The sequence below is a fragment of the Rummeliibacillus sp. GQ308 genome (assembly GCF_059759115.1).
Genome location: NZ_JCAXDQ010000008.1, coordinates 1 through 45,584 on the forward strand (window position 1 = coordinate 1; position 45,584 = coordinate 45,584).

46 protein-coding genes, 1 tRNA gene and 2 pseudogenes are annotated in these 45,584 nt (G+C 38.7%); 47 read left to right on the forward strand and 2 right to left on the reverse strand.

The annotated features are described in order from the left end of the window. The first annotated feature begins 418 nt into the window (after window positions 1–418). The 9 genes from tmk to rsmI all read left to right on the forward strand — a co-directional run bounded on the left by tmk (window position 419) and on the right by rsmI (window position 6,085). The gene (gene tmk / locus AC6CHJ_RS16170) at window positions 419–1,045 is read left to right on the forward strand and encodes a dTMP kinase (RefSeq protein WP_147198233.1); all 627 of its coding nucleotides are present in this window, start codon (window positions 419–421) and stop codon (window positions 1,043–1,045) included. A gap of 63 nt (window positions 1,046–1,108) precedes the next feature. Then, complete coding sequence (darA, locus tag AC6CHJ_RS16175; protein ID WP_066791257.1) at window positions 1,109–1,438, forward strand: cyclic di-AMP receptor DarA; 330 nt, start codon at window positions 1,109–1,111, stop codon at window positions 1,436–1,438. A gap of 20 nt (window positions 1,439–1,458) precedes the next feature. After that, window positions 1,459–1,896: a YaaR family protein gene (locus AC6CHJ_RS16180; RefSeq protein ID WP_066791258.1), complete on the forward strand. Its 438-nt coding sequence runs from the start codon at window positions 1,459–1,461 to the stop codon at window positions 1,894–1,896. A 64-nt stretch (window positions 1,897–1,960) separates the two neighbouring features. Beyond that, window positions 1,961–2,962, forward strand: a complete 1,002-nt coding sequence (holB, locus tag AC6CHJ_RS16185; RefSeq protein ID WP_498289339.1) for a DNA polymerase III subunit delta' — start codon at window positions 1,961–1,963, stop codon at window positions 2,960–2,962. Continuing rightward, the gene (locus tag AC6CHJ_RS16190; protein ID WP_066791262.1) at window positions 2,955–3,770 is read left to right on the forward strand and encodes a PSP1 domain-containing protein; all 816 of its coding nucleotides are present in this window, start codon (window positions 2,955–2,957) and stop codon (window positions 3,768–3,770) included. Before holB ends, AC6CHJ_RS16190 begins: the two co-directional genes overlap by 8 nt. Window positions 3,771–3,790: 20 nt before the next feature. After that, on the forward strand, window positions 3,791–4,147 hold the full coding sequence (yabA, locus tag AC6CHJ_RS16195) for a DNA replication initiation control protein YabA (RefSeq protein ID WP_066791264.1): 357 nt from the start codon (window positions 3,791–3,793) through the stop codon (window positions 4,145–4,147). A gap of 67 nt (window positions 4,148–4,214) precedes the next feature. Beyond that, window positions 4,215–4,964, forward strand: coding sequence for a tRNA1(Val) (adenine(37)-N6)-methyltransferase (locus AC6CHJ_RS16200; RefSeq protein ID WP_498289340.1), 750 nt, complete (start codon window positions 4,215–4,217; stop codon window positions 4,962–4,964). Beyond that, on the forward strand, window positions 4,948–5,241 hold the full coding sequence (locus AC6CHJ_RS16205; RefSeq protein WP_498289341.1) for a GIY-YIG nuclease family protein: 294 nt from the start codon (window positions 4,948–4,950) through the stop codon (window positions 5,239–5,241). Before AC6CHJ_RS16200 ends, AC6CHJ_RS16205 begins: the two co-directional genes overlap by 17 nt. Then, on the forward strand, window positions 5,213–6,085 hold the full coding sequence (rsmI, locus tag AC6CHJ_RS16210; RefSeq protein ID WP_147198241.1) for a 16S rRNA (cytidine(1402)-2'-O)-methyltransferase: 873 nt from the start codon (window positions 5,213–5,215) through the stop codon (window positions 6,083–6,085). The genes AC6CHJ_RS16205 and rsmI overlap by 29 nt, the downstream gene beginning before the upstream one ends. 151 nt (window positions 6,086–6,236) lie before the next feature. Here the strand turns inward: rsmI and abrB are convergent, their stop codons facing one another. After that, complete coding sequence (abrB, locus tag AC6CHJ_RS16215; protein WP_066791272.1) at window positions 6,237–6,515, reverse strand: transition state genes transcriptional regulator AbrB; 279 nt, start codon at window positions 6,513–6,515, stop codon at window positions 6,237–6,239. Between the two features lie 361 nt (window positions 6,516–6,876). On the opposite strand from abrB, the gene metG reads away from it, so the two are divergent. The 26 genes and pseudogenes from metG (at window position 6,877) to AC6CHJ_RS16345 (ending at window position 30,466) form a co-directional block, all read left to right on the forward strand. After that, on the forward strand, window positions 6,877–8,835 hold the full coding sequence (gene metG, locus AC6CHJ_RS16220; protein ID WP_498289343.1) for a methionine--tRNA ligase: 1,959 nt from the start codon (window positions 6,877–6,879) through the stop codon (window positions 8,833–8,835). Window positions 8,836–9,082: 247 nt separating this feature from the next. After that, complete coding sequence (locus tag AC6CHJ_RS16225; RefSeq protein WP_498289344.1) at window positions 9,083–9,853, forward strand: TatD family hydrolase; 771 nt, start codon at window positions 9,083–9,085, stop codon at window positions 9,851–9,853. A gap of 415 nt (window positions 9,854–10,268) precedes the next feature. Continuing rightward, a pseudogene (locus AC6CHJ_RS16230) lies at window positions 10,269–10,442 on the forward strand (SH3 domain-containing protein); the annotation flags it as partial. 51 nt (window positions 10,443–10,493) lie between these two features. Then, window positions 10,494–10,781: pseudogene (locus tag AC6CHJ_RS16235) on the forward strand (3D domain-containing protein); the annotation flags it as partial. Window positions 10,782–10,968: 187 nt separating this feature from the next. Further along, window positions 10,969–11,535, forward strand: coding sequence for a ribonuclease M5 (gene rnmV / locus AC6CHJ_RS16240; RefSeq protein ID WP_446739568.1), 567 nt, complete (start codon window positions 10,969–10,971; stop codon window positions 11,533–11,535). Beyond that, the gene (rsmA, locus tag AC6CHJ_RS16245; RefSeq protein ID WP_249775134.1) at window positions 11,528–12,409 is read left to right on the forward strand and encodes a 16S rRNA (adenine(1518)-N(6)/adenine(1519)-N(6))-dimethyltransferase RsmA; all 882 of its coding nucleotides are present in this window, start codon (window positions 11,528–11,530) and stop codon (window positions 12,407–12,409) included. Before rnmV ends, rsmA begins: the two co-directional genes overlap by 8 nt. Window positions 12,410–12,552: 143 nt before the next feature. Beyond that, the gene (gene veg / locus AC6CHJ_RS16250; protein ID WP_066791286.1) at window positions 12,553–12,819 is read left to right on the forward strand and encodes a biofilm formation stimulator Veg; all 267 of its coding nucleotides are present in this window, start codon (window positions 12,553–12,555) and stop codon (window positions 12,817–12,819) included. A 133-nt stretch (window positions 12,820–12,952) separates the two neighbouring features. Then, window positions 12,953–13,132, forward strand: a complete 180-nt coding sequence (locus tag AC6CHJ_RS16255) for a small, acid-soluble spore protein, alpha/beta type (RefSeq protein WP_066791287.1) — start codon at window positions 12,953–12,955, stop codon at window positions 13,130–13,132. Window positions 13,133–13,323: 191 nt separating this feature from the next. Further along, window positions 13,324–14,190, forward strand: a complete 867-nt coding sequence (gene ispE, locus AC6CHJ_RS16260; protein ID WP_147198253.1) for a 4-(cytidine 5'-diphospho)-2-C-methyl-D-erythritol kinase — start codon at window positions 13,324–13,326, stop codon at window positions 14,188–14,190. A gap of 57 nt (window positions 14,191–14,247) precedes the next feature. Next, entirely contained in the window at window positions 14,248–15,081 is an 834-nt protein-coding gene (gene purR / locus AC6CHJ_RS16265; protein WP_066791290.1) for a pur operon repressor, read from the forward strand. Next, entirely contained in the window at window positions 15,078–15,449 is a 372-nt protein-coding gene (locus tag AC6CHJ_RS16270) for a RidA family protein (RefSeq protein ID WP_147198258.1), read from the forward strand. The genes purR and AC6CHJ_RS16270 overlap by 4 nt, the downstream gene beginning before the upstream one ends. Window positions 15,450–15,608: 159 nt before the next feature. Further along, window positions 15,609–15,899, forward strand: coding sequence for a septation regulator SpoVG (spoVG, locus tag AC6CHJ_RS16275; protein WP_249775135.1), 291 nt, complete (start codon window positions 15,609–15,611; stop codon window positions 15,897–15,899). Window positions 15,900–16,200: 301 nt separating this feature from the next. Beyond that, entirely contained in the window at window positions 16,201–17,565 is a 1,365-nt protein-coding gene (glmU, locus tag AC6CHJ_RS16280) for a bifunctional UDP-N-acetylglucosamine diphosphorylase/glucosamine-1-phosphate N-acetyltransferase GlmU (protein WP_249775136.1), read from the forward strand. 24 nt (window positions 17,566–17,589) lie between these two features. After that, window positions 17,590–18,549 carry a ribose-phosphate diphosphokinase gene (locus AC6CHJ_RS16285; protein ID WP_066791297.1) on the forward strand — a complete coding sequence of 320 codons (960 nt, stop codon included), beginning with the start codon at window positions 17,590–17,592 and terminating at the stop codon, window positions 18,547–18,549. A 130-nt stretch (window positions 18,550–18,679) separates the two neighbouring features. Further along, complete coding sequence (locus AC6CHJ_RS16290) at window positions 18,680–19,294, forward strand: 50S ribosomal protein L25/general stress protein Ctc (RefSeq protein WP_498289347.1); 615 nt, start codon at window positions 18,680–18,682, stop codon at window positions 19,292–19,294. A gap of 304 nt (window positions 19,295–19,598) precedes the next feature. Further along, window positions 19,599–20,156, forward strand: a complete 558-nt coding sequence (gene pth / locus AC6CHJ_RS16295) for an aminoacyl-tRNA hydrolase (protein ID WP_150285669.1) — start codon at window positions 19,599–19,601, stop codon at window positions 20,154–20,156. 58 nt (window positions 20,157–20,214) lie between these two features. Continuing rightward, window positions 20,215–20,442, forward strand: coding sequence for an anti-sigma-F factor Fin family protein (locus tag AC6CHJ_RS16300; RefSeq protein WP_066791303.1), 228 nt, complete (start codon window positions 20,215–20,217; stop codon window positions 20,440–20,442). Window positions 20,443–20,520: 78 nt separating this feature from the next. Then, a complete protein-coding gene (gene mfd, locus AC6CHJ_RS16305) occupies window positions 20,521–24,042 on the forward strand; it encodes a transcription-repair coupling factor (RefSeq protein WP_498289349.1) in 3,522 nt (1,173 codons plus the stop codon). A gap of 91 nt (window positions 24,043–24,133) precedes the next feature. After that, a complete protein-coding gene (gene spoVT, locus AC6CHJ_RS16310) occupies window positions 24,134–24,670 on the forward strand; it encodes a stage V sporulation protein T (RefSeq protein ID WP_066791307.1) in 537 nt (178 codons plus the stop codon). Between the two features lie 120 nt (window positions 24,671–24,790). Then, entirely contained in the window at window positions 24,791–26,443 is a 1,653-nt protein-coding gene (locus tag AC6CHJ_RS16315) for a putative polysaccharide biosynthesis protein (RefSeq protein ID WP_498289351.1), read from the forward strand. Window positions 26,444–26,545: 102 nt separating this feature from the next. After that, window positions 26,546–28,015 (forward strand): bifunctional methyltransferase/pyrophosphohydrolase YabN, encoded by a 1,470-nt coding sequence (gene yabN / locus AC6CHJ_RS16320; RefSeq protein ID WP_498289353.1) that lies wholly within the window; start codon window positions 26,546–26,548, stop codon window positions 28,013–28,015. Window positions 28,016–28,017: 2 nt separating this feature from the next. Then, window positions 28,018–28,308: an RNA-binding S4 domain-containing protein gene (locus tag AC6CHJ_RS16325; protein WP_066791312.1), complete on the forward strand. Its 291-nt coding sequence runs from the start codon at window positions 28,018–28,020 to the stop codon at window positions 28,306–28,308. Window positions 28,309–28,613: 305 nt separating this feature from the next. Beyond that, window positions 28,614–28,913 (forward strand): YabP/YqfC family sporulation protein, encoded by a 300-nt coding sequence (locus tag AC6CHJ_RS16330; RefSeq protein WP_066792039.1) that lies wholly within the window; start codon window positions 28,614–28,616, stop codon window positions 28,911–28,913. Continuing rightward, on the forward strand, window positions 28,910–29,368 hold the full coding sequence (gene yabQ / locus AC6CHJ_RS16335; protein WP_147198272.1) for a spore cortex biosynthesis protein YabQ: 459 nt from the start codon (window positions 28,910–28,912) through the stop codon (window positions 29,366–29,368). Before AC6CHJ_RS16330 ends, yabQ begins: the two co-directional genes overlap by 4 nt. Before the next feature lie 129 nt (window positions 29,369–29,497). Continuing rightward, window positions 29,498–29,914 carry an FtsB family cell division protein gene (locus tag AC6CHJ_RS16340; RefSeq protein WP_249775140.1) on the forward strand — a complete coding sequence of 139 codons (417 nt, stop codon included), beginning with the start codon at window positions 29,498–29,500 and terminating at the stop codon, window positions 29,912–29,914. Between the two features lie 111 nt (window positions 29,915–30,025). Beyond that, a complete protein-coding gene (locus AC6CHJ_RS16345; RefSeq protein WP_066791315.1) occupies window positions 30,026–30,466 on the forward strand; it encodes a S1 domain-containing RNA-binding protein in 441 nt (146 codons plus the stop codon). Between the two features lie 222 nt (window positions 30,467–30,688). Here the strand turns inward: AC6CHJ_RS16345 and AC6CHJ_RS16350 are convergent. Continuing rightward, window positions 30,689–30,762: transfer RNA gene (locus tag AC6CHJ_RS16350), tRNA-Met, on the reverse strand. Between the two features lie 189 nt (window positions 30,763–30,951). Here AC6CHJ_RS16350 and AC6CHJ_RS16355 point away from each other — a divergent pair. The 12 genes from AC6CHJ_RS16355 (at window position 30,952) to lysS (ending at window position 45,087) form a co-directional block, all read left to right on the forward strand. Further along, complete coding sequence (locus tag AC6CHJ_RS16355; protein WP_147198274.1) at window positions 30,952–33,351, forward strand: SpoIIE family protein phosphatase; 2,400 nt, start codon at window positions 30,952–30,954, stop codon at window positions 33,349–33,351. Between the two features lie 15 nt (window positions 33,352–33,366). Beyond that, window positions 33,367–34,782, forward strand: a complete 1,416-nt coding sequence (tilS, locus tag AC6CHJ_RS16360; protein ID WP_498289356.1) for a tRNA lysidine(34) synthetase TilS — start codon at window positions 33,367–33,369, stop codon at window positions 34,780–34,782. Window positions 34,783–34,866: 84 nt separating this feature from the next. Continuing rightward, entirely contained in the window at window positions 34,867–35,409 is a 543-nt protein-coding gene (hpt, locus tag AC6CHJ_RS16365; RefSeq protein WP_066791321.1) for a hypoxanthine phosphoribosyltransferase, read from the forward strand. A 129-nt stretch (window positions 35,410–35,538) separates the two neighbouring features. Then, entirely contained in the window at window positions 35,539–37,539 is a 2,001-nt protein-coding gene (ftsH, locus tag AC6CHJ_RS16370; protein WP_446739581.1) for an ATP-dependent zinc metalloprotease FtsH, read from the forward strand. 118 nt (window positions 37,540–37,657) lie between these two features. Continuing rightward, window positions 37,658–38,446 carry a type III pantothenate kinase gene (locus AC6CHJ_RS16375; protein WP_184117621.1) on the forward strand — a complete coding sequence of 263 codons (789 nt, stop codon included), beginning with the start codon at window positions 37,658–37,660 and terminating at the stop codon, window positions 38,444–38,446. Further along, window positions 38,439–39,329 carry an Hsp33 family molecular chaperone HslO gene (hslO, locus tag AC6CHJ_RS16380; protein WP_150285674.1) on the forward strand — a complete coding sequence of 297 codons (891 nt, stop codon included), beginning with the start codon at window positions 38,439–38,441 and terminating at the stop codon, window positions 39,327–39,329. Before AC6CHJ_RS16375 ends, hslO begins: the two co-directional genes overlap by 8 nt. A 117-nt stretch (window positions 39,330–39,446) precedes the next feature. Further along, window positions 39,447–40,376 carry a cysteine synthase A gene (cysK, locus tag AC6CHJ_RS16385; RefSeq protein ID WP_498289357.1) on the forward strand — a complete coding sequence of 310 codons (930 nt, stop codon included), beginning with the start codon at window positions 39,447–39,449 and terminating at the stop codon, window positions 40,374–40,376. 132 nt (window positions 40,377–40,508) lie between these two features. After that, window positions 40,509–41,336: a dihydropteroate synthase gene (gene folP, locus AC6CHJ_RS16390; RefSeq protein ID WP_498289359.1), complete on the forward strand. Its 828-nt coding sequence runs from the start codon at window positions 40,509–40,511 to the stop codon at window positions 41,334–41,336. A 129-nt stretch (window positions 41,337–41,465) separates the two neighbouring features. Next, window positions 41,466–41,837, forward strand: coding sequence for a dihydroneopterin aldolase (gene folB, locus AC6CHJ_RS16395; protein WP_249775144.1), 372 nt, complete (start codon window positions 41,466–41,468; stop codon window positions 41,835–41,837). Beyond that, window positions 41,830–42,333: a 2-amino-4-hydroxy-6-hydroxymethyldihydropteridine diphosphokinase gene (gene folK, locus AC6CHJ_RS16400; protein WP_147198287.1), complete on the forward strand. Its 504-nt coding sequence runs from the start codon at window positions 41,830–41,832 to the stop codon at window positions 42,331–42,333. The genes folB and folK overlap by 8 nt, the downstream gene beginning before the upstream one ends. A gap of 84 nt (window positions 42,334–42,417) precedes the next feature. Then, window positions 42,418–43,443, forward strand: coding sequence for a tRNA dihydrouridine synthase DusB (gene dusB / locus AC6CHJ_RS16405; protein ID WP_498289361.1), 1,026 nt, complete (start codon window positions 42,418–42,420; stop codon window positions 43,441–43,443). Between the two features lie 159 nt (window positions 43,444–43,602). Continuing rightward, the gene (gene lysS / locus AC6CHJ_RS16410; RefSeq protein WP_498289362.1) at window positions 43,603–45,087 is read left to right on the forward strand and encodes a lysine--tRNA ligase; all 1,485 of its coding nucleotides are present in this window, start codon (window positions 43,603–43,605) and stop codon (window positions 45,085–45,087) included. The last annotated feature ends 497 nt before the right edge of the window (window positions 45,088–45,584 follow it).

Sequence of the window (45,584 nt, forward strand, 5' to 3'; positions counted from 1 at the left end):
ATAGTTAAGGTATTAAGCAGATTATGCTTAATACCTTTTTATTTTGTTTAAATGTTATTAGGGTAGATTTCTATTCTAATATTTAATGGTTGCACCCCTTATTTTCGCTTTTTACGATTTAATCATTATTGAATGTGCTATCCATTTGTCTAATTTTTCTCACCATTATGCACTTTAAACTTGGTGATATTTTTATAATTATTAATTGTATGTTCCAGGAAGTAGATTTTAGTAACTCAATGAAGTATAGGATAAATTATTTTAAAAATATATAAATTATCAATAATGCTAGACGAATGCGTAGCATATGATTAAATACACTTGTTTAGCACATAGCTATACTGGCCTCAATAAGATTAGTAAACGTCTCTAGCAACATGTATAATAAACATACCAGTAGTCATGAAAGGATATAGAGATGAGTAAATTATTTTTCACATTTGAAGGCCCAGAAGGAGCAGGTAAAACCACAATTTTAAAAATGGTTGTTAGTAAACTGCAAGAAGAGGGAAAGAAAGTAGTAGCGACACGAGAACCAGGCGGAAGTGTAATTGCTGAAAAAATACGCCAAATTATATTAGATCCTTCTCATTTAGAGATGGATCCAAAAACAGAAGCGTTATTATACGCGGCGGCTAGAAGCCAGCATTTTGTTGAAAAGATAAAGCCTTCATTAGATGAAGGAAGTATTGTTTTGTGTGACCGTTTCTTGGATTCTTCATTAGCTTATCAAGGTATAGGCAGAGGCCTAGGTATTGATGCGGTAAAGAGCATCAATGAATTTGCTATAGGAAATCGCTTGCCTGACGCAACGATTTTGTTTGATATAGACCCTCAAGTAGGACTTGATCGAATAGCCGCGCATAGTGAACGCGAGGTCAATCGATTAGATGCAGAAAGTTTAGCTTTCCATCAAAAGGTACATCAAGCATACTTACAATTAGCAGATAAATATCCAACTCGCATTTATAAAGTAGATGCCAATAAGCCCCGAGAAGAAGTTTTTCAATCTGTATGGAAAATTATGATCGAATTATTGAACTAATGAATTATTACTGTGTTTTAAAGTGTGGTATAATAGAAAAAAGAAATAGAGGAGTGAATGCCGATGAAATTAGTTGTGGCAGTAGTTCAAGATCAGGATAGTAACCGTCTTTCTAACGCTTTAACGAAACATGATTTTCGCGCAACAAAATTGGCCAGTACTGGAGGTTTCCTTCGTTCAGGTAATACAACCTTCTTAATTGGTACTGAGGATTCACTAGTTCAAAAATTATTAGGCGTTATTCGAGATAATTGCCGCTCCCGTGAACAAATGGTAGCTCCTATCTCACCGATGGGCGGAAATGCAGATGCATATATCCCATACCCAGTAGAAGTAGAAGTAGGCGGCGCTACTGTCTTTGTATTACCTATCGAACAGTTCCATCATTTCTAAACGGTGGAGGGAACATTTTTTTGAAGATTAATCAAGATTTACGGATCGGTGTAGACACAACTAGACAAAAATTGCCTAATCACCAGCCAACTGCACGTTTTGGAGATTTTGTTGTTCAGTCAGGACAACGAATGCAAACAGAGCAATTAACAAGACTGTTAGGTGATATATCGACCGCTGGTGATCGTATTGCAAAATCCAAAAACCTTCGTGATTTAGCTAAATTTAAAATGCTTGTGAAGCGATTTTTAAAAGAAGTCATCTCTTCGGGGATGGAATTAAAGCAATCGCATACCTGGAACCGTTTTGGGGAAGGGCGTCGGTTGAAAATAGTGCAAACCATTGATGACAAACTAATTGAACTGACGGAGGACCTTTTAAATGAAGAAAAATCTTCCGTTGATTTATTAGCTAAAATAGGTGAGATTAAAGGACTGTTAATCAATCTGTATACGTAGAGCCCGTGTTATTCGGTACGCCGAAGCACGGGATTTTTTCAAAACAAGAGGGTGTGATGGAACCGTGGAGAATATAGAAGACTTACTTCAACTGCAGCCTATTGTAACGAAACAGCTTCAAACCATATTCGAAAAAAATCGTGTTGGACATGCCTACATTTTTGAAGGCTCTAAAGGAACTGGCACTGAAGAATTAATGCTTTTTTTTGTTCAATTAATTTTATGTGAAAATCCCCGCTTGAATGTTCCATGTGAAACATGCAGAAACTGTAAGCGTATCCTATCTGGCAATCATCCTAACCTTCACCAACTATACCCGGATGGACAATTTATAAAAGTAGATGCGATAGACACATTGCTTAGTGAGATGAGCAAGACAGGCTTAGAAGCAGGACGCAAGGTTTATGTGATACATAGTGCTGAACGTTTAAACGTAAAGTCAGCCAATAAATTGTTGAAGTTCTTAGAAGAACCTGAAGGAAACGTGACAGCCATATTTTTAACAGAAAATATAAATGCTATTATTTCAACGATTCGCTCTCGTTGTCAACATATTAAATTTAGAGATATACCACGAAATATATTGATTGAAAAATTAACGGAGAGTGGAATTACCCAATCTATGGCAGCAACAGTCAGCATGTTGACCCATAATGTTGAGGAAGCTTTTGCTCTTGCAAAGGATGAGTCGTTTGCACAGGCAAGAAAAACAGTGTTAAAATTGGTAGAAGCAACCTTTAAAAATGTACATGAAGCAATGCTTATCATACATGAAGACTGGTTGCCTCAATTTAAAGAAAAAGAGCAAGTAGAAATTGCTTTAGATTTAATGCTGTTTGCCTTTCGTGACATTGTCTCCATTAAAGCTAATTCAGAAGTAATGTGCACATACCCAGATACGTTATCCGTATTCAAGGATGCTGCACTTCGAACAAGCTTCAATACACTATCAACTCAATTGCAAGCAATATTAACAGCTCGCAGGCAATTGAAAAGCAATATGAATAAAACGCTAATGATGGAACAGTTGATTTTAAATTTGCAGGAGGTAAAATCCTTTGTATAAAGTAGTTGGTGTCCGTTTTAAAAAAACGGGTAAAATATATTATTTCGACCCTGGCGACTATCTGTTAGAAAAAGGCCAATACGTCATAGTTGAAACAGCAAGAGGCGTAGAATACGGAAAAATTGTTGTAGCAATGAAGGAAGTTGGAGAAAATGATGTCGTATTGCCTCTTAAACAAGTAGTTCGTCCTGCTGATGAACGTGACCGCATTCAAGTCGATGAAAATGAAACTGAATCGACACGTGCATTTGGAATTGCCACGGATAAAATAGTAGAACATAGTTTAGAAATGAAATTAGTAGATGTTGAATATACGTTTGACCGCAATAAAATTATTTTTTATTTTACAGCTGAAGGCAGAGTCGACTTCCGAGAATTGGTTAAAGATCTTGCAGCTATTTTCCGTACACGTATCGAGCTCAGACAGATAGGTGTACGGGATGAAGCGAAAATGTTAGGTGGAATAGGACCATGCGGCAGAATGCTTTGCTGTTCTACCTTCTTAGGAGATTTTGAACCTGTGTCCATAAAAATGGCAAAAGATCAAAATCTCTCGCTCAATCCTTCTAAGATTTCAGGTCTATGCGGTCGCTTAATGTGCTGTTTAAAATATGAAAACGATGAGTATGAAGAGGCGCGGGCACATATGCCAGACATTGGGGAAACAATTAGAACGCCGGATGGCAGAGGAAAAGTCAGCGGCCTAAATATTTTAGAAAGAATACTTCAAGTGGAGTTATATGAGGAGCAGCGAATATTAGAATACACATTGGACGAAATTCTTCAATACGAAAGTTCAGTTCAATAGATAATAACGAGGTGGCTTGAGTGAAGGACCGTAATTTTTTAGATACTGTTATGGAGTTCGAACAACAGCTTGAATCGATGCAAAAACAATTTGAGGCATTGAAGAAATTTGTTGCACTCATGATGGAAGAGCATCAAACATTACAGATGGAGAACAGCCATCTGCGTTCTCGCTTAGAAGAAGTCCTTTCTGTCCATCAGAAAGAGAACGAAAAAGAAGCCATTCAAGAGAAACAAAATGCGATGGATATAGGGGAGGGCTACGATAATTTAGCCCGTCTCTACCATGAAGGATTTCATGTTTGCCATGTTCATTTTGGCAGTTCACGAAAAGGTGAAGACTGTTTATTCTGTTTGTCATTCTTAAATAAACAATAATAATAAAAAGGCTGATTCCACATAAAAGTTCGTGGTGGTCAGTCTTTTGCTATGTGGAGGATTTTTAATGGAAGACTGGTTAAAGGAAGATGAAAGAATGGACTATTTACTGGCAGAGGATTTGCGCATAATCCAAAGTCCATCTGTATTTTCATTTTCACTGGATGCTGTGTTGTTATCGAAATTTGTTAACGTTCCTTTTCAAAAAGGAAAGCTGGTGGATTTATGTACAGGCAATGGTGTAATTCCTCTCTTTTTAAGTGCGCGTACAAAAGGGCATATCACCGGTGTAGAATTACAAAGTCGGTTGTATGATATGGCTGAAAGAAGTGTACGCTATAACAAATTAGAAGATCAAATAACCATCATACAAGGAGATGTACGTACCATTTCACCCCAACTAGGAGTAGAAAAATATGATGTGGTGACATGTAATCCTCCTTACTTTCCTGCACATGAGGCAAGTGAAAAGAACCTTAAAGAACATGTTGCAATTGCTCGACATGAAATTCACTTGAAGTTGGATGAAATGATTTATTCAGCAAGCAAACTCTTAAAGCAGGGCGGGAAGGCAGCGTTTGTACATAGGCCAGGTCGCCTTTTAGATATTGTGACCGCAATGCGAAACAATCGATTAGAGCCAAAACGGATACGCTTTGTCTATCCGAAAGAAGGTAAGGAAGCTAATACACTCCTAATTGAAGGCATAAAAGATGGCAAGGCTGATCTAAAAATATTGCCCCCTCTTTATGTGTATGGAGACGATGGTGCTTATACACCAGAAGTAAGAGAGATGCTATATGGCGAAAACGAATAAACATATGATGTATGTGGTAGAATGCAGCGATGGCAGTTATTATACAGGCTATACTAATAATTTAGAGAAGCGTTTGGCTGCACACAATGCTGGTAAAGGTGCAAAATATACGAAACCGAGATTGCCTGTACACTGTATTTACGCTGAAGCATTCCATACAAAGCAAGAGGCCATGAGTGCAGAATACCATTTCAAACAATTATCTAAAAAGCAAAAGATCGACTATATTGCAGCATGGAGTGAAAAAAGTGAAATCACAAAAGAGTTCAATGCATGAACAGCAGAGTTGCTTGTACTTAGTAGCGACACCTATAGGAAATTTAGAAGACATAACAATGCGTGCCATCCGTATTTTAAAAGAAGCAGATATTATTGCAGCGGAGGATACACGGAATTCTAGAAAAATTTGCAACTATTTTGAAATCGACACACCCTTAACCAGCTATCATGAGCATAATCTGGAGCAGGGAGGAGAAAAAATCTTACACTATTTACGAGAGGGAAAAAAGGTTGCATTAGTTAGCGATGCTGGTCTGCCTTGTATTTCTGACCCTGGAGCAGATATTGCAGCTAAGGCAATTGATGAAGGATTTGCAGTCATCCCTATACCAGGAGCAAATGCTGCACTCACAGCTTTAATTGCATCTGGTCTTACTCCTCAACCATTCTTCTTTTACGGCTTTTTAAGTCGAAATAAAAAGGAACGAAAAGAATCTTTAGAGAACTTAAAAAAACGTCAGGAAACCATTCTTTTTTATGAAGCACCACACCGCTTAAAAGATACTCTTAAAGACATGCAAGCCATATTAGGCGATCGAAAAATCGTCATGGCACGTGAATTGACAAAGAAATTTGAAGAATTTTTGCGTGGTACTTTAGAAGAAGCGGTTGAATGGGCAATGGCTAATGAAATCCGAGGAGAATTTTGCTTAGTAGTAGAAGGAAGCAAAGAAGCAGAGGAAGATGAAGAAGATAACTGGTGGACACAACTGACAATAGAAGAACATGTCAACCTTTTAATCGAAGAACAAGGTATGTCGTCAAAAGAAGCAATTAAAGAAGTAGCAAAAATACGGAAACTAAGTAAACGAGAAGTTTATCAAGCATATCATGTAGAATGAAACAATAAAAAAATGAAAAGGCCCATGTGGATGAGTAGCATTCCACGTGGGCCTTTTCACTAATATATTAAACAAGATTCATGACGGCTCTCAAAAATTGTTTTAAAAATAACAAACGGTAGCTAAAGCACCCTCGATGATATGCTAAGCCTTATTTATTTAATTTAGATTGGATTTCTTTAATAAGAATTTGTGCGCCTTCAGGGCTAAGGATTAGATTGCCTCCAGCTAAGCGGAAGTTATCATCTGATACTTCGCCAGTTACAGCACAAGTCATATTAGGCATATATTTTTTTAAGATGATTTTATCGTCATCCACGTAAATTTCTAGTGCATCTTTTTCAGCGATACCAAGAGTACGGCGAAGCTCGATGGGAATAACCACGCGTCCAAGTTCATCAACTTTACGTACAATACCTGTAGATTTCATAATTAGTGTTCCTCCTATATAAGCTATATATTATTGTTTTTCGTCAAAATTCGACATAATATTCCTTGACTAAGCATTAGTATACCAACTAATACCATATACGTCAATTATTTTTTAAGTTATTTTTTCAACAATTTTCAAGAAATTACCGTTCTTTAAGGAGATTTATCTTATTGGATGTTTTTATTTTGAACAATATTTGTATTTATATACGCTATTTATCTTATTTTTTCAAGAAACACTGTAATACGATGTTATTCGACACGATTTGACAAAAACTGAAGAAGTAATCTTTAATTGAAAGGTTTTTCCGTCTCCTATAGAATAGGAAGTATACTGTAAAGCACTGGAGGAAGTTTTCGTGACAAATGAAAAGAAAACATTCTATATCACAACCCCGATTTATTATCCAAGCGGCAAGTTTCATATTGGTACTGCCTATACAACGGTAGCTGCTGATACAATGGCTCGTTATAAACGTTTGCGCGGTTTTGATGTTAAGTTTCAAACTGGTATGGATGAACATGGCCAGAAGATTCAAGAAAAAGCAGAAGAGGCGAATAAAAATCCGCAAGTATATGTAGATGAAATCGCTCAAGCAGCTAAAAAACTTTGGAATATAATGGATATTTCATATGATGACTTCATCCAAACAACCGAAGATCGTCATACAAAGGTCGTAGAAAAAATCTTTAAAAAGTTTTTGGATAATGGCGACATTTATAAAGGAGAATATGAAGGTTGGTATTGTACGCCTTGTGAATCGTTTTTTACAGAAACACAGCTGGATAATGGCAAATGCCCGGATTGTGGTAGACCAGTCCATAAGGTAAAAGAAGAATCCTACTTCTTTAACATGAAAAAATATGCTGATCGTCTTTTGGCATACTACGAAGAGAATCCAACTTTCATTGAGCCTGAATCACGAAAGAATGAAATGATTAACAACTTTATCAAGCCAGGTCTTGAGGATCTTTCTGTATCTCGTACTTCATTTGATTGGGGAATACGGGTTCCTGGCGATCCAAAACATGTCATCTATGTATGGGTAGATGCATTAACGAACTATATTACAACATTAGGGTACGATACAGACAATGATGCCGAATTTAAAAAATATTGGCCTGCAGATGTACATGTAGTAGGAAAGGATATTGTGCGCTTCCATACAATTTATTGGCCGATCTTCCTAATGGCATTAGATTTGCCACTTCCTAAAAAAGTATTCGCTCATGGCTTTATTATGATGAAGGATGGTAAGATGTCCAAGTCTAAAGGCAATGTCGTATACCCCGAGATGCTAATAGAGCGCTATGGATTAGATGCTACTCGCTACTTCTTACTCCGTGAGCTGCCATTTGGACAAGATGGTGTATTCTCGCCTGAAGCATTTGTCGAAAGAGTAAACTTCGACCTTGCAAATGACTTAGGAAACCTCTTAAACCGTACGATTTCGATGATGAATAAATATTTCGATGGCGTCATCCCAACTGAAGGACTTATTCCAACAGAGTTCGATGAAGCATTAAAGAACCAGGCAAAAGAAACAAAAGCACGTTACGAAGAAAATATTGAAAAAATGCAATTTAGCCAAGTGTTAAGTGACATTTGGGCACTTGTTTCTCGTACGAATAAATATATTGATGAAACACAGCCATGGGTACTTGCCAAAAATGAAGAGCTTCAAGGCAAGCTTGGAACAGTTATGTATAATTTAGCTGAAAACCTACGCAAGATCGCTATTATGGTTCAGCCATTCATGACCCAAGCTCCAAAAGAAATCATGCACCAGCTTGGTTTAAGCGAGGATTTACTTGCTTGGGAAACATTAGATGACGAAAATGGCATTCCAGCGAAAACGAAAGTGATCGACAAAGGTGTTCCAATTTTCCCACGTCTAGATCCAGAAGAAGAAATTACGTATATCCGCGATCAAATGCGCGTTTCTGTTAAAACAGAAGAGCCGAAAAAAGAGGAAGAACCAAAAGATGAATTTCCTGAAATAACGATTGATGATTTTATGAAAGTCGATTTGCGCGTGGCTACGGTTACAGCTTGCGACAAGGTGCCTAAAGCAGATAAATTATTAAAACTTCAACTGGATTTAGGCTATGAAAAGCGTCAAGTTGTGTCAGGTATTGCGCAATATTACAACTCAGAGGAATTAATTGGACGCAAAGTAATTGTGGTAGCCAATTTAAAACCTGTAAAACTTCGTGGCGAATTATCTCAAGGGATGATTTTAGCCGGCAGCAAAGATGGTATTTTAACACTGGCAACAGTTGATGAAAAGCTTGAAAACGGCGCCCAAGTAAAATAGAAAAGGAAAAAGCCTGCCTATAAAGCAGGCTTTTCTTTTCAAATAAGCGTCATATTAGAGAAATTTGTAAAACAGTTTTTTTTAGTTTTTTAGACCTATTAAGCGAATATATTTTATGTTTCGACAGTTATCTTTATGAGTAAAAAGTATAGAAACAGATGAAATGTTTGTAATATAAATGTAATTTGACTGTGAAGCGTGAAATAATTTAATTCGTTACAATGAAATTCATGTGAGGAGAATGAAAATGTTTATCGATACACACGTCCATTTAAATTCTGAACAATACGAAGAAGATCTTCAACAAGTTATTGACCGTGCGTTAGCCAATAATGTAAAGAAAATGGTAGTAGTAGGTTTTGACCAGCCGACAATCAAACGTGCAATGGAACTGGTGGAAACATACGACTTTCTTTATGCAGTAATCGGCTGGCATCCAGTAGATGCAATTGATTGCACACAAGAAGATTTAAATTGGATTGAGCGTTTAGCTGCCCACCCGAAAGTTGTAGCTATTGGCGAAACAGGATTAGATTATCACTGGGATAAATCGCCAAAAGAAATACAGCAAGACTTACTTAGAAAACAAATTCAACTTGCGAAACGGGTAAAACTGCCGATTGTCATTCACAATCGTGAAGCAACAAATGACTGTATCCGCATTTTAAAAGAGGAAGATGCTTCAGAAGTAGGCGGTGTTATGCATTGTTTCAGCGGTAGTGTAGAAACAGCTAAAATCTGTATTGGGATGAATTTTATGATCGGTTTGGGCGGACCAGTGACATTTAAAAATGCCAAAAAACCAAAAGAAGTTGCTGAAGCTATTTCCCTAGACTATTTGATGGTAGAGACAGATGCGCCATTTCTTGCTCCGCATCCTCATCGCGGTAAAAGAAATGAACCCTCTTATGTACCTTTAGTTGCGGAAGAAATTGCAAGACTAAAAAACATAGCAGTGGAAGAAGTAGCCGAAGCTACAACGCAAAATGCACTTCGTTTCTATAACATTTCAAATTAAAAGACTGAACAAACGTCTCCCACACAAAAAATATGAATAGTTTTCATTAGTTAGGAATAATACTAGTTACTGGAAGTTAAATTAGCAATTAGTATTTTTCAAAAAGCAAAAAAGGAGGCGTTTTTTCATGATGAAAGAAAAGTTGTCTATAACAAAGAACTTAAAAAGAATATTTGGCGTGACAGTCTTAGCTATTATGGCATCACCTGTATTGACGAGCTCTATTTTTGCAGAAAATAGCTTTAATATACAGCAGAACCAACAGGTACAAAGCAATGAAAATGCAATGGATAGAGGAGACACTTCGACTACTGTCGCTGGCTTTTTAAAGCAACCCGCAAATGATGCAGCACAATCGGAAGTTCGAGTAGAAAAGGCCATCGATGTAGTGGAAAACTCCCATAAAAAAATTACAATGGTCAGCTCAGCCCGCAAATATCATACGACAGACCGTTTGAACTTGCGTAAGGGACCAGGTACAAAATACAAAGTAAAGACATTGATACCTAAAGGCCATAATGTAACATACAAAGGTCGCAAAGGAAACTGGTATAAAGTTAGCTACAAGAACCACACAGGCTATGTAGCAAAACAATATTTACGTATTGGTATTAAGAAAGTATCAAAACCTGTGTCTAACAAATCAATGTATGTTTCTTCTACAGCCTATACAGCTTATTGTAAAGGATGCTCAGGTAAAACAGCTACAGGGATCAATCTGCGCAAAAATCCATATAAAAAGGTAATTGCAGTCGATCCTAAAGTGATTCCATTGCGTTCTATGGTGTATGTGAACGGATATGGTCTAGCAGTTGCTGGCGATACCGGGGGGGCCATTAAAGGCCGCAAAATTGACGTCTTTATGCCATCGAAGAAAAAAGCATATAGCTGGGGACGACGTACTGTTAAAGTCACTATTCAAAAGTAAAGTTAAGATTTCCTAAGTGGGAGCTTCCTTATCGATTAATGATAAGGGAGCTTTTTTGTGTCTAATTGAATCTTCATGGATAGTTTTGTATATGCTTATAACCAAAGATCCCGTAGAAACTGTACAAACTATACAATAACCAATAAAATAAACAAAGGAACTTCGAAGAAAAGAGGACTTATAATCCGTGGACATTAAGGAAATTATTGTAGTTGAAGGAAAAGATGATACAACAGCGATTAAAAGAGCAGTAAATGCCGATACAATTGAAACAAATGGATCAGCTATCTCAGATGAGACACTGCGCAATATACAACACGCCCAACATGTAAGAGGTGTCATCGTGTTCACTGACCCAGACTATCCTGGCAGGCGTATCCGTGCCATTATTGAGGAACGAGTTCCTGGTGTAAAACATGCATTCTTGCCCAAGGAAAAAACAAAAGCTAAAAACGGAAAAAGCTTGGGGATTGAGCACGCAAAGGACGAAGATATACGCATGGCACTATCCAAGGTTTATTCGCCACAGCAATCTGAAAAATTTATAAGCACGATTACAATAGACGATTTACTAGCAGCTCACTTGCTCTCTCATCCTGATGCTAAAAAACGGCGTGAACGATTAGGAGAGTTGTTAAACGTAGGTTCAACAAACAGCAAACAATTGATCAAAAGGCTGACAATGTTCCAAATTACAGAACAACAATTCGGTGAAGCCATTCGACAACTGAATCAGGAGGAAAAAAATGAATAAAGATATAGCTACACCACTGCGCACTCAAGAAATACTAAAAAAATATGGCTTTTCATTTAAGAAGAGCCTAGGACAAAATTTCTTAATTGACCCTAATATCTTACGTAATATTGTAAGCCATGCAGAGTTGACAAAAGAAAGTGCTGCCATTGAGATAGGACCGGGAATCGGAGCACTCACAGAGCATTTGGCGCGCTCTGCGGGTAAAGTTATTTCTTTTGAAATAGACCAACGTTTACTGCCCGTACTTGCTGATACGTTGAGTCCTTATGATAATGTGAAAATTATTCATTCCGATATTTTAAAAGCGGATGTATCCAACATACTAGCAGAGGAATGTGAAAATTATAATGATATAATGGTGGTTGCAAACCTCCCTTATTACGTTACAACCCCAATCCTATTAAAATTATTAATGGATAAATTGCCGATACGCGGTATGGTGGTTATGATGCAAAAAGAAGTGGCTGACAGGATATCAGCGGTTCCAGGGACTAAAGCATATGGCTCTCTGTCTATTGCGGTGCAGTATTATATGCAAGCTGAAGTAGTGATGACTGTTCCGAAAACAGTATTTATGCCTCAGCCAAATGTCGATTCGGCGGTTTTACGCCTTCTCCGTCGTGAAAAACCGCCGGTAGAGGTCATTAATGAAGCGTTCTTTTTTGAAGTAACGCGGAGTTCGTTTGCTCAGCGTCGCAAAACAATACTAAACAATCTGCAATCACAGTTGGAGAATGGAAAAGCGAAGAAGGACCAAATTTTATCTGCGCTTGCAGAGGTGAATATAGATCCAACTCGTCGCGGTGAAACCCTTTCTATTGTTGAGTTTGGAAGATTAGCTGATGCTTTATTACCTCACTTCCAAAAATAACCACTATATTGATATAATGATAAAAAATATTTTTTTATAAAAAATTTATTGACAACGTTTTAACAGATTGATAAAATATAAATTTTATGTTGACAATATTTCAGACATTTTGTATAATGGTTATTAGTGAGGTGTAAGCGAAAATGCCAAAAACTTTAGCCGACATTAAAAAGTCGTTAGATTGTCATTTGGGTAGACGTTTGCAATTAAAAGCAAACGGTGGTCGCAAGAAAACGATTGAGCGCGCTGGAATATTACGTGAAACATATCGCGCAGTATTTGTAGTTGATCTTGATCAAGACGATAACGCGATTGAGCGTGTGTCTTACAGCTACACAGATATTTTAACAGAAGCAGTAGAAATAACATTTGATGATGAGGTTGCAACAGGTGTTGCTGCAGCTAAATAAGCAAACAGAACTATAAACCAAAGCATTTTGTACAGCACTCTAGAAACACTCTGGCATACAGAGAATGTTTTTAGAGTGTTTTTTATATTGTTGGTTATACTAAAAGCCCAGGCGTTAAAGGGAGGAATTTCGTATGGCGAGAAAGTCAATTATGTCCGAACAGTTGAAAATAGAAATCGCAAAAGAATTAGGCTTTTACGATACGGTTCAACGTGAAGGATGGGGCGGAATCAAAGCGCGAGATGCTGGAAATATGGTGAAGAGGGCTATTGAAATGGCGAAAGAGTCTTTAGCAGACGGCCAAAAGCAGTAAATATTTTCACGTATATTAACAAATAGACGCACTGGAAAAGGCAGTTCTTCCTAAATGATAGGAAGGCTGCTTTTTGTTTTATCCCACGTATCAAGCGAATGGCTCATCAAACATAACCTGTGGTAAAATAGTGTGAAGTAGACAAAGAACGGAGATTGCTTCTTCTTTTATATTTGAAAGGAGGCGGAGGTATGCTTTATGTAAAAGCACCTGCCAAAATAAATTTAACGCTGGATGTACTATACAAAAGGAAAGACGGCTACCATGAGGTTGAAATGATTATGACGACTGTGGACTTAGCAGATCGCGTCGGTTTATCAAAACGGAGTGATGGGCAAATCCATATACATTCAAGTAGCACCTTTGTGCCGGATGACCAACGAAATTTGGCATATCAAGCGGCCAAGCTATTACAAGATACATACGGAGTCAAAGATGGTGTCTCCATTTCTATTGATAAGCAGATTCCAGTAGCTGCTGGTCTAGCAGGAGGAAGCAGTGATGCTGCTGCAACATTAAAAGGGTTGAATACTCTTTGGAATTTAGGGTTAACCATTGATCAATTGGCAGAATTAGGAGCAGAAATTGGATCAGATGTTTCTTTCTGTGTATACGGTGGAACCGCTATAGCCACAGGCAGAGGCGAAAAAATCAAACATATCGCAACTCCACCTGCATGTTGGGTAATACTGGCAAAGCCTGCGATTGGCGTTTCAACAGCAGCAGTGTATGGCGGTCTAGATATGAATAAGGTCGAACATCCAGACACACAACAAATGGTACAAGCTATTGAAGACAAAGATTATTCTCGATTATGCAACAGCGTTGGTAATGTTTTGGAGAGCGTAACATTAGAACTTTATCCCGAGGTATCCATTATTAAAGAGCAAATGAATAGATTTGGGGCAGATGCCGTATTAATGAGTGGCAGTGGGCCAACAGTTTTTGGCTTAGTTCAAAATAAAGCACGGGTGAGTCGCATCGTTAATGGCCTGAGAGGCTTTTGCGATGAAGTATATGCAGTGCGTTTAATTGGTGAAAGAGATGCACTTGCTTAAAGACGCATAATTGTGGTATTTTTTGATTAAAACATTCGGGTAAAAGGAGAGGGTGCTATGAAATGGAAGCGCAGTGAGCGTCTTGTTGATATGACGCATTATTTATTGGAGCATCCACAAAAGCTAATCCCCCTTACTTTTTTTTCAGAGTTATATCAATCTGCTAAATCCTCCATTAGTGAGGATTTGACAATTGTAAAAGATACATTTGAAGAAAGAGGAATTGGGGTTTTAGTGACAGTTCCCGGAGCAGCAGGCGGGGTCAAATATATACCCAAAGTGTCTGAGAAAGTAGTCAAAGAGGTAATTGACGAATTAATAAGTGAGTTAGGCCATTCCGACCGTCTATTACCAGGCGGCTATTTATTTATGACGGATTTACTTGGCAATCCCGAATTAATGAATAGAGTAGGGAAAGTATTTGCATCAGCTTTTTGTAGCCAGGAAATAGATGTCATTATGACAGTTGCGACTAAGGGAATTTCGATAGCTCATGCCATTGCAAGACACTTAAACGTACCGGTCGTAGTCGTGCGCAGAGATAACAAAGTAACCGAAGGCTCAACTGTCAGCATTAACTATGTTTCAGGCTCATCACGCCGCATTGAAACGATGGTTTTATCAAAACGTAGTATGAAAAGCGGTCAAAGAGTGCTTGTTACAGACGACTTCATGAAAGTCGGCGGCACGATGAATGGCATGAAAAACCTGATTGAAGAGTTTGATTGCACACTAGCAGGAATGGCTGTACTAGTAGAGGCCGCACATACAGATGAACGTTTAGTCGACAATTATTACTCTTTAGTAAAGTTAAAAGAAGTAAATGAAAAAGACCGTACGATCAAATTAGAAGAAGGCAACTATTTTTCGAAAGGCGGATATGACAGATGAAAGTAATCTCAACAAAAAATGCTCCAGCAGCAATTGGACCATATGTCCAAGGAATGGTAGTCAACAATACTTTTTACAGTTCAGGCCAAATTCCGTTAACAGCGGAAGGTGAATTTGTTGGCGGAGATATTACGGAGCAAACAAATCAAGTATTCGAAAACGTCAAAGCCGTTTTGGCTGAAGCAGGTTCTTCACTAAACCAAGTGATTAAAACGACAGTCTTTTTAACTGATATGGAAGACTTTGCAGTAATGAATGAAATCTATGCCGAATATTTTGGCGCACATAAACCAGCTCGCACAACAGTGGAAGTATCAAAACTGCCAAAAGATGCAAAAGTTGAAATCGAAGTAATTGCTTTAGTATAAAACAAAAGGCCATGATTTTGTGGCCTTTTTATTTTGTTTAAAATAATATTTTAAATTTTATAAAAATTTTTTATAATAAAGAAGGGATTAGCTCTCTGCTTATAGAATTAGGATGTTAATAGATTCTATCTAACAACTAAGATGAGAGGTGGTGAGAAAATGGAAGTAACTGATGTAAGACTTCGCCGTGTAGAGACTGATGGCCGCATGCGCGCCATTGCTTCCATCACACTGGACAACGAATTCGTTGTGCATGATATACGTGTGATTGATGGGAATGCTGGATTATTTGTAGCGATGCCTAGCAAAAGAACGCCAGACGGAGAATTCCGAGATATTGCCCATCCAATCAATTCTGGCACACGATCTAAGATTCAAGAATCTGTATTGCATGCTTATGCCAATAGCCACGAAGATGAACTTTTGGTGCTAGAGGAAGAGAAAGTTTAATAGCGAAAGAAGCCAAGGGCCAATTCTTATTGAATAGGCTCTTTTTTATGTTGAAATTTCCTTTTATGTAAGGATTATTAATCTAACTTGCATATATAGTCTATTACCACATATTTCTCTTAATAAAACCTCCCATAATAGAATTAAAAGAGTTATGATAAAGAGGAAGAACTTTTTAGAAAAAGAATTATATAATAAGTGGTTTCTTAATGATTTGTCAAGTCGTAATGTCTTGAAAATATGTTAAGTTTGCTTTATAGTCAAAAGAGAAAAAATCTGTTTGACTGGAGGACTTGTAAGTATGACCAATATTTATGCCGTAATCTTGGCTGCTGGCCAAGGCACACGTATGAAGTCCAATTTATATAAAGTTCTTCATCCTGTTTGCGGAAAACCAATGGTAGAGCATGTGGTAGATAACATTCAACAATTGGATGCCAGCCGTATCGTTACAGTGGTAGGACACGGTGCAGAAAAAGTGCAAGAACAATTAAATGATCGTAGTGAATATGTTCTGCAAAAAGAGCAGCTTGGCACTGCGCATGCTGTTCAACAAACAGAATCTTTGCTTCAAGATTTAGATGGCACAACGCTGGTGATTTGTGGTGATACACCACTTATACGTCCAGAAACAATGAAAGCTCTCTATGAACATCATGAAGCAAATAAAGCAAAAGCGACAATTTTGACAGCTATAGCTGAAGACCCTACAGGTTATGGACGTATTTTACGTAGCAGCGATGGCAAGGTTGCACAGATTGTTGAGCAAAAAGACGCAACAAAAGAACAACAAGAAGTGACGGAAATCAATACAGGCACATACTGTTTTGATAATAAAGCGCTTTTTGAAGCTTTGAAAGAAGTAAAAAATGACAATGCACAAGGCGAATATTATTTGCCAGATGTAATTGAAATCTTACAAAGTCGCGGAGAAATTGTAGAAGCCTACGTGACTAAAGAATTTTCGGAAACACTAGGTGTTAATGATCGAGTAGCATTAGCACAAGCTGAAAGAATTATGCAATCTCGCATTAATAAGAAACATATGCAAAATGGTGTAACAATCATTAATCCAGACAATACTTATATTAGTGCTGAAGCTGTAATAGGCCGTGATACGGTGATTCAACCAGGAACGATGATTGAAGGCCCTTCTACTATTGGCGAAAATTGTCTTATTGGGTTGAATAGCCAAATCCGAAATAGCCAAATAGGCAACCGTACAAAGATTGATCATTCTGTCATAGAAGACAGTCGGATTGATGATGATGTAGCAGTTGGCCCTTATGCACACATTCGTCCCGCAACGCACATTATGGATCGCGCTAAAGTCGGCAACTTTGTCGAATTGAAAAAGACAACGCTTGGCGAAGGAAGCAAGGCATCGCATCTTACATATCTAGGCGATTCCACAATCGGCGCAGATGTAAATATTGGATGCGGTACTATTACAGTCAACTATGATGGCAAAAATAAATACGAGACGATTATTGAAGACAACGCATTTGTTGGCTGCAACGCCAATTTAATCGCACCGGTTACGATCGGCAAGAATGCATTTGTTGCTGCAGGTTCAACCATTACGAAAAATGTACCAGAAAACGCCCTTGCTATAGGACGTACAAGACAAGAGAACAAAGAAAACTATGTTAACAAATTAAAATAATTAAAACATTAACAGGAGGCCAACATGCCGTATCAATATGCTAACTCAAATTTAAAAATCTTTTCATTAAATTCAAATGAACCACTTGCTGCTGCAATCGCAAAAGAAGTAGGTGTAGAGTTAGGGAAATGTTCAGTCAAACACTTTAGCGATGGAGAAATCCAAATCAATATTGAGGAAAGCATTCGTGGGAACGATGTGTTTATCGTTCAATCTACTTCAGCGCCAGTAAACGAAAACTTAATGGAATTGTTGATTATGATTGATGCGTTGAAACGTGCTTCTGCTCGCACAGTTAACGTCGTAATGCCTTATTACGGATATGCACGCCAAGACCGTAAAGCGCGTTCACGTGAACCTATTACGGCAAAATTAGTGGCTAATCTATTAGAAACAGCAGGCGCAACACGCGTACTTGTTCTTGATTTGCACGCACCACAAATCCAAGGCTTCTTTGATATTTTAATTGACCACTTAATGGGTGTTCCTCTATTAGCGGATTACTTCAAGAAAAAAGGCTTTAATCCTGAAGACGTAGTTGTTGTTTCACCAGATCACGGTGGAGTAACACGAGCTCGTAAAATGGCAGAGCGTTTAAAAACACCAATTGCCATTATCGATAAACGCCGTCCAAAGCCAAATGTAGCAGAAGTGATGAACATTGTAGGGAATGTAGAAGGAAAAATCTGCATTTTAATCGACGACATTATTGATACAGCAGGCACAATTACAATTGGTGCGGAAGCACTTGTCAAAAGCGGCGCTAAAGAAGTGTATGCATGTTGTACGCATCCTGTTCTTTCAGGTCCTGCAATTGACCGCATCGAAAATTCAGTAATCAAAGAATTAGTTGTAACCAATTCAATTCAGTTGCCAGAAGAAAAGAAAATTCCAAAAATCAAAGAATTATCTGTTGCGACATTGTTGGCAGATGCCATCGTACGCATTTATGAGAATAAATCTGTAAGTAAATTATTTGATTAATGTTTCGTAGTCTTTCCATCCACATCCTATAGCTTAGGATGTGGATTTTTGTATTTAATGGGTTTCGTTTATTTTTTGTAAGGGTATATACATAAAGCATTAGTTATTTTGAGGAAGGGGACGAAAATCTATGAGCACTGTCATTCAAGCGAATTCACGTGAAACCGGACATCAATCCAATCTTACAAATCTTAGAAAAGAAGGGTATGTCCCAGGCGTAGTTTATGGCTTCCAAGTAGAATCAACACCCATTGCCGTTAGTGCAAGAGAACTCGAAAAAACATTAAGAGAAGACGGACGCAACGCCGTCATTACATTAGAAGTAGAAGACAAAAATGTTCAAGCCGTTCTAAATGATATCCAAAAGGATAATTTAAAGGGCGATTATCTCCATATCGACTTTTTAGCTGTCAACATGTCTGATGCATTAGAAGTAGCTGTTCCGATTACGGTCGTTGGAGAATCCACAGGCGTTAAAGAAGGCGGTGTCTTGCAACAGCCAAATCGTGAGCTGACATTAAATGTGAAGCCTTCTGATATACCTGAGAGCATCGAAGTAGATATTTCAGGGTTAGCCATTGGCGATACAATTACCATTAATGATATTCGGGATCAAGTCGAATTTGAGATTGTCGATGATGATGAATTAACACTTGTGACAATTTCAGCACCAGTTTCAGCGGCTGAGCTAGAAACAGACACAGAAACAGAAGAACCTGTTGCAGACAATGGAGCAGATGAATAATATATACTATTAACCTTGTGCTTTCTTAATTGAAGGCGCAAGGTTTTTTGAATTTAGGGATCAGAGAATATTTAATATATTTTCGTTGCCATATATGAAATAGTAATGATTTATTTTTGCTATTCATAGTATGCAACAAAAAAACTGCTTTCTCTTCGTGCTTATTGTACTTTTAAACTTGGTAAGGTATTTATATATGCTAATATAACCTGTTTCTGTTATATTGGATTAAAGTGAATGAACCGCATCAAATAATGTTTATGTGATAAAATAACTGGGATTAGTAGTAAAGGAAGATGCAAAAATGAAACTTGTGATTGGCCTAGGTAACCCAGGCAAAGAATATGAACATACGCTCCATAACGTTGGTTTTGATACGATTGATTTATTAGCGGAAAAATGGGGTATATCATTAAATCAACAAAAATTTAATGCAATTTATGGAACTGCACATCTTCCAGAAGGAAAAGTAATGGTGATGAAGCCACTTACTTACATGAACCTTTCTGGTGAAGCGGTGCGTCCTTTAATGGATTATTTTGATATTGAGCTGGAAGACATTGTGGTCATCTATGATGATTTAGATTTAGAAAAGGGAAAATTGCGTTTGCGTCAAAAGGGTAGCGCAGGTGGCCATAACGGCATAAAGTCGTTAATCCAACACCTAGGCACACAAAATTTTAATCGTATTCGTATAGGAATTGATCGTCCACCTGTAGGAATGAAGGTAGTCAATTATGTTCTAAGCCACTATCAAAAAGAAGATTTGCCGACTATGGAAGATGCATTTAAAAATGCCGCAGAAGCTTGTGATTATTGGTTGACGAAGCCTTTTGTTGAAGTCATGAATAAGTTCAACTAATTCTTCAAGCATAAAAAACTGAAAGCTGTCTATACTTTTACTAAAGGGAGGCATGCTTATGGCTATTCGTTACAAATGTCGTCATTGCAGTACGGAGATTGGTGTATTGCCATTTGATTCTGATGATAGTATTCGCAAACTGCATCAACTCAATGAAAAAGATGCCCAAGAATTTATCCGTCATGAGCAAAATGGCGATACGACCGTAGATAGTATATGTGAACACTGTGAAGATTCGCTAAAGAAATTCCCGAATTATCATGCATTAAAAAATTGGTTACAGTGAAACGCTTTGGCGCTTTTTGCGTCCAAGGCCTTTTTCTGTATGTACTATAAATAAGTCCGAGAGAGAAGGGAGATTTGTATGGAAATTTTGCGTCATCTATTGACTAGCGATCCGCAAGTACAAAAATTATTAGATGAAATAAAGAAGGGACAGGGAGCAGAGCTGGTAACGGGTCTGTCGGGCAGCGCGCGTCCCGCATTTTTAGATACAATATTTTATACTCTGCAAAAGCCGCTTTACATAATTTCGCCAAACTTGTTGCAAGCGCAAAAAATGTATGATGATTTGGCTAAACTGATAGGAGAGGATATGGTCCATTACTATCCAGCTGACGAATTTATTGCCGCTGATATGGCCACATCCAGTCCAGAGCTCAGAGCAGCACGTATTGAAACATTGGATCATATGATTCATCAACAAAAAGGAGTATATGTCATTCCTATAGCTGGTATGCGTAAAATAATGGCTCCGAAAGAAGTATGGACGAATTTAAATTTAACTGCCAAGCTTGGTGAAGAAATCGACGTAGAAGAATGGTTGAACCAATTAGTGACAATGGGGTATTCAAGAAGCCAAATGGTCACCTCTCCTGGTGAATTTGCACTGAGAGGTGGTATTTTAGATATTTATCCTCCTTATTCTGAAAATCCTGTTCGCATCGAGTTATTTGATACAGAAGTTGATTCTATTCGCACATTCTCAGCAGATGACCAACGTTCTATTAATAAACTAAAGGATATACATCTCTTACCTGCGACAGAATTTGTTGTGACAAAGAATCAAAGACAGCAATTCGCACAAAGGCTGGAAAGTGCATTAAGTGAGAGCTTAAAAAAGGTAAAGAAAAAAGAGATACAAGAACAATTATATCAAAATGTTCAAATGGATATAGAATTGCTTCAGCAAGGTGAGTTGCCGGAGTTTGCTAATCGTTACGGATCTCTGTTATATGAAAAACCTGCATTCTTGGGCGACTATTTTGCGAAAGATGGGCTTGTTGTATATGACGAGTACGGAAGAATCCAAGAAGTAATGGAAGCTTGGGAAAAAGAAGAGAAAGAGTGGTTCATTTCCCTTATAGAAGAAGGAAAAATGGTGCATGCGGTAAAGCCATCTTATTCAATGAAAGAGGTCTCGGCTATGATTCAATTGCCAATACTTTACTTTTCATTGTTTGCCAGAAATTTTTCTGGCGTACGTTTCCGAGATATCACTAGCCTTTCTTGCAAGCCGATGCAGCATTTTCATGGACAAATGCCGCTGTTAAAAGGAGAAATTGAGCGTTGGCAGCGTGAAAAATTTACAGTACTGTTTATGGCGGAAGATGGAAGTCGTCTACCAACTATCCAGACCACTTTAGAAGATTACGATATTCATATACAAATTGGAACGCCTGAGGCAGAAGGCATTTTTGCAATTACGGGTAATCTTTCCGCAGGTTTTGAACTACCCATGCAACGTGTGGCAGTAGTGACAGAAGAAGAGCTGTTTAAACAAAAGCCTAAAAAGAAAAGAAACCGTGCTCAAAAAATGTCCAATGCAGAGCGGATTAAAAGTTATACAGAAATCAAGTCTGGCGATTATGTGGTCCATGTGCATCATGGGATCGGCAAATATGTAGGAATTGAAACGCTAGATGTGGGGGGCAAACATAAGGATTATCTCCATATCCGTTATCGTGCAGACGATAAATTGTATGTGCCTGTCGATCAAATTGATTTAATTCAAAAGTATATTGGTTCAGAAGATAAAGAAGTGAAACTCCATAAGCTTGGAGGTACAGAGTGGGGCAAAACGAAAACAAAAGTATCGAGAGCTGTCCAAGATATCGCTGATGATCTGATCAAGCTTTATGCTAAGCGTGAAGCAGAAAAAGGATTTGCCTTCTCTCCAGATGGAGATGAGCAACGAGCATTTGAAGAAGCATTCCAGTACGAGGAAACAGAGGATCAACTACGGACGATTCAAGAAGTGAAAATAGATATGGAAAAAGAAAGGCCAATGGACCGCTTAGTATGCGGAGATGTGGGTTATGGCAAAACAGAAGTAGCTATACGGGCTGCATTTAAAGCTGTACTAGACGGCAAGCAAGTAGCCTTTTTGGTCCCAACTACTATTTTGGCTCAGCAGCATTATGAAACGTTGCTAGAGAGATTCCAAGACTATCCTGTTACAATCGGCGTACTCAACCGTTTTCGTTCTCGTAAGCAACAAAATGAAACTATCAGCGGACTGCAAGCTGGTACGGTAGATATCGTAGTAGGCACACACCGCCTTTTATCAAAAGATGTCGTGTATAAGGATTTAGGTTTATTAGTTGTCGATGAAGAACAACGATTCGGTGTAACACATAAAGAGAAAATTAAAAAATTACAAACAAAAGTAGATGTATTAACATTAACAGCAACACCAATTCCCCGCACACTGCACATGTCGATGGTCGGAGTACGCGATTTATCTGTAATTGAGACACCACCAGCTGACCGCTTCCCTGTTCAAACGTATGTAATGGAACATAACGGTGCACTTGTGAGAGAAGCGATTGAACGCGAATTAGCACGTGATGGGCAAGTATTCTATCTGCACAACCGCGTAGAAGATATTGCGAAAAAGGTTGAAGAGATTCAAATGCTTGTGCCTGATGCAAGGGTCGGCTCTGCCCATGGCAGAATGACTGAAAGAGATCTAGAAAACGTCATTTTAAAATTCCTTGAAGGTGAGTACGATGTATTAGTCACGACCACCATCATTGAGACAGGTATTGATATTCCAAATGTTAACACACTGATTATTAATGACGCTGACCGTATGGGGCTGTCGCAGCTGTATCAATTAAGAGGGCGTGTCGGTAGGTCTAGCCGTGTGGCGTATGCTTATTTCATGTATCAACGCGATAAAGTCTTAACAGAAGTGGCAGAACAACGGCTACAGGCAGTAAAAGAATTTACAGAGCTTGGCTCCGGTTTTAAAATTGCGATGCGCGATTTATCTATCCGCGGAGCAGGTAACTTGCTTGGTGCACAACAGCATGGTTTTATTGATTCAGTTGGATTTGATTTGTATTCACAAATGTTAGAAGAAGCGATTACTGAGCGGCAAACAGGCGTGAAAAAGGAAGAAGAAAAGGATATCGAAATCATTATTCCATTTGATGCATATATTCCAGATACTTATATACCTGATGGCTATCAAAAAATCCAAATGTATAAACGCATAAAGAGTATGGATGAAGAAGAAGACTACTCTGAGATTATTGATGAGCTGCAAGACCGATTCGGAGATTTCCCAGTTGAAACGGAACGCTTGCTGCGTATTGGCCGTATGAAGGTATGGGCGAAACAAGCAGGAGTAGAATCAATCAAAACGAAAAATAAAATCATCACGATTGAAATCTCGGAAGAAGGCACTGCCAAGCTAGATGGAGGCAAAGTTGTAGCCGAATCAATGGTATTTGGTCGGGCAGTAGGCTTCCAATTGGAAGGACAAAAATTACTTTTAACGATAGATGAAAAGAAAGCAGAAGCAAAATCAACGTTTGACATATTAGAAGCTTTGCTGAAATTATTGCCAACAGCACTCCGTGAAAAGACGGAGGTATAGAACTAATAATTGTTATGTATAAATTTCCCTTTATAAGGCCAAACTACCGACAAGACTATTTATGAAATCTTGTCGAAAGTGAGGCATTCGAATGAAGGCAACAGGCATTGTACGACGGATCGATGATTTAGGGCGCGTAGTCATTCCAAAAGAAATAAGAAGGACTTTGCGTATCCGGGAGGGAGATCCTTTAGAAATTTTTACTGATCGTGAAGGCGAAATTATACTTAAAAAATATTCACCTATTAATGAACTAGGTGATTTTGCACTTTCTTATGTAGATACATTATTTGAAACATTAGGTACGAGTGCTTTGGTTAGCGATAGAGATCAGGTAATTGCTGCTGCAGGTGTTTCAAAAAAGGATTATTTGCATCGTGCCATTTCTCCTTTTGCAGAAGAACGTATTCTACAAAGGAATTTGATTGTAGAGAAGCATGAAAGTTCGATTGAAATTGTCCCTGGACAAATAGAACAGATCAAATCATATTGTATTGCACCGATTGTTGTAGCAGGAGATGCCATTGGCGCAGTTTATATTTTATCTAAAATGCACTTTATTGGTGATACGGAACAAAAGGTCGCAGAAACAGCGGCACACTTCCTAGCGAAGCAAATGGAAGGATAGAGAACGGTAACAGACTGCTTATATAAGCAGTCTGTTTTTTTGTAAGGCAATCCAGGTGTATCCCCTTACTCAATTTACACATATGCTATACTTTGGTAGTAAAAAGAGTTTGTTTTAGAAATGAGTGAGAAATATATGCCTGAAAAGTGGGGTATGAAGGTATATTTAAAGGGCGTGGCAATGCTAACGGTGGCCTCTCTTTTTGTGAAAGTACTGAGTATGGTGTACCGTATTCCTTTTCAAAACCTAGTAGGAGACCGAGGATTTTATATTTACCAGCAGGTCTATCCTTTTGCTGCTATATTTGTCACTTGGACTTCAAGCGGACTAGCTGTAGCTATTTCAAAAATACTGGCAGATGAAGATGCCAATAAACATACGAGTGAGCGCAATGCAATATTGCGATTTTTATTTAGTGTTTTAGCTGTGATATCTGCTCTTTTATTTATACTACTATTTTTTGGCGCTCCTTTTTTTGCAAAGATGATGGGAGATCAAGAGCTAGCCGGATTAATAAAAGTAGCTTCATTTGTTGTATTTTGTATTCCATTTCTTTCAATATACAAAGGATTCTTTCAATCAATGGGGAACATGCAGCCGGTTGCCTATGCGCAAATGGTAGAGCAGGCTGTAAGAGTAGCAATCATTATTGTAGGTACTTGGCAAGTTGTTGCTATGACACATTCGCTATATGCAGCTGGCGAAGTGGCAATGGGGGGGACGGTAGCCGGTGAACTGGCAGGTGTTTTTCTGTTAGTTTGGTTTGGAAGGAAATACTTTTTTTCTCATGAAGGCTTAAAGAGTACTACTATCCAATCATTGAATAAATGGGCAATGACCAAAAAGCTTTTGCTTTTCAGCTTCAGTGTCAGCTTGAGCAGTTTGATGCTGCTGCTGTTTCAACTAGTTGATTCATTTACTATTTTCAGTGCGTTACAAAAAATGGGCTTACCTTCTTTACAGGCGATGGAAACTAAGGGGATTTATGATCGAAGTCAACCGCTCGTACAAGTAGGATTGGTGATTGCTTCCTCACTTTCACTCGCTATTGTGCCGTTGATTGCCCATAACCAAAAAAACAGGAACCATGCTAAACGATATATCAAAATCACCTATCGTGCCTCTCTTCTATTTGGTGTAGCGGCTGCTGTCGGATTAATTCTAGTGATGCCAAATATAAATAAAACATTATTTGAAACAGCCGATTTATCGAATGTATTATCGATTTTTATCATTCAAATTATATGGCTTTCACTCATATTGACCATTACAGGGATACTACAAGGGTTAGGTAAATTAAAAATACCCTCGTTTATTTTATTGATGGGTATTTTGGTGAAATGTTTATGTAACTCTTTATTTGTACAAACATTCGGTATAGGAGGGGCGGCTATTGCAGGAAATATGGGCTTAATGATGTCAGCTATAGTACTGGTTGCTTATTTAAAAAAGTTACAAACTATAAAACTGGCTCCATGGCGTTTCTACAAAGGCTTGACGGTGGCCACCCTTCTTATGGCGTTTGTCCTTGTGTTATTCTCTGTCTTTTTAGAACCTTATGCTAGAAATTTCTCTGATGGAAGAACGATGGCTTTATGTCTAACGATCATAAAATCATCGATTGGTGCTTTCATCTTTCTGACTACGTTAGCAAAAATGCGTACACTAGCAGTTCGAGAATGGTTCCTATTGCCTCTAGGAAAATACATGGCCGCCTACCAACTCCGGTTGGGAAGAATGGGGAAAGATACAGAAGAAAAGGTTCGACAATGATTTGTTAGCCTGCTACCAACTCGATATAATGAAAAATGAATTCACATAACATGCAGTATTTACAAGTAAGAAAGAAGCGCAAGATTAAAGGAGAGAATGTGTATGCATCAACTGACTATAATAGGCTTAGGAGCGGGAGACTTTGAACAATTGCCAATGGGTGTCTATAAAGCACTCAAAGCAGCTAAAAAGGTGTATGTTCGAACAAATGATCACCCTGTACTAACAGAATTGGCTAAAGAGGGACTAACATTCGAAAGCTTTGATGCTGTGTATGAAAAACATGATGACTTTTTGCCTGTCTATCAAGAGATTGCTGATTCACTGCTTCAAGCAGTAGAGAAGGACGAGGTTATATATGCCGTGCCTGGCCATCCACTAGTTGCAGAAATGACAGTGCAGTTGCTGATCGAAGCAGAGAAAGAGGGAAAAGTAAGTCTCAAAATAGAAGGTGGTCAGAGCTTCTTGGATGCTGTGTTTGGCGCATTGCGAATCGATCCGATTGATGGCTTTGAATTAGTTGATGGCAGTACATTTTCAATACATGAGACCAATATGTACAAGCACCTACTGATTGCACAAGTGTATGACCAATTCAGTGCATCAGAGGTAAAGTTAACTTTAATGGAGAAATATCCGGCTGAATATCTAGTAACCATTGTGACAGCTGCTGGATCGAAGGATGAACAATTGCGCACTGTTCCATTATTTGAACTCGATCATGGTGTTGAAGTAAATAACTTAACAACTGTTTATGTGCCACCTATTAAACGGAGAGAAGACGGTTTAAGAGAGTGGTCTACTTTCCGCGATATTATTGGGGTGCTTAGAAGCCCTGAAGGATGTCCATGGGACCGTGCACAAACACACGAGAGCCTTAAAAAGTATATGCTGGAGGAAGTGCATGAGTTCCTTCAAGCAGTCGATGAACAAGACGAAGACCATATGATTGAGGAGCTTGGCGATGTATTGTTACAGGTTTTCTTGCAAGCACAAATCGCAGAGGATGAAGGTTTCTGGAATCTAGAGGACGTTCTTCAGGGGGTTGCTTCTAAAATGATTCGCCGCCATCCGCATGTTTTTGGCGAAGTGAAAGTAGATAATGCGGAAGACGTAGTGAAGAACTGGGAAGAAATCAAAAAGGAAGAGCATCAGCCTACGAAAACAGAACCACTTTTAAAAGAAGGGTATCGTGCAACCTCTTCACTGCAAACTGCATATAACTATCAAAAAATTGCCGCTAAGGTAGGCTTTGAATGGCCAGACGTTGAGGGAGCATGGGCGAAGGCAAAAGAAGAGTGGGAAGAATTCCAAGAGGAAATCAAAGATGGTACAGATGAAACAAGGCTCGATGAGTTCGGCGATGTGCTTTCTACGCTTGTTAATTTAGCACGCGTCTATAAGATCCCAGCAGAAGAAGCGATGATCCATGCAAACGCAAAATTTGCAAAAAGGTTTGGTTATGTAGAGCAAAAGGTAATGGCTGGACGAAAGGATTTTAAAAAGTACACACTTGAGGAATTAGATGAATTTTGGGAAGAAGCAAAACAATTACAAAGTAAGGAGTCATAGATATGAGATTAGATAAATTTTTGAAAAACTCTCGGCTGATCAAACGCCGTACATTAGCAAAAGAAGTAGCAGATCAAGGACGTATTACTATCAATGGAAAAGTGGTAAAAGCAAGCAGCCCCGTAAAAGTGGGCGATGAATTAGCGATTCGTTTCGGCCAAAAAATCGTGACTGTTCGCGTGGAGGAACTAAAAGATATCGTCCGCAAAGAAGAGGCTGCAAATATGTTTACCATTTTGAAAGAAGAAAAAGTAGAGAAAATTGAGCCAGAATTTATTGATGACGAAGAGTAGCAACTAACAAAAAATCAAAATAGAGTCGAAGTGGAAATAACGTGGACTGCTGAGGAATAGCACAATGCTTGTCCTTAGAAAGTTTAATGTTTCCACTTCTTTTCAAAAATAAATCAGTAAACAACTCCCCATTTTATAACTCTCTCATTTTCTTTGCCCCATATTCCTTTTCTACCGACAATAGGTATTTACTTAGACCGGAATCATGCTCCCCTTTTTAAACCGTAGAGAATTTTCACTTTCCCCTCATATTCCTCTTTCTCCTAACATATAGATTAGTAGACAGGCTAAGGAGGGGAAAAATGATGACATTCCAACAAGAAAACGCGACTTATACTATTCCAACAGGAGACCACTTGCTAACGGTTCGAAATCGCAAGCGAATGGATGTGACATCTGTAAAATCGATTGAACGCTTTGACCAAGAGGAGTTTTTAGTACTCACCTCTCAAGGACATTTGCAAATTCGAGGAGAAGATTTAAGAATTGTCCATTTGGATGTAGATAAAGGACTTCTGACTTTAGAAGGGTCTGTGAAGACACTGCAATATGATGAAGAGGATAGCGGCATATCAAAAGGCATTTTGCATAAATTATTTGGATGACCGTTTCACAACAGTTCCTTAGTATAGCAGCACTCATAGCTAGTGGCGTTGTAGGGGCCGCAATTATTGATTTGGTACGATCTTTCAGCTTTTATGCCGCGCCCAAATCGCTCTTGCGAAAAGGCTATATCCTATTTGAATTAACAGCATGGATTCTTTTAGGGATTGGAACATTCCTACTATTAATGGTTGTTCGAGATGGAGAATGGCATTTTGTAGATTTTCTTTCACAATTGCTGGGCTTTTGCCTGTACCAATTATTTCTGCAAAGCTTAGTTCGATTCTGTGGAAGACTGTTTGTCAGACTTGTCATCCATCCGATTTGGTTTATTATTCGCCTCATTATAGGCATAGTCCGACAAATCATTAGGATAATTGTTAAAATTGTTATGATTATTCTATTTCCGTTACGATTTGTTGTCGAAAAAATTAAAAATTTTACTCTTAAAAAATAGGGTAAAATTAGATATAATGGCATTAATGCTAAATGAAAGGGTATAGTTCCTTGCATGAAGGAATTATACCCTCTTATGGGGAAGTTAGAAATCACCAAGTAAAGGAGGTTAGGGTTACCACCCGCTTATATGCAAAAACCATCGAAGCAAATGTACAAAAAAACTACACAAATGCCAACAGACTATGCAAGAGCAGAGATGCAAAAAAACAGTAAACATCAAAAACGCAAGATTGGCTTATATCGTCGTCTTGGGGTTATGACACTTCTATTTGTTCTTATGGCTGGTTCCCTTTTCTTTATGTTGGCGAAACAAAAGCACACTCTCGCAGTGAAAGAACAACACAAAACTGAGCTGCAGAAGACGCTTGCAAAGCAAAAAGAGAAGCAGGAAGATTTAAAAATTCAAATTGCTAAATTGAATGATGATGATTACATCGCAAAACTTGCAAGGAAGGATTTATTCTTATCGGAAGACGGAGAAATTATTTTTTCAACACCTAAATCGTCTGAAAAGGATAAGAAAAAAACAGATTCAAAAGAGTAGTCTTATTGACACTCTTTTTTTGTTGGCTATAATAAAGATAAGAATCAAAGAACACATATTTGAATATAAGACTAATAAGTCGCTTACATTTTAAGGAGGAGCATTTTTTTTATGTCAATTGAAGTAGGCAGCAAGGTACAAGGTAAAGTAACAGGAATCACAAATTTCGGAGCATTCGTAGAGCTGCCAAATGGCTCAACAGGTCTTGTTCATATTAGTGAGGTTGCTGACAACTATGTTAAAGACATTAATGACCATTTGAAAGTTGGAGAAATGGTCGAAGTAAAAGTAATGAATGTAGAAGCAGACGGTAAGATTGGTCTATCCATTCGCAAGGCAAAACCTCAACCTGAGCGACCAGAACGACCAGAACGTCCTCATCGCCCACGTAACAACAACCACCGTTCAAATGACCGTGGTGAACATCGCCAACCTAAGGAAAACTTTGAGCAAAAAATGGCTCGCTTCCTTAAAGACAGTGAAGATCGTCTTTCAACTTTGAAGCGTGCACAAGATTCAAAACGTGGTGGCCGAGGTGCAAGAAGAGGGTAACTTGCTGGCTATTTTAATCGTAGAAAAAGTGTATTAATCAATTTACTAATAAACGAAAGTGAAGCTTCACTCAGTAGGGAGACCTTCTACTGATGTTGGTGTCTTACTGTCCGTTCCTACGGCCGCCCTGAGATATTCATCCAGAGGCGGCCGCTTTTTATCTATAATTCTTTCGAAATACAAAAAAGAAGCCTTCCAATTGGAAGGCTTCTTTTTTTATGATGGCGGCCGAGGGGATCGAACCCCCGACCTTACGGGTATGAACCGTACGCTCTAGCCAGCTGAGCTAGGCCGCCGTGTTAGCAATATAATACATAATACAAGAATTGTTTTCACTATGTCAAGCGCTTTTTGTTTTATTTTTATAAACTATGTGATTTGCCGTCGAACGATTTTTTAAATATTGAACACAAACAGACAAAATTTACAGTCATATCCATGTATACTGGCAGAAATATATATAAGAATATTGGAGGTATGTCACGATGAGAAAAGAATTTATTCAATCAAATAAACTATCCATACCTAAAGTTTCGATCGGCCTGAAGCAGGCTTATCCGGTGCTTTTTGGGTTAGCGCTTTGCTTTTCTGCTTTTTTCTTATCCAAAGCAGTCCTATTTGAGGCGATTGTTCCCTTTTTCTTGCCTATTATGGCTGTTGTATATGCCAATCATCGAGATTACTTTATGTGGGCCCTTTTCGGAGGAATGCTTGGTAGTGTGACATTGGGCATTGGCGAGTCATTGATTCACATAGGTGAACTAACCATCTTTGTACTATTACTAAAGACGTTCATACGCAAAGTGCCAATTGCTTTCGTTGTAGGGATTTCCGTTTTGCTTATGCAAGTGACTTGGCAAATGATTTCTTATCACGGTGAGCCACCTTCCATGATTTTATTATATGTGGGATATGAGAGTATATTATCAATCTTTATGACTTTATTTTTAATGCAGTGTTTATTACCGATGCCTGCACTATGGAATGCTTCCTGGACATTGGAGCGGATTGGAGCTGCGCTGGTAGCCCTCGCTATAATGCTGACATCTACAAATAATATTGTGTTGAATATCCTGTCACCTACTTACATTGCCCTGCAACTAGTCATACTAGGAGCTGCCTATGTAGGGGGTGTGACATTATCAACCGCAATCGCTGTATTAATGGGTACGATTATCAGCTTGTCTCATTTATCCTTTAGTGGAATGATTGCAGTGTATGCATTGACTGGGCTTTGTGCAGGTATATGTAAGAAGGTGGGGAAATTCGGCATCATCATAGGCAGTGGTATTGCGACGGCATTTTTTATGCTCTACGATGCAACATTGCCGATTGACCAAACATATTGGATTGCGCTGGGTATCGCTGCATTATTGTTTTTAACTATACCAAAAAGCTGGCTCTCATATTGGCAGCAACAATTATATCCGAATCATGAGGATACCCTGTTAGAAAGACAGCGTTGGCTTACAGAAAAGGTAACTATGAAACTGACCAATTTTAATGACTTTGTGACATTTATGAAAGAACTTGTGAATGATCGTTTTAGCATAGTGGAGCAACAAGAAGAAGAAATAGAGGCAAGACCGCTGTCCCCATGTGAAACATGCTATCAATTTGAACGGTGCTGGGGGAAAAAAGAGGAAATGCGCTCGATAATGGAGCAGTGGCTCAAGGCAGATACCATTAATGATCACGGAGCAAAGAAGCAATCAGAAGATAAATTGCGCTACAAATGTGTACGCTCCCCATCCCTATTGAATGCTTTAGCAGAATACGTATCAAAACAGCAGTTAAGCGGACAATTTCATCATGGAAAGAAGATGATTGCCTTACAATTAAGAGATATGTCGCTGCATATTGACCATGTAATGAAAGATATGACGAATGACGCTGTCTCGTTCCAACAGCATGAAGATTTGCTAGTGTCTCGCTTTAAAGAAATAGGAATTGATTTCTTCCAAATTGATATCTTGGCAAATGAACCGGGTAATAGGAAAGTAGTTTGCTGTATCCCTTTCAAAAAGGCTCAATGGGAAACAGACCAAATGGTAGCTGAAAGACTTATTTTACCTGCCTTACAGGATGTTTTTAAGGAGCCATTTGAAATTAACCAAACGATTAAAAAGACCAAACCCTATGCGCATTTGCAAATCACTTTTCAATCAGCTATTCGTTTTGATCTTTCGTATGATGTCTTATCTACATCTAGAGACAATACGATGTACTCTGGTGACTCACACGCAGTATTCTCGCTAAATCCGGGTCTTACAGCGATTATGCTGTCAGATGGAATGGGGCATAACAAGCAATCCCATAAAGAAAGCAGGAAGCTCATTCGCTTAATGCGGGAATGTTTGCATCATCAAATGTCTCCTGAAACGGCTATGCATACACTTCACTATGTGATGTCACTTAAACAGGAAGAAATGTATGCCACAATGGACTTTGCTTTAATTGACTTACAGCATGGCAAGTTGTGGTCTTGGAAAGCAGGCAGCATGGCAACTTACTTGGTAAGGGGGAGAGAGGTAACACGACTTGAAAGTGCCAGCGAACCATTTGGCATCTATACATCCTACTCAGTAGAAGCAGAGCAAAGGACACTTAAAGCAGGGGATATTATCTTTATGTGTACAGACGGACTTTTTTTTGAAGATATGCCATGGGAAAAACAAGAAAAAATGCTTCGCAATTGTCTTCTGCAACATAGAAGCTTGCCAATTAATGAAATATGTCCAGAAATTATGAGATCATTCCGCAATAATGACAAACCAGTCGATGATTGTACAATTGTTTGCGTTGAGATTCAGCATAAAACAGTTGATTGGTCATTATTTAAGCCAACTTTCCAAGAAACTTCACACAAAAGAGTGGTAAACTAACAGTGAGGTGAGAAAATGGCGCCGTTCGAAACGAAAGTAAAAGAGTATATTCAGCAATATGGGTTATGTCATAAGGAAGATCGATTGCTTGTAGCTTGTTCTGCTGGGGCAGATTCAATGGCTTTACTGCATTTTCTCTATCAAGAAAAAGAGAGACTGGGTGTTTCCGTTGCAGCTGTCCATGTCAACCATATGTTGAGAGGAAGCGAATCGGAAGAAGACCGCCGATTTGTAGAAAGCTTCTGCCAGGATAAAGGGATACCGGTCTATGCTGCCGATATCCCAATTCCCGCTATACTAGAAAAAGAAAGTGGCAATATGCAAGCGGTGTGCAGAAGAGAACGCTATGCCTACTTTAAAGAAGTCATGCAGGAAACAGAAAGCACAAAGCTTGTTGTAGCCCATCATGCAGATGATCAAATAGAAAGTGTCATTATGGCACTAACCAGAGGTTTATTAGAAGGCGGCATGCAAGGAATTAAACGGTGTCGCCCTTTTGCAAACGGCGAATTGATTCGTCCGTTTCTTTCTGTGACAAGAGAAGAAATAGTAGATTATCTACAAAGAAATCATCAAGGCTACAGGGAGGATTCAAGCAACAAGAAGGATTCTTATACACGCAATCGCATCAGGCACCATGTTGTACCACTCCTAAGAGTCGAAAATGAAAACATTGCAGAAGCTATTATGCATTACACAGAAAAAGTGCAAGAGGATGAACAATTGTTACAAAGCTATGCAGAACAAGCATTACAAGAGCTATTAGTTGAAAAACAGCGTGATTTGTGGAAAATTAATATCAAAGCATTCCATAATCAACCACTTGCTTTACAAAGAAGAATCATTCTACTACTATTAAAATATCTTTACGAAAATCCAAACATTGAACAAAGCTACACACTTAGCAATGCTATATTAAAACTGACACAATCAACAGATGGAAATGCAACAATTAATTTACCAAAAGGAGCCCTAGCAATACGGGAGTACGACCAGCTGTCGCTTGTAAAAGCACATAAGGAGACACCTGCATTAATTGCTAGAACATTGCCATTTGGCCAATGGATTGATTTGCCGAATGATTTGCGTATGTATATAGGGAAAGCAGACCATGCTGTTCCTACGAACACCACATCCTTCGCAAAATGCTACTTTGTAAATACTTCAGATTTTGCACTACCATTACATATTCGTGGCAGAATGGATGGCGACCGTATCGATTTGCTAGGAACAAATATAAAAAAACGAGTATCTCGCCTTTTTATAGATGAAAAGATTCCTGCGGCGTTAAGGGAGAATTGGCCAATTGTCACATCTGACGATAATTTGGTGATTGCAGTTCCTGGTCTCCGCATGAGCAACTATCTTTCTACTAGCAAGCGGGCAGAAGATGATGCCCTATTCATCATCGACAAGAGAGTTCTTTCATAGAACCTAAAGGGAAATGAAGAATACTCTCGCCGGTTGAAATTTTCGCTTTACCATGTTGATTTACTACCAAGGAGGAAACACAAGATGCTTGAGAAAGACATTGAAAACGTATTAATTTCAGAGGAAGAGCTACAGCACAAAATTAAAGAACTTGGCGAATCGTTAGCTGCTGAGTACCAAGATGATTTTCCATTAATGATCTGCGTATTAAAGGGTGCTATGCCGTTTATGGCAGATTTAATCAAAAGAATGGATTCTTATGTTGAACTAGATTTCATGGATGTTACAAGCTACGGAAACGCAACTGTTTCTTCTGGTGAAGTAAAGATTGTGAAAGACTTAAATACAAGTGTGGAAGGCCGCGACATCATCATAGTAGAAGATATTATTGATAGTGGATTAACTTTAAGCTATTTGGTTGATTTGTTTAAGTACCGCAAAGCAAAATCAATAAAAATCGTAACATTATTGGATAAACCATCTGGACGCAAGGTAGATTTAAAAGCAGATTATGTTGGTTTTGAAGTGCCGGATGCATTTGTAGTCGGCTATGGTTTAGACTATGCAGAAAAGTATCGTAATCTTCCATATATTGGTGTATTGAAGCCTGCTGTATATTCAAACTAAGACGTTTTCTCGCTGTAAACAAATTTTCCGGGAAACGTGCTAGATAAAAGGCTTTTCATTGTACTAACCAAAAGTTCATATGTTAAGATTTACTATAGTTTTTCTGTTTATCTTGTGAGGAGGCTGGGGATGAATCGAATATTTCGATACACCATATTTTATTTATTAATTTTCCTCGTGATCATTGGGATTTTTGGTACGTTTAATAATGCGAACCAACCTACAAAGGAAATACAGTATCACGAGTTCATTACAGCATTAGAGAACGGCAAGGTAACTGAGGCTACTATACAACCGGATCAGTTAGTTTATGTCGTTAAAGGGAAAATCGAGGGGTATAAAAAAGGCGAATCATTCGTAACAAATATCCCGCGTGATGACCAAGAGTTAATGAATGAAATTCGTAAAGAAGCTAAAACGAGTTCTAAAATTAACTTCTTAGGCGCACCAGAATCAAATGGATGGATACAGTTCTTTACCGGAATCATTCCATTTGTAGTCATCTTTATTCTGTTCTTCTTCTTGTTGAACCAAGCTCAAGGCGGCGGCAATCGCATGATGAGCTTTGGTAAAAGCAAAGCAAAACTTTATGATGACCAGAAGAAAAAAGTTCGCTTTACCGATGTAGCGGGTGCGGACGAAGAAAAACAAGAATTAGTAGAGGTTGTAGATTTCCTTAAAGACCATACTAAATTTGCTGAAATTGGCGCACGTATACCTAAAGGGATCTTATTAGTGGGCCCTCCTGGTACCGGTAAAACATTATTAGCTCGAGCTGTAGCAGGGGAAGCAGGCGTACCATTCTTCTCAATCAGTGGTTCTGATTTCGTCGAAATGTTCGTCGGTGTTGGTGCTTCTCGAGTACGTGATTTATTTGAAAACGCTAAGAAAAATGCTCCATGTATTATCTTTATTGATGAAATCGACGCAGTTGGTCGTCAACGTGGTGCTGGATTAGGCGGCGGTCATGATGAACGCGAACAAACGCTTAACCAATTGCTTGTTGAAATGGATGGCTTTGGCGCAAATGAAGGTATTATCATTATCGCCGCTACAAACCGCCCAGACATTTTAGACCCTGCCCTCTTACGTCCGGGTCGTTTTGACAGACAGATCACTGTCGGTCGTCCAGACGTCAAAGGCCGTGAAGCTGTACTTAAAGTACACGCTCGTAAAAAACCTTTAGATGAGTCAGTTGACTTGAAAGCTATCGCACAGCGTACACCAGGTTTCTCGGGTGCTGATTTAGAAAACTTATTGAACGAAGCTGCATTAGTGGCTGCACGTGAAAATAAGAAAAAAATTGATATGGGCGATATTGATGAAGCAACAGACCGCGTTATTGCTGGTGTTGCGAAAACAAGCCGTGTCATTTCTGAGAAAGAGCGCAATATTGTTGCATTCCATGAGGCCGGCCACGTTGTTGTTGGTTTAACATTGGATGAAGCAGAAAAAGTCCACAAAGTTACAATCGTGCCACGCGGTCAAGCAGGCGGATATGCAGTAATGCTACCAAAAGAAGACCGTTATTTCATGACAAAACCAGAGCTACTTGATAAAGTTGCCGGTTTACTTGGTGGACGTGTAGCAGAGGATATCGTCTTTGGCGAAGTATCTACTGGCGCACATAATGACTTCCAACGTGTAACAAGCATTGTACGGTCTATGGTTACTGAATATGGTATGAGCGATAAACTTGGCCAATTGCAATTTGGTTCAAGCCAGGGAGGCAACGTCTTCTTAGGTCGTGATATCAATTCTGAACAAAACTACTCAGATAAGATTGCATATGAAATTGACCAAGAGATGCAATTTATGGTTAAAGAACAATATGAACGAACAAAACGAATCTTAACAGAACGCCGTGACCTTCTAAATCTGATTGCTACTACTTTACTTGAAGTAGAAACGTTGGACGCTGAACAAATTGAGCACTTAGAAAAATACGGTAAGCTTCCTGAACGTTCATATGAAAGAAAAACACATCACGAAGCTGTTGTGGAAAGCAAAGAATCAACGGATGCTGATATCGTAACAGAAACAAAAGTGAATCCTTCAGGCAGTGGAGACCCTACTGTTTCTGATCTTCCAAAAAACGATAATCATACAAGCCGCAACGATAATATCTAGACAGTAAGCCATACTGTAAAGTAAAAAGCTGATCCCTTGCTAGAAGGTGGTCAGCTTTTTCTTATACTAAGGAGATATGCTTGCTTTTAGTGATGGGATAGAAATGAGGGAAATACTTTTGATATTAGTGATGGATGTAGGAAATACCAATATTTCGATAGGTGTGTATAAAGAAGATAAACTGCAACATCATTGGCGTTTAAAAACAGATGTGCACAAAACGGAAGATGAGTATGCCATGCAAATAAAAATGCTGTTTATGCACAAATCTTTATCTCTATCCGACATACGTGGTATTATAATTTCCTCAGTAGTGCCACCGATTATGTTTACCTTAGAATTAATGTGTAAAAGATATTTTGCTGTAGAACCCCTCGTGGTGGGACCTGGCGTTAAAACAGGGTTGAATATCCATAGCGAAAATCCTAGGGAGATCGGTGCTGACCGCATTGTTAATGCAGTAGCTGCCATCCATGAATATGGAGCTCCGCTTATTGTTGTAGATTTTGGTACTGCCACTACGTATTGTTATATTGATGAAAAAGGTCGTTATCTAGGCGGAGCTATTGCGCCTGGTATTTCAATCGCAATGGAAGCCTTATTTACCAAGGCTTCGAAACTTCCTCGCGTTGAATTGGCCCGCCCTCAAAGTGTTATCGGGAAAAACACGGTTTCCTCCATGCAAGCAGGCATTGTCTACGGGTATATAGGACAAGTTGAGGGAATAGTAAATCGTATGAGGCAAGAAGGTAGCGAAGGAGCTTTAGCCGTTGCAACAGGCGGCCTAGCAGAACTGATTGCAAAAGAATCGCGGGTTATTGATGTTGTAGATCCCCTTTTAACATTAAAAGGATTACATTTAATTTATAAAAGAAATCAAGAAGAAAAGAGGAATAAAAATGGCTGATTATTTAGTAAGAGGGCTTGGATTTAATGGGAGTGTACGTGCGTTTGCTGTAAGTACAACAGAAACAGTAGGAGAAGCGCAACGACGCCATGATACATGGCCAACTACTTCTGCTGCATTAGGGCGTACAATGACAGCTGCTGTCATGATGGGTGCTATGCTAAAAGGTGAGGATACAATCACGGTTAAGGTGGAAGGTAACGGGCCGATTGGTCCAATGGTTGTGGTAGCCAATGCTAAAGGTGAAGTGCGCGGCTATCCTACACACGCTCATGTTGAATTTGATTTAAATGAAGTAGGCAAATTGGATGTACGACGAGCAGTTGGTACAGAAGGAACGCTTACAGTTGTAAAAGATCTTGGATTACGTGAACACTTTACTGGTCAGGTGCCAATCGTTTCAGGTGAAATTGCTGAAGATTTTACCTATTACTTTGTAAAATCAGAGCAAGTTCCTTCTTCTGTAGGTCTTGGTGTACTTGTTAATACGGATGATAGCATCTTGGCTGCTGGTGGATTTATTATTCAAGTAATGCCTGGTACAGATGATGAAACAATTACTGACATTGAAAACCAATTATCAAAAATTGAACCTGTTTCAAAAATGATTCAAAAAGGTTACTCTCCTGAACAAGTGTTAGAAGAAGTGCTTGGAAAAGATAACGTTGAATTCTTAGATACAATGCCTGTTCAATTTAAATGTACTTGCTCAAAAGAACGTTTCGGCGCGGCTATATTGAGCCTTGGCGAAAAAGAAATTCAAGATATGATCGATGAAGATGGTATGGCAGAAGCTCAATGCCATTTCTGTGAAGAAAAATATCACTACTCTAAAGAAGATTTAGAAGGTTTTATTGACGAAATTCGCGCTCAAAAATCTTAATGCGATAAATGTAGATGCATATAACTAGGAACGGAAATGATTGACAAACCTAATTGCAAAAGCATAAAATAAAGATAATAAAACCAACAAAAATACTAGGGTTTAGGAGTGGAGATAATGAGTAAAATTGTAAATTCAGTAGTGGATTTAGTAGGCAATACACCGATCGTCAAGTTAGATAATATAACTGGTCCAAACGACGGGAATGTTTATGTAAAACTCGAATACTTCAACCCAGGTAGCAGTGTAAAAGACCGTATTGCTGTTGCAATGATTGAGGCAGCTGAGAAAGAGGGCAAATTAAAGCCTGGTAGTACGATTATTGAACCGACAAGTGGGAATACAGGTATCGGTCTTGCAATGGTTGCCGCTGCAAAAGGATACAAAGCAATTCTTGTCATGCCGGATACGATGAGTATGGAAAGACGCAATTTATTGCGTGCCTACGGTGCAGAGCTTGTTTTAACACCAGGTGCTGATGGAATGAAAGGCGCTATTGCTAAAGTGGATGAATTAGCTAAAGAGAACGGCTGGTTTGTACCACAGCAATTTGAAAACCCTGCTAATGCTGAAATACATCGCTGGACAACGGGACCAGAGATTATAGAAGCATTTGAAGGACTTAACTTAGATGCGTTTATCTCTGGGGTAGGAACTGGTGGTACGATTACTGGAACTGGCGAAGTGCTGAAAGAAAAATACCCTAATATTGAATTGATTGCAGTGGAACCAAAAGACTCTGCAGTTCTATCAGGCAATAAACCGGGTCCTCACAAAATTCAAGGAATTGGGGCAGGATTCGTACCTGAAGTCTTAGATACAGAAATCTATACCTCTATATTACCAGTTGAAAATGAAGATGCCTTTGAAACAGCGCGTAAAGTAGCGAAAGAAGAAGGAGTCTTAGGTGGTATTTCTGCAGGTGCAGCGATGTATGCAGCGATTGAAACAGCTAAACGCCTAGGCAAAGGAAAGAATGTTCTTGCATTACTTCCTGATAACGGTGAACGTTATTTAAGTACACCTTTATATCACTATGATGATTAATTATTTAAGAATGCCTGTCCTTTATGGGATAGTGCATTCTTTTTTTCTGCCATGCAGCTGGTTCACCCCCTTTTCCTGATGTACAAGGTATTGCTATACTGATTGTAGGAATAGACAAAGGAGCGCAAGCACATGAAGTTAATGAATAACCAACCGTTAGTCATTCATGACCATACACTTGATTTTGGAAAAGAAACGATTGTTATGGGCATTTTAAATGTAACACCAGATTCTTTCTCTGATGGAGGAAGATTTGATGCAGTAGATAGCGCATTGGAACATGCTAAAAGAATGGTAGCGGATGGAGCGAAGATTATAGATATAGGTGGAGAATCTACAAGACCGGGCCATACTGCTGTTACAGCAAAAGAAGAAATGGCGCGTATCCTACCTGTCATACGTGCCATTCGTAAGGAACTAGATGTATTAATTTCTGTCGACACATTCAAATCAGAGGTAGCAAGAGCTGCGGTAGAAGCGGGCGCACATATTATTAATGATATATGGGGAGCTACATATGATCCAGAGATTGCTAAGGTAGCTGCTGATTACAAAGTGCCCATTATTTTAATGCATAATCGGCAGGATGAAAATTATGGTGAAGATTTTTGGGGCAGTGTGAAGAGTGATTTAGAAAGAAGTATTGAAATCGCTCGTCAAGCTGGTGTGGATGATCGTTTTATTTGGCTAGATCCAGGCATTGGCTTTGCGAAGACGCATGAACAAAATATTGAAATGATGAAGAATCTGTCAAACCTTGTGGATATGGGCTACCCTGTATTACTCGCAACTTCACGGAAAAGAATGATCGGCAATGTACTCGATTTACCGGTGGATGAACGTATGGAAGGTACAGCTGCTACTTGTTGTTACGGTGTCGATAAAGGATGTCATATGGTACGGGTTCATGATGTGTTGCCAATTGCTCGCATGATGAAAATGATGGATGCGCTTAAATAAAGCTGTATTTAATAAGAGTTACTACAGCTTCACTATATGTGAATTAATTTAATGGAGCTCAACGGCCAGTGTTAAGTTTTAAAGTCTACCTGTGCATTAAGTCGATATAGAGGATAAGGAGTGAATGAGATGGATTATATTCATATAAGAGATATGGAGTTTTACGGTTATCATGGGGTTTTGAAGGAAGAAACAGTGTTAGGTCAAAGATTTCGCGTTACTGTAGCCCTGGCTACTGATTTGAAGAACGCTGGCCAAACTGACAAGTTAGATAATACCGTTAGTTATGCGGATGTATATACGCTATGTGAAAAAATCGTAGAGGGTAAACCTTACAAACTGATTGAAGCAGTAGCTGAAGAAATTGCTAATGTTATTCTTAAGACTTATAAAGAGGAAGTCAAAGGCATTCGTGTGGAAGTGATTAAACCTGACCCTCCAATTAAAGGCCATTATAAGGAAGTAGCAGTTGAGATTACAAGAGGTGCTTTCAATGAATGATGTATATATTTCTTTAGGTTCAAATATGGGAGATAAAGAAGAAACGCTCAAACAAGCGGTACACATGCTTCGAAGTAATCCTGAGGTAAATGTAGCGAATATCTCTTCTATTTACGAAACAGACCCGGTAGGTTATACAGACCAAGATCTATTTTTGAATATGGTGGTGCATGTACGTACAACACTGTCAGCTTTACAAATGCTTGAGGTTTGCCAGGGAATTGAACAAGAATTAAAGAGAGAACGTTTGATTAGATGGGGGCCGCGTACAATAGACCTTGACATTTTGCTCTATAATAATGACAATATTGAAACAGAGAAACTGATTGTGCCCCATGAAAGAATGCACGAAAGAGCGTTTGTTCTTGTGCCATTGCTTGAAGTGACACCAAATCTTTACTCTCCTCGTACGCAAGAGTCGTATCAGAAAATGCTCCAAAAGATAGGGCGAGGTGGCGTAAGACAATGGAAGAATCGGAGTTCTCTTGATTTTTAATACAAAGTGTTATGAATATAAGCATATCTTCCGCATTGGGATGATGAAGCGATAATTACTAAATCCTAAAAGGGAGGAAAAACATTGGCTACACAAGAAAAACCTTTTCAAATAGGCGATATTGTCATGGATAATCGCGTTGTACTTGCACCAATGGCTGGCGTCTGCAATTCTGCATTCCGTCTAACCGTAAAGGAGTTTGGAGCAGGTTTAGTATACGCTGAGATGATTTCAGATAAAGGGATTGTCCAAAGGAACAGAAAAACCTTAGACATGCTTTATATAGATGAACGGGAAAATCCGCTTTCCCTCCAAATCTTTGGGGGCGATAAAGAAACGTTAGTAGAAGCAGCTCAGTATGTGGACAAATATACGAATGCGGATATTATAGATATCAATATGGGGTGCCCCGTCAATAAAATTATTAAATGTGAGGCAGGGGCTAAATGGCTCCTTGATCCGAATAAAATTTACGAAATGGTTTCCGCTGTTGTGGATGCAGTCGATAAACCAGTCAGCTGTAAAATGCGTATCGGTTGGGATGAAGACCACGTGTATGCAGTGAAAAATGCACAGGCTGCAGAACGTGCGGGTGCATCGGCAATTGCAATGCATGGTCGTACACGTTTGCAAATGTATGAAGGGCATGCAAATTGGGACATTTTAAAAGAGGTGAAAGAAAATATCTCTATTCCGTTTATCGGAAACGGTGATGTTGAAACACCTGAAGATGCTAAACGCCTATTAGATCATACAGGCGCTGATGGCGTGATGATTGGCCGAGCAGCACTTGGGAACCCATGGATGATCTATCGGACAGTAGAATATTTGAAAACGGGAAGGCTCATGCCGGAACCGCCAATACGCGAAAAAATAGAAGTATGTTTATTACATTTTGAGCGTTTGCTCATGCTGAAAGGCGAAAATATTGCAGTCCGGGAGATGCGTAAACATGCTTCATGGTATTTAAAAGGATTGCGAGGCAACGGAAAAACACGCAATCAAATCAATCAAGCTGAGACAGCTGAAGAGCTGCGCGCTATTTTAAATGAACTAGTCTTCGAAACAGAAGAAAGCGAAAATGATGCGTCTTCTATTCAAATTGGTTAATTACGAGAAGAGCTGCCACTAAGATTGTGGCGGCTTTTTCCTTACCTTAGCAATAGACGTAAAATGAAAATTGAGCAGAAAGACGTGAATCGGTTGTAAAAATTGTGTACAATAACTAGTATGGGCTATTTAGCGGCACAACTATAAGGAGTGAAAATTGTGGCAGAAGAATTAAATGACCAGCTATTGGTGAGACGCCAAAAGATGGATGCAATAAAAGAACAAGGCTTAGATCCGTTCGGTGGACGTTTTGAACGTACACATTTAACAAATGAAATAAAAGAACAATTTGCGAATATCTCAAAAGAAGAATTAGAAGAGAAAGAACATGAAGTGGTAATTGCTGGCCGTATCATGACCAAACGCAGCAAGGGGAAAGTTGGATTTGCAAACATCCAAGATCTTGGCGGGCAAATTCAAATCTATGTACGTAAAGATGCAATCGGTGAAGAAGCTTATGATATTTTCAAACATGCGGACCTTGGTGATATTGTCGGTATTAAAGGGACTGTATTCATTACCCATGTTGGCGAATTAACAATTAAAGCATTAGAATTCACATTCCTATCTAAATCTTTGCGTCCATTACCTGAGAAGTATCACGGCTTGCAAGATGTAGAGCAACGCTACCGTCAACGCTATTTGGACTTAATTTCAAACGAGGATAGCAAAAAGACATTTATCGCTCGCAGTCAGATTATACGCTCAATCCGTAATTTCTTAGATAATAAAGGCTACTTAGAAGTAGAAACACCTATGTTGAACTCAATCGCAGGTGGAGCAGCAGCTCGTCCGTTTGTTACGCACCATAACGCGTTGGATGCAACAATGTATATGCGTATTGCGATTGAATTGTACCTAAAACGCCTAATTGTCGGCGGCTTGGAAAAAGTCTACGAAATTGGACGAGTATTCCGTAACGAAGGTGTGTCAACTCGCCATAACCCAGAGTTTACACTACTTGAATTATATGAAGCATATGCAGATTTCCATGACATTATGGACCTTACAGAAGATTTATTTGTCCATGTGGCAAATGAAGTAATGGGTACAACACAAATTCAATACGGTGAAGACACAATTGATTTGTCTAAAGGCTGGAAACGTCTGCACATGGTAGATGCTGTTAAAGAAGCAACAGGCGTTGATTTCTGGAAAGAGATGACAAAAGAAGAAGCTCTAGCAGTAGCACGTGAGCACCATATCGATGTCAAAGAAACAATGGAAGTTGGCCATATTATTAATGAATTCTTTGAACAAAAAGTAGAAGAATCACTAGTACAACCAACATTTGTCTATGGACATCCAGTGGAAATTTCTCCACTAGCTAAGAAAAACCCTGAAGATCCTCGCTTCACGGATCGCTTTGAATTGTTCATTGTCCGTCGTGAACATGCTAATGCGTTTACGGAACTAAATGATCCAATTGATCAACGTGAACGTTTCGAAGGTCAAATGCGCGAAAAAGAGCAAGGAAATGATGAAGCGCATGAGATGGATGAAGATTTCTTAGAAGCATTAGAATATGGTATGGCTCCTACAGGTGGTTTAGGTATTGGAATTGACCGTTTAATTATGCTTTTGACTAATTCACAATCTATTCGCGATGTATTGTTATTCCCATTAATGCGCAATCGTGATTAATAGAAACGATGCTTATCTAACTGTAGGCAAATCCATTACTTTGGATTTGCCTACAGTTTTTTCTTTATATATGAATGTTACGTTTCTAATTTAGTGGTGAAGGGTTTAATAACTAAAGCCAACTTGTCTTGTGAAATGTTATTACTAATGATAGTAAGTAGAACACGATAATTGATAAAAATAGAAACATATAGTTTGGTGGGCGAAAACCAACTGGCGAATTATTAGAAAGTCGGAATTTGCTTTTTATCTTTTGTCTATTTTCCCTTGCAGAGAAAGTGTTTTGTTGATATACTTATTTGGTTGCCGAATTTAGATTAACTGAGATTAAAAATTCTTTTGATAAAGTTTGTTAAAAGTGTTGACTTAGTTAAGTGAACTTGGTATTATATTTAAGTCGCTTATGACGAACAAATGAAGAACAACAAAAGAATAAAAAGTTGTTGACTTCAAAAGGAAGTTATGGTATACTTAATAAGTCGCCAAAACAAGCGATA

Coding starts and splice junctions, on each gene's coding strand:
- tmk (WP_147198233.1), top strand. CDS start 419: ATGAGTAAATTATTTTTCACATTTGAAGGCCCAGAAGGAGCAGGTAAA.
- darA (WP_066791257.1), top strand. CDS start 1,109: ATGAAATTAGTTGTGGCAGTAGTTCAAGATCAGGATAGTAACCGTCTT.
- AC6CHJ_RS16200 (WP_498289340.1), top strand. CDS start 4,215: ATGGAAGACTGGTTAAAGGAAGATGAAAGAATGGACTATTTACTGGCA.
- AC6CHJ_RS16205 (WP_498289341.1), top strand. CDS start 4,948: ATGGCGAAAACGAATAAACATATGATGTATGTGGTAGAATGCAGCGAT.
- abrB (WP_066791272.1), bottom strand. CDS start 6,515: ATGAAATCTACAGGTATTGTACGTAAAGTTGATGAACTTGGACGCGTG.
- AC6CHJ_RS16225 (WP_498289344.1), top strand. CDS start 9,083: ATGTTTATCGATACACACGTCCATTTAAATTCTGAACAATACGAAGAA.
- rsmA (WP_249775134.1), top strand. CDS start 11,528: ATGAATAAAGATATAGCTACACCACTGCGCACTCAAGAAATACTAAAA.
- veg (WP_066791286.1), top strand. CDS start 12,553: ATGCCAAAAACTTTAGCCGACATTAAAAAGTCGTTAGATTGTCATTTG.
- AC6CHJ_RS16255 (WP_066791287.1), top strand. CDS start 12,953: ATGGCGAGAAAGTCAATTATGTCCGAACAGTTGAAAATAGAAATCGCA.
- ispE (WP_147198253.1), top strand. CDS start 13,324: ATGCTTTATGTAAAAGCACCTGCCAAAATAAATTTAACGCTGGATGTA.
- purR (WP_066791290.1), top strand. CDS start 14,248: ATGAAATGGAAGCGCAGTGAGCGTCTTGTTGATATGACGCATTATTTA.
- AC6CHJ_RS16270 (WP_147198258.1), top strand. CDS start 15,078: ATGAAAGTAATCTCAACAAAAAATGCTCCAGCAGCAATTGGACCATAT.
- spoVG (WP_249775135.1), top strand. CDS start 15,609: ATGGAAGTAACTGATGTAAGACTTCGCCGTGTAGAGACTGATGGCCGC.
- glmU (WP_249775136.1), top strand. CDS start 16,201: ATGACCAATATTTATGCCGTAATCTTGGCTGCTGGCCAAGGCACACGT.
- AC6CHJ_RS16285 (WP_066791297.1), top strand. CDS start 17,590: ATGCCGTATCAATATGCTAACTCAAATTTAAAAATCTTTTCATTAAAT.
- AC6CHJ_RS16290 (WP_498289347.1), top strand. CDS start 18,680: ATGAGCACTGTCATTCAAGCGAATTCACGTGAAACCGGACATCAATCC.
- pth (WP_150285669.1), top strand. CDS start 19,599: ATGAAACTTGTGATTGGCCTAGGTAACCCAGGCAAAGAATATGAACAT.
- AC6CHJ_RS16300 (WP_066791303.1), top strand. CDS start 20,215: ATGGCTATTCGTTACAAATGTCGTCATTGCAGTACGGAGATTGGTGTA.
- mfd (WP_498289349.1), top strand. CDS start 20,521: ATGGAAATTTTGCGTCATCTATTGACTAGCGATCCGCAAGTACAAAAA.
- spoVT (WP_066791307.1), top strand. CDS start 24,134: ATGAAGGCAACAGGCATTGTACGACGGATCGATGATTTAGGGCGCGTA.
- AC6CHJ_RS16315 (WP_498289351.1), top strand. CDS start 24,791: ATGAGTGAGAAATATATGCCTGAAAAGTGGGGTATGAAGGTATATTTA.
- yabN (WP_498289353.1), top strand. CDS start 26,546: ATGCATCAACTGACTATAATAGGCTTAGGAGCGGGAGACTTTGAACAA.
- AC6CHJ_RS16325 (WP_066791312.1), top strand. CDS start 28,018: ATGAGATTAGATAAATTTTTGAAAAACTCTCGGCTGATCAAACGCCGT.
- AC6CHJ_RS16330 (WP_066792039.1), top strand. CDS start 28,614: ATGACATTCCAACAAGAAAACGCGACTTATACTATTCCAACAGGAGAC.
- yabQ (WP_147198272.1), top strand. CDS start 28,910: ATGACCGTTTCACAACAGTTCCTTAGTATAGCAGCACTCATAGCTAGT.
- AC6CHJ_RS16340 (WP_249775140.1), top strand. CDS start 29,498: ATGCAAAAACCATCGAAGCAAATGTACAAAAAAACTACACAAATGCCA.
- AC6CHJ_RS16345 (WP_066791315.1), top strand. CDS start 30,026: ATGTCAATTGAAGTAGGCAGCAAGGTACAAGGTAAAGTAACAGGAATC.
- AC6CHJ_RS16355 (WP_147198274.1), top strand. CDS start 30,952: ATGAGAAAAGAATTTATTCAATCAAATAAACTATCCATACCTAAAGTT.
- tilS (WP_498289356.1), top strand. CDS start 33,367: ATGGCGCCGTTCGAAACGAAAGTAAAAGAGTATATTCAGCAATATGGG.
- hpt (WP_066791321.1), top strand. CDS start 34,867: ATGCTTGAGAAAGACATTGAAAACGTATTAATTTCAGAGGAAGAGCTA.
- ftsH (WP_446739581.1), top strand. CDS start 35,539: ATGAATCGAATATTTCGATACACCATATTTTATTTATTAATTTTCCTC.
- hslO (WP_150285674.1), top strand. CDS start 38,439: ATGGCTGATTATTTAGTAAGAGGGCTTGGATTTAATGGGAGTGTACGT.
- cysK (WP_498289357.1), top strand. CDS start 39,447: ATGAGTAAAATTGTAAATTCAGTAGTGGATTTAGTAGGCAATACACCG.
- folP (WP_498289359.1), top strand. CDS start 40,509: ATGAAGTTAATGAATAACCAACCGTTAGTCATTCATGACCATACACTT.
- folB (WP_249775144.1), top strand. CDS start 41,466: ATGGATTATATTCATATAAGAGATATGGAGTTTTACGGTTATCATGGG.
- folK (WP_147198287.1), top strand. CDS start 41,830: ATGAATGATGTATATATTTCTTTAGGTTCAAATATGGGAGATAAAGAA.